Consider the following 56630-nt stretch of genomic DNA (forward strand, 5'->3'; position numbering starts at 1 on the left):
CACCTATCGCGACGTCGCGTTGGCGGTGTTGACCTTCCGATCGTCCTGGATCGACTACGACTACCACGACCTCGACGCGCAGAAGCGCATCCTCACCGAGCAATTCGGCGGGCACGGCCGGTGGCGGGTGCCCGAACTGCTCGACGCGGCATGCCGCGACTCGGAGCTGTACTTCGACTCCGTGAGCCAGGTCGACATGCCGACATGGCATCGCGGACGGGTGGTTCTCGTCGGCGACGCCGCGCATTGCGCATCTCCGCTGTCCGGGCGGGGCACCAGCCTGGCGCTCACCGGAACATGGTTGCTGGCAGGGGCTTTGACGGAGAACGCCAACGATCTGGCAGCCGCGTTCGTCCAGTACGAACACGCGCAGCGCCCGCACGTCACCTACGCGCAGGGCACGGTGGATGCCGGTGGGGACCTGCTGGTGCCCGCCACCCAGGATGCCATCGACGCCCGCAACCGCGAGTTGGCTCGAGCCAGCTGACCCGAGGGGCCGGGTCAGGGCGCGACGGGCGGCGGTTGCGGCAGGGGATGCGCGCCGTCGGGTCGCAGACCGTCGAAGATGATCGCCAGATACCGCTGCCAGAGCAGTGGTGCTGGGGCCGCGAGGTTTTCGACGATGTGAACGGGCGCGCACATCATCAGGAAGACGTCGGTCTCGGTGACGTCGGCCCGGATGGCGCCCGACGTGCGCGCTCGGTCGACCAGCGTTTCGAGGTGTACGTGCAACAAGTCGAAGACCTCGGTCACCCTGGGGTCGCCGGCGCTGGCGGACTGCAGGAACGTCAGATCGTGTCGCTGACGTTGGTCGGCGGCGATGGTGAGGAACTCCAACAGTGCCGCGCCCGCGTCCGGCGACTCGCCCCGCCGCCGTGCGGCGTCGGCGAGCACGGCAACGTGCCCGCAGACGATGGAGGCGATCAGATCCTCCTTCGTCGGGAAGTGTCGGAACACCGTGCCCTTCGCCACCCCGGCCCGCCGGGCGATGTCGGCCACCGAGGCCGACGGGCCACGCTCGGCGAACTCGTCCTCTGCGGCGGCCAACAACGCGGCGCGGTTGCGTGCCGCATCCGCGCGGACTGGTCGGTCGGTGGTGGTCACGGGACCGAGGGTACCAAGTTGACCGCTCGGTCATCTTGTGCCAGCCTGGAGTTGGAAAGATGACCGCTCGGTCATGTTCATCACGGTACGCGAGAGGTGTTGACGGACAAATGAAACTCGACGGAGCCACCGCCCTGGTCACCGGGGCGAACCGGGGAATCGGCCACCACTTCGCCATGCAGTTGCTGCAGCGTGGAGCCCAGGTCTACGCCACGGCGCGGCGTCCCGAGCTGGTGAACGTTCCCGGCGCGGAGGTGATCCGCCTCGACATCACCGATCAGGCGTCGGTCGACGCGATCGCCGCCGTGGCCGGCGACGTCGACCTGCTGGTCAACAACGCCGCCGACACCGCGGGCGGGAACCTGGTGACCGGAGACCTGGACGGAATCCGGTCGACGATGGATTCGAACTACTACGGCACCCTCGCCATGATCCGGGCGTTCGCGCCGATCCTGGCGCGCAACGGCGGCGGGGCCATCCTCAACGTGCTGTCGGCGGCGGCGTGGACCACCGTCGACGGCAATACGGCCTACGCAGCCGCGAAGTCCGCGCAGTGGGGCCTGACCAACGGCGTCCGAATCGAACTGGCGGCCCAGGGCACTCAGGTGGCGGCGCTCGTCCCCGGCCTGATCGGGACGCAGACGTTGTTCGACTTCGCCGAACGGCACGGCATCGAGTTTGCCGACGGCGCCGTGATGGACCCCGCCGATCTCGTCCGGTTGGCGCTCGACGGCCTCGAAGCCGGCGAGATCGAGATCCTCGACCCCATGGGCGTCGAGGCGAAGGCCAGTCTCGCCGGACCGCCGCGCACCTTCGCCCTCTAGGCGGGACGGATCGTCATGCCGGTCTGGGGAGCGACCTAGCTCACGATGCGGCGAGTGCGTCGACGACGGCCGCACCAAGGGCCTGGGTGGTGGCGGTGCCGCCCATGTCGGGGGTGAGGGTGGCATCGCCGCGGGCCAGCACCTTCTCGATCGCGGTGAGGACTGCGGCGGCGGCGTCGGGTTCGCCGAGATGCTCCAACATCATGGAGCCACACCAGATCTGACCGATGGGGTTGGCGACGCCCTTGCCTGCGATGTCCGGGGCGGAGCCGTGCACGGGTTCGAACAGGCTCGGGAACCGTCGTTCCGGGTTGATGTTGGCACTGGGAGCGATCCCGATCGTGCCGGTGCAGGCCGGCCCGAGGTCGGACAGGATGTCGCCGAACAGATTTGATGCGACGACGACGTCGAACCAGTCGGGATGCATGACGAAGTTCGCCGCGAGGATGTCGATGTGGTACTTGTCGACGTCGACGTCCGGATAATTGGCGGCCATCGCCTGCACGCGTTCGTCCCAGTACGGCATGGAGATGGAGATGCCGTTGCTCTTGGTTGCCGAGGTGAGGTGCTTCTTCGGTCGAGTCGCGGCGAGGTCGAAGGCGAACTTGAGGATTCTGTCGACGCCGGTGCGGGTCATGATGGTTTCCTGCATGACGATCTCGCGGTCGGTGCCTTCGAACATCTTTCCGCCGACGCTGGAGTACTCACCTTCGGTGTTCTCCCGCACGACGTAGAAGTCGACGTCGCCAGGCTGCCGACCGGCCAGCGGGCTGCGGACCCCCGGCATTAGACGGACCGGCCGGAGGTTGACGTACTGGTCGAAGGCGCGACGAAACTGCAACAGGCTGCCCCACAGGGAGACGTGGTCGGGCACCACTTCCGGCCACCCGACGGCGCCGAAGTAGATCGCGTCGAAGCCCTTGAGTTCGTCGAACCAGTTGTCGGGCAGCATCTTTCCGTGTTTGAGGTAATAGTCGGCGCTGGAGTGGTCGAAGTGCTCGAAGTCGATCTCGAAGTCGAATGCCGTCGCGGCCGCGTCGAGAACGCGCAGACCTTCGGGCACCACTTCGGTGCCGATGCCGTCGCCGGGGATGACGGCGATGCGATGGGTGTCGGTCATGACGAAGTCCCTTCAGCCGCGGGGACGGCGGCGTCGACGAGCACGACGGCGATGGCGGCGGCGGTGGCGAAGGTGTCGGCGTCGAGCACGCGGTTGCGCGCCGAGGCGCCGTCCAGGAGCAGCGCCAGTTGTTCACCGAGTTGCTCGGGGTCGGCGGCGCCGGCCTCGCGCGCGGTGTCGGTGAGCCGCGCGGCGAAGGCCGTCTTGTAGTCGCGGGCGTGGATGCGAGCCGGGTGGGCCGGGTCGTGGATCTCGACGGCCGCCGCGATGAACGGGCACAGCGGGGAGTGAATGTCGAAGGCGGCGAGGAGGCGCTCCCGCGGCGTGAGGTCGGCGCGGTCGAACACCTCCGGCAGGATGTCGGGGTCGAATCGGCGCAGGTGTTCGGCGATCAGCTCGTCCTTGCTGGCGAAGTGCTGGTAGAACGTGCGCTTGGAGACCTGGGCCACGGCGCACAGCTGATCCAGGCCGGTCGAGTTGATGCCCTGATCGCGGAACAGTTGCCGCGACGCGCCCAGAATGCGCTCGCGTGCGCCCCGGCCGCGGCGCAGGCCCCGGGGCCCCTTCTCCAACTCCGTCACCCGGCCAGCCTAGCCCAGTTCGGTACCGATCTGTGTGCATAGCTTGCGTTCCTCCGTCCCCACTCGCTACGTTAGGTACGCGGATCGGTGTACATAACATCGGCGCTGACGAACGAATGGAGTCACACGTGGGAAAGCTCGACGGCAAGGTCGCAGTAATCACCGGCGCGACGAGCGGGATGGCGCTGGCCGGTGCCAAGTTGTTCGTCGCCGAAGGCGCTCATGTCGTCATCTCGGGCCGACGGCAGGACGCGCTGGACCAGGCGGTCGAGCACATCGGCCGCAATGTGACTGGTGTGCAGGGTGATTCGGCCGACCTCGAGGGTCTGGACCGCCTTTTCGACACGGTCAAGAGGGAATGGGGCGCGATCGACGTGCTTTGGGCGAGCGCCGGCGTGGGCAAGCAGGCCAAGCTCGGCGAGATCACCGAGCAGGACTTCCACGACGCATTCTGGCTGAACGCACGCGGCACGCTGTTCACGGTGCAGAAGGCGCTGCCCTTGTTCAACGACGGCGGCTCGATCTTCATGACCGGATCGAACGCCTCACTGAGGGGCTACCCCAACTGGAGCGTGTACGCCGGCAGCAAGGCCGTTTTGCCCGCCTACGCGCGGGTGTGGGTGTCGGAGTTGAGGGACAGGAAGATTCGGGTCAACGTGCTGACGCCCGGCCAGGTGGCCACGCCGGCCTTGGAGCAGGTGATGGACGAGGAGGCCAAGGCGCAGTTCGAATCCGTGATTCCACGGCGAGAGTCGGGTCGCCCCGAGGAGATCGCCTCGGCCGCGTTGTTCCTCGCCTCGGACGACTCGAGCTACGTCAACGGCCAGGAGCTGGTGGTCGACGGCGGCACCACGGTGATCTGAGTGACCAACGACCGCAACCACGTAGGAGCCAGCATGACCGCCTACGCCCCACACCGTGACACCGTGGAGTCCTTCGTCAACTGCATGCACGACGGTGCGGACAGAAATGCCCTCTCCGAGATCCTCGCCGAGGACGTGGTGCTGTACGGCCCGCTCGGCGACGAGCCAGTCAGCGGCCGCGGGGCAGTCCTGGAAGCGATCCAAGGGATCGGCGGGTCGGCCGACCTCCAGTACACGGAAGTCCTCACCGGCCAGATCCACCACGCCGCGAACTTTCGGCTGCAGATCGACGACACCGTGGTCGACGGGATGGACAGATTCCTACTCGACGCGGACGGCAAGATCGCCGAGGTCACCATCTGGTGGCGCCCGCTGCCGTCCGGCGTCCAGATGCAGAGGCACCTCGCCGGCCTTCTTGGCATGCAGCCCTGGGAACTTCGCACGGACGGGTAGCCGCCTACGGGGATCCTCGATGCCGACTGTGTGGGTTGTCGTCGAAAACTGCGGGACCGACCGACGGAAGTCCGCACAGTCGGCGAACCCAGCGCACAGGCCGACCGATACTAGGGAGGCCCACGGTGTGCACCGTTTCGAGTGCGCATCCGCGCCGACGGCCTTAGCGTGACGTCGTGGATTGGGAGTTCGACGCCGAGGTGTTCCAGTGGCGTGGCCCTGCGCCGTATTTCTTCGTTCCTGCACCGACGCATGTCAACGACTTCCTCCATGCCCACCACGGCGAACTGACCTACGGCTGGGGCGTCATTCCCGCCCAGGTGCGCGTCGGCACCACCGTGGTGACGACGTCGCTCATACCCAGGGACGGTGTGTATTTGGTGCCGCTGAAGGTTGCGTTACGCCGCCCCGAAGGCATCGACGACGGCGACGTCGTGCGAATGGCACTGCAGGTCGGCCACGAAGACGACGGTGGTTCGAGCAACGGCACGGCCATGACCACATTCGTCGTCGACGCCGGGGTGGCCGTCGACCTCGCCACCGACGGGGCGAGCATTCCGGCCGCGCACAGTTTGACGGCTCCGACGCTCCTCCGCTCGCAGGTCCTGGCTCGGGTGTATGGATCGGTGCACCGTGGCGAGATCGACGAGCGGACGGGTCGCAAGATCCTCGACGACATCCGGGGCCTGCGAATCCGGTTCCTCGGTGACCGGTCGCTGGAGGACCACGCGTGGCGACTGGCGACCCGGCAGAACTGGCCGGACGTCCACCGGGCTCACTACATCGCACTCACCCAGCTGCAGGCCGATGCACTCGTCACCACCGACGACGAACTGGCCGCCTCAGCACGTGGATTGGTGAGGATCGCGACTCCGGGCGACATCCTGCGGTCCTAGAGCGAGCTCCGGTCGCGTGCGATACGGGCCGGGGAGGGTGGCCGGACAGGAGATTGACAGGACATCGACAGGCGTTCGGCCCCAACGGTGACAACTGCCGGACCTACCGTGCGAGCAGCGCGCGACGCGGCACGCATGAACGTAGACGGGAAGTTCGATGACGCAATCGACCACACGGCCAGGCGACGTCGGCGATCCGACGAACATCTCGGCGGACGTCGAGCACCCCGCACCGCCGACCCGCTGGCAGCGCCTCGAAGACGAATGGACGCGACGACTGCAACCCGGCGAGCGGTCCACCCTCATCGCCTGGGCCTCCTTCACGGCGACCTTCGCCGGCGTGCGCGCCCTGACGCACTGGATTCACGACGGGCACGGGCCGGCCGGTGGGGGAATGTCGGTGGGCGGTCATCACTTTCACCACTACAACCTCGGCATCGCGGGCCTGGCGGGTGTCGGCGCGGTGTCGCTGCGCGGGCGTGAGCGGCACCGCCGTCACGCGCTGACAGCGGTCACCTACGGGTCGGCGCTGGCGCTGATCGTCGACGAACTGGCCCTGCTCATCGACCTGAAGGACGTGTACTGGGCCCGTCAGGGCCGTACCAGCGTCGACGCCGCCGTCACGGTGGCCGCCGCGGGCGGCACCTTTGCCGCCGGGCTGCCGTTCTGGCCGCACGCCCGCCGCGCGCTGCGACGGCGTTGACCGGAGTGCTCACGCGCCGGTCGGCGCAAGGGACGACCGGGGCTCGGCGTCGCCGATGAGGGCCGGGGGCTTCCTCTCCTAAACCTGGATGTCGTGTGAGACAGATCATCGGCCGATGCCGTTCGCTTTCGCGCACGGCCGCCGACTACATCTCTGCCAACACAGCGGCACACCGCGTTTACAGCCCAGGAAAGAGGGACCATCATGACCAACACCACCACGGATCGCACGCGCGGCGGCTTCGCCTCGAAATTTGCGCTCGTCATCGCCGCGCTGCTCGCCATCGCCCTGGTGATCTTCGTCCTGCAGAACACCATCCACACCACGATCAACTTCATCGGCTGGAATTTTGATGTGGCGCAGGGGGTTTCGCTGCTCGGTGCAGCAGTCGTCGGCGCGATCATCGCACTCGTGGTCAGCGCCGTCATTCGCCTGCGCCGCGTGGTCCGCTGACACGGCCGTCGCGACGCACCGGGCGTAAGGGCCGTGAACCCTATTCGGTGACGGCGCTAGCCCGTGCTCGCTTCGGCGACGTGGTCGGGGTGGATCATCGATTCCGGCGGGTTGCTCGTGCGCCGGGCAAGTGGGTAGTAGATCGCGGCCGTGACGACCAAGCCCACGATCCAGGAGATGTCGGCTCCGCCAAGCATGCCGGTGACGGGTCCGGTGTACAGCGCCTGCGCGAGAAACGGAATCTGGGCCACGACGCCAATCGCGTAGCAGCCCAGTGCGGTTGCGTTCCACCGGCCGTACCGGCCGGCGGGGCTGTAGAGCGCCGGGACGTCGACGCGTTCCCGGGAGATCAGGTAGTAGTCGATGAGATTGATCGCGCTCCACGGGGTGAAGACCATCAGCAACGTGAGGACGAAGTTCTTGAAGTTGCTCAGGAAGTCGGCGCTGGCTCCGAGTGCGATCAGGACCGAGAGCGCCGTGAATCCGACGATGTAGGCGGCGCGGGCGGTCGACGAGATGCGGGTCTGACCGTTGAACGCGGTCACCGTGGTGAGGATCGACATGAAACCGCCGTAGGCATTCAGGCAGTTGATAGTCAGCTTTCCGATCACGATCACGAGGTAGATGAGCACCGCGACGACTGGCGGGCCGGCCAGACCGCCGACGAACCCGACTTGGTCGTCGAGGAATTCGTCGCCCGCGACGGCGGCTACCAGCGCGCCGAACGCCATGGACCACGAGGACCCGATGACCGAACCAGCCAGGGTGGACCAGAAGGTGGCACGACCACTGGTGGTGCGAGGCAGGTAACGGGAGTAGTCCGCGACGTAGGGCCCGAAGGTCAGCTGCCAGCCCGCCCCGAGTGAAATGGCGAGGAGGAAGGTGGCGAAGTCGAATGGCTTCACGCCGATGACCGACGCGACGTCGTAGTCGGCGAACAGCCGGATGGCCAGGTAGGTGAAGCCGATGATGCCGACGACGGAGGCCACCCGTCCAACGGTGTGAATCAGTCGGTACCCGGTCACCGCCACCAATGCGGTGAGTACACCGAACACGACGATGCCGACCGCCACGTCGTCGGAGTGCAGGATGTGTCCGATCGCCTGACCGGCCAGAACGGTGCCCGTTGCGGCGAAGCCCAGGTACATGAGGACGACGAAGAACAGCGGCACGACGGCGCCGAACACTCCGAACTGCGCGCGACTGGAGATCATTTGCGGCAGTCCCAGCCGCGGACCCTGGGCGGAGTGCAGCGCCATTACGACTCCACCCAAGACGTTGCCGATGAGCAGACCGACGATCGCCCAGATCGCGTCCGCGCCGAACACGACGGCCAGCGCCCCGTCGACGATGGCGGTGATCTGCATGTTGGCGCCGAACCACAGAGTGAACTGGTTGCGCGGCGTTCCATGGCGCTCGCCGTCGGGGATGACTTCGATCGTGCGGCGTTCGATCGCGAGTGCGGAATCCGTTGTCGTGCGGTCTTTCATGGGCGCTCCTCCTCCACGTGGCTCAGGACTCGCGCCTGACGGGTCGTGTCGTCCTGTCCGTAGGAGGTAGTCAACAACAATTCACGTCCATGCGCGCAGCACGCGCCGCGCGGTGACGAGGTCGGCCGTTCAGAGGCCGTCGTCGCGCAGGGCGACCTCGGCGGGAGTCAAGGCCCGCGCGACCGCAGACTTCCAGCCCGCGGCCTCACGCCTGCGGGTCCGGGCGTCCATGTTCGGGTACCACGCCGCCGCGATGTGCCGATTTGCCCGCAACGCAGCGCGATCGGGCCAATAGCCGACGGCGAGCCCGGCCGAGTACGCCGCACCCAACGACACCGTCTCCGAGACGAACGGGCGCACCACCGGAACGTTGAGGACGTCGGCGTTGTACTGCATCATCAGGTGGTTCGAGGTCATCCCGCCGTCGACGGCCAACCTCGCCAGGGGCACGCCGGATTCGAGCATCATGGCGTTGACCACCTCCCACGTCTGCCAGACGGTGGCCTCCAACACCGCGCGCGCGAGATGACCCTTGGTGATGTAGGACGTCAGTCCCACGACGATTCCTCGCGCCGCCGAGTCCCAGCGCGGCGCAAGCAGTCCGGAGAAGGCCGGCACGATGTAGCAGCCACCGTTGTCGTCGACGGTACGAGCCAATGTCTCGATCTGAGGCGCGGTGTCGATCACGCCCAGCTGATCACGGAACCACTGGACCAACGAGCCGGCCACCGCGATGGGCCCCTCGAGGGCGTACATCGGCTCCTCGCTCGGCGCGGCATATCCGACGGTCGACAGCAGGCCATTGGTGGACTCGACGATCGAGGTTCCGACGTTCATCAGCAGGAAGGCCCCGGTCCCGTACGTGCACTTCGCGTCGCTGGGTTCGAAGCACATTTGGCCGAAGAGCGCCGCCTGTTGGTCACCGAGCGCGGCTGCGATCGGCACGCCCGGCAAGACGACCGCGCAGTTGGCGTATACCTCGCAGTTCGTCACGATCCGCGGCATCATCGCTTCTGGAATGTCCAGTATCGACATGAGTTTCGGACTCCACTCCAGCGTGTGCAGATCCATGAGGAGGGTCCTGCTCGCGTTCGTGACGTCGGTGACGTGAATGCCCCCCTTGGGGCCGCCGGTGAGATTCCAGATGAGCCACGACTCGAGGGTGCCGAAGAGCACCTCGCCCTTGTGTGCGCGAGAATCCAGACGTCGGACGTTGTCCAACAGCCAGCGCAGACGCGGCGCGGCGAAGTAGGACGCCGGGTCGAGTCCCGCGAGTCGACGGAAGTCCTCGGCATGGGGCTCGATCTGGTCCACCACGGGACCGGTCCTGGTGTCCTGCCACGTGATTGCCGGCGCAACCGGCGCGCCCGTCCGGCGATCCCACACCACGGTGGTTTCGCGTTGGTTGGCGATCCCGAGCGCGACGACGTTGGTCGCGTCCAGCCCCGCCGCCTTGAGCGCGTCGGGTACGACCTTGCGCACGTTGCGCCACAGTTCGGCGGCGTCCTGCTCGACCCATCCGGGCTGCGGAAAGGACTGCCGCTGTTCACGCTGCGCGATGGAGAGCATCCGGCCACCGTGGTCGAACACCATGCAGCGCGCGGACGTCGTACCCAGGTCGATCGCCGCCACCACGCGCTGGTCGGTCACCGGGCGGCCTCCAGTGCGTGCATGACTGAAGCGGCGGCGAGCCGAAGTGCCGCGAGTAGCTCGGCGCGGGGTGTGCCGTCTCGGGCCAGCAACTCTTCGGGCGCACCGTGCAACGCGAGTGCCGCGACGCTGGAGCGGCTGCCACCGTGCACCGCAACGGCCACGTCGGCGAAGTCGGGATCGAGCTCGCCGTCGCCCGTCGCCACTCCGGCAATGCGAATTTGCTCGATGACACCGGCCAGCCGACCTCGATTGGTCGACGTGCGACGCGTGTAGCGGTCCAGCGGAAGATTACGCAGAAGTCGTTCGCGCAGAGGTGAATACGCCAAGAGCAGCTTGCCGCAGCCGGTGGCATGCAAAGGGAGCAGTTCTCCGACGCGCAGGGTCTGAGGCTTGTCGTCGGGCCGGAACACGTGGTGAACGACTTCCGCCTCCTGACCGTGCAGGATCGTCATCAACACTTCGAAGCCCGTGTCCGACGCCAGTCCGTCGGCCCAGGGCATCGCCGTGGCGCGTAGATCGTTGCCGTCGAGCTCCACGACCTCGTGCGAGGACATTCGTGGCCCGAGGGAGTAGGCCCCCGAGTCCGGGTCCTGGTCCAGGTACTCCAAGGCGGTCAGGGTCTGAAGGATGCCGTGGACGGTCGTCTTCGACAGGTCCACCTCCTGGGCGATGTCGCGCAGCTGCATCGACCTGTCGCTGCGCTCGACGAGGTCGAGAATCACCGTGGCGCGTTCGAGCGCCTGTATCGGGCCTGGCATGCGCAGCTCCTAACTGGCAGCCAGCTGTGACCCCGGCCGCATCGCCCTGTTCGACATTGTCGAACAACGCCGATTGATCTGCGTCACATTCCCTCCTTAGGTTCGCAGCAGGTCACGAGAGCGGCGCCACCAGACGGGGCGCAGCGACAGGCACACGGAGGTATCGGCAATGAAGAAGACCCACCCACTCATCGGCGAGTTGTCGGGTGAATTACTCGGCACCGCAATCCTCGTCATGTTCGGTTGCGGCGTCGTCGCACAGGTCGTCACGGGCGGATTCCCGAAGTCCCTCGCGTCGGGCGACCACAACTCGATCGCCTTCGGTTGGGGCCTTGGCGTCACGATGGCGGTCTTCGTCGCCGGCCGGATCAGCGGGGCTCACCTCAACCCCGCGGTGACGGTCGCGCTCGCGGCGTTCCGAGGATTCGATCGGCGCAAGATCCTGCCGTTCATCGGTGCGCAGTTCGTCGGCGCCCTCGTGGGCGCGCTCATCGTCCGGTTCGTCTACGCCGACCAGATCGCCAACGTCGACCCGACCCACACCAAGGCGACCCAGGGCATCTTCTCGACCTCACCGGGTGAAGGCGTGTCGATCGTGACCGCGTTCGCCGACCAGGTCGTGGGTACTGCACTTCTGGTGATGGTGATCTTTGCTCTCACCAGCGCCGTGAACGACCCTCCGATGGCAAACACCGCGCCATTGATCATCGGTCTGCTGGTGGTCGCCATCGGCATGGCGTGGGGCACGAACGCCGGCTATGCGATCAACCCGGCGCGCGACTTCGGTCCCCGCGTCGCGTCGTGGATCACGGGCTATCAGGACGCGATGTTCTCGGCCAACGGGCCCGAGTTGTATTTCTGGCTCCCGATCGTCGCTCCCGTCATCGGCGGACTGATCGGCGGTGCCCTCTTCGTCTTCGGCATCGAGCGATTCCTGCCCGCTGCGGAAACGCTTCCTCACGAGGTCGGCGTCGCCGAAGCCCGCTGAGCGTTGAACCTTCCCCATACCAAGGAGACTCACCATGCCCGACTTCATCGGTTCCGTCGACCAAGGAACCACCAGCACCCGCTTCATGGTCTTCGACCACGGCGGCAACGTCATCGCCCAACATCAGCTCGAACACGAACAGCTCCTGCCTCAGGCGGGCTGGGTAGAGCACAACCCAGTCGAGATCTGGGAGCGCACGTCATCGGTCATCCAGACCGCGCTCGGAAAGGCCGGTTTGGTCAGCAGCGACCTGGCCGCCATGGGCATCACCAACCAACGCGAGACGACGGTGGTCTGGAGCAGACGGACCGGGCGGCCGTACTACAACGCCATCGTCTGGCAGGACACCCGCACCGACCGGATCGCCAGCAGGCTCGAGGCAGCAGGCCACGGAGAGACACTGCGCCACAAAGCCGGTCTGCCGCCCGCGACGTACTTCTCCGGCGGCAAGATCCAGTGGATCCTGGAGAACGTGGACGGCGTGCGCGCGGCTGCCGAGAGCGGTGACGCCCTGTTCGGGAACACCGACAGCTGGCTGCTGTGGCACCTGACGGGGGGGCGTCCGCGGGGGCGTTCACGTCACCGACGTGACCAACGCCAGCCGGACCATGCTGATGAACCTGGAGACCCTGGACTGGGACGACGAGTTGTTGACCCTGTTCGACATTCCCCGTCAGATGCTGCCGACGATCGTGCCCTCGTCGTCGCCGGAGCCCTACGGACTGACGCTCGCCGATGGACCGCTCGGCGGGGAGGTGCCGCTCACCGGTGCACTCGGCGACCAGCAGGCGGCCACCGTCGGGCAAGTGTGCTTCGCTCCCGGTGAGGCCAAGAACACCTACGGCACGGGCAACTTCATGTTGCTCAACACCGGCACCGACCTCGTGCGGTCCAAGGCGGGTCTGCTCACCACCGTCGCGTACAAGTTCGGCGACGCCGACGCGGTGTACGCCCTGGAGGGCTCCATCGCCGTCACCGGGTCGGCAGTGCAGTGGCTGCGCGATCAGCTCGGAATCATCAGCGGCGCAGCGCAATCGGAGGTCTTGGCACGTCAGGTGGCGGACAACGGCGGGGTGTACTTCGTCCCGGCGTTCTCGGGTCTCTTCGCGCCGCACTGGCGGTCGGATGCGCGCGGCGCGATCGTCGGCCTGTCACGATTCAACACAAACGCCCACGTCGCCCGGGCGACGCTGGAGGCAATCTGCTACCAGAGCCGCGACGTCGTCGAGGCGATGGAAGCCGATTCCGGTGTCCATCTCGAGGTCCTCAAGGTCGACGGCGGCATCACGGCCAACGCGTTGTGCATGCAAATCCAAGCGGACGTGCTCGGCGTCGACGTGGTCAAGCCCGTGGTGGCCGAGACCACCGCGCTGGGAGCCGCTTACGCCGCCGGTCTAGCGGTCGGGTTCTGGAAGGACACCGACGAGCTACGCAAGAACTGGCTGGAGGACAAGCGCTGGCAGCCCGCCTGGACCGACGAACAGCGAGAGGCGGGCCACGCCCAGTGGCGCAAGGCAGTCCAACGCACGTTGGACTGGGTGGACGTCAGCTGATGGCCGCGCCCGCCTTATGCACCTCAATTCATCGACACAGCAATGACTTTCAACATGGAAAGGTCAGGTAGCGGCCATGGAGGCATTCCCGCTCTCACCGGTCAACCGCGGAGCCGCCTTGGAGGACATGGCGGCGCAACCCCTGGACGTCCTGATCATCGGCGGTGGCGTCGTCGGAGCCGGCGCGGCACTCGACGCGGCCACCCGCGGCCTGAGGGTCGGGCTGGTCGAAGCACGTGACCTGGCCTCGGGCACGTCGAGCCGGTCCAGCAAGCTGATTCACGGAGGCTTGCGCTACCTGGAGATGCTGGACTTCGGTCTGGTGGCCGAGGCCTTGTCCGAACGTGGACTCATGCTGGAGAAGCTGGCTCCGCACCTGGTCAAGCCGGTGAAGTTCCTCTACCCCCTCAAGCATCGAGGCTGGGAGCGGTGGTATCTCGGTGCCGGACTCGCGCTCTACGACGCGATGTCGAAGGCCTCCGGGCATGGGGCCGGAATCCCATTGCACCGCCACCTGACCCGGCGGGGCGCCCTGCGGACGGCGCCGTCGCTGAGCAAGGACTCTCTGGTGGGGGCGGTTCAGTACTACGACGCGGTGGTGGACGACGCCCGGCACACCATGACCATCGCCCGCACGGCGGCGACCTACGGCGCCCGGATCGCGACACGGACCCGTGTGGTCGACCTGATCCGCGAGGGCGAGCGAGTCACCGGTGCCCGGGTGGTCGACCTCGAAGCCGACCGCACCCACACCGTGCGAGCACGGCAGGTCGTCAACGCCACCGGAGTGTGGACCGACGACACCCAGGGCCTGGCCAACGAGCGCGGCCAGTTCCACGTGCGGTCGAGCAAGGGCATCCATCTCGTCGTACCGCGCGACCGGATCCGGTCCTCGTCGGGGATCATCCTGCGGACCGAGAAGTCGGTGTTGTTCGTCATCCCCTGGGGGCGCCACTGGATCATCGGCACCACGGACACGGACTGGTCACTCGACAAGGCGCACCCCGCGGCGAGCCAGAAGGACATCCGCTACCTGCTGGATGAGGTCAACTCCGTGCTGCGAGTTCCGCTCACCGAGGACGACGTCGAGGGGGTCTACGCCGGCCTGCGCCCGTTGCTGGCCGGCGAAAGCGCCGACACGTCTGCACTGTCCCGTGAACATGCTGTCGCACACAGTGTCCCGGGCTTGGTGGTGATCGCAGGCGGTAAGTACACGACCTATCGGGTGATGGCCAAGGACGCCGTCGACGAGGCCGTCCACGGTCTGGGCGAGAACTTCGACCGTCGAGTCCCACCGTCCATCACCGAGGACGTACCGCTGCTCGGCGCCGAGGGCTACCGAGCGATGTGGAATGCGCGCAATCAGCTCGCCGCGGAATCAGGACTCGACGAGTTCCGCATCACGCACCTGCTGAACCGGTACGGGTCGATGGTCGGAGACGTCCTCGCGCTCATCCGCGAAGATCCCGCGTTGGGCATTCCGTTGGCAGCCGCCGACGACTATCTACGCGCCGAGGTGGTGTTCGGCACCACCCACGAAGGTGCTCTGCATCTGGACGACGTGTTGTGCCGCCGAACCCGGATCTCGATCGAGACCTTCGACCGTGGCACCGACTCCTGCGAGGAAGTCGCAGATCTCATGAGACCGCTACTCGGATGGTCTCCCGAGCAACGGGAACGAGAGGTCGCGCACTACCTCGCGCGGGTCGCCGCAGAGCGAGAGAGCCAGACGATGCCCGACGACGAGACCGCCGACGGTGCACGGCTGGGCGCTGCCGACATCGTGCCGGTCAGTTGAGAGTCCGTCGGCTTCCGAGCCGCCCAAGCCGTCGATGCTTCCGGCGGTACATCGAAGTCGACGTTCACCGATAACGCCGAGGCACTGCCCACGGGCGACCGAACACCTCGTTGAACGACTCGGGGTCGAATGGGCTGTCGCCTCCTGCGGGGAAGCTGGTGAGCTCACCGAAGACGATGCGCCCGTCGACGTCGTACAGGTCGACGCGGACGAAGTCGGTGTCGGCGCCGAGCCGCTCGGCCAGGGTGATCATCTCGCCAAGGCGATCGGGCTTAGCGGGTTCCGGGTCGGCCCATGGCGGGCCGGCACTGAGCGGCAGGTGTTGCCAGTCGGGCCGAAGGAAGTCCTGCGTCCGCCGACCGAACCGTCCCGAATCCACCTGCACGAAGGCGCATTTCCCGTGGAAGACGAAGAACTTGTAGTCGTCGGGGATCGAGCCGTCGGCGGCGGCAAGCATCTCTTCGACGATGACCCGTCGAGGCACGTGGCCGTAGACCCATTCGCGGTTCGGCCCCTGGCCGTAGAGCTGGGTCACCCAGCCCCGTGCGATCCGGACGACGTCGGCCCGAGGCGCGAACTCCGGCGCGACGTGGCGGTACACCCAGCTCCCCGGTTCCGACGGTAGACGCGCCTCGAGTGGAGCGCGGTCGGAGACGACGATGGCCGCTCCGCTGCCGTGCGTCGGTTTGACCACGTAACTTTCTGGCAAGTTCACGTCGTGCAGGGCCGCGGGATCGTCGACGATTGCGTACGCCCGCGGAAGATACTGTTCTCCAACGACTTCGGCGACGTAGTCGCGGACCGCTGCCTTGTCGGCGAACGTCACGACACGGGCGCGGTGGTCTCGCAGCATCTTGTAGCGCACCTTCTCGCGAAAGGTGTGCGGGTTCCGGGTACGCCAGAGCCGCACCAATCGCACGAGGCGGCTCCGCTCGCGCCAGCGCACGCCGTCTGTCACGCGCCCAGACTAAACCGGCCACACCGGGCGTCAGCTCTCCGGCAGCGCGGCGAAGCGCTTCTTGACGTCGTTGTACCAACTCATCGACTTCACGGGGTGGCGCCAGCGGCCCTTCATGTCCTCGCGGGCGGGTACGTGGGCGTCGTCTCCGGTCTCCACCAGTTCCTTGAGGTGCCGATCCTGGGCGTTGATGATGTCGTCGGCACTGTCACCGCGGTGCTCGCGGTTGCAGGGGCCACCGAGATCTTGGCAGGTCATGGTCTTCACGAAGGTTCCTCCCGAGTCGGTCACACCGGGCGGTCCGGGTGCGTCAGAGTGGTGACGCATCCGACGACGAAAGTGTGACCGCCATGGTGAGCGACGAGCAGTTGCGCGAGGGGTTCCAGGCCGAGCGACCTCGTCTTGAGCGCATCGCCGCGCGCATCCTGGGCGACGCCCACGCAGCCCAAGACGTCGTGCAGCAGGCATGGCTGAGGCTGCACGCCACCGACGAGCCCGTCGACAACCTTCCGGGCTGGCTCACCACGGTGACCTCGCGACTGTGCCTGGACCGGCTGCGGGTACGTACCCCCGAACCAACGGAGTCGATCGAGGTCGCGGCGACCGATGCCGACCCCGCCGACGACGTGGTGCTCGCCGACACCGTCGGCATCGCGCTCCAGGTGGTGCTCGACCGGCTCACGCCCGCCGAGCGGGTGGCGTTCGTTCTGCACGACAGCTTCGCGGTCGACTTCGAGGTGATCGCCTCGATGCTCGACACGACGGCGGTCGCGGCGCGCAAGCTCGCTTCTCGGGCGCGCGCCAAGGTGCGCGCCGCCACACCCGAGGATGCGCTCGCCGACTGGGAGATCGTGGACGCGTTCATGGCCGCAGCCCGCGAAGGCGACTTCGTGCGGCTACTGGAACTGCTGGCCCCCGACGTGGTGGTGTCCGCCGACGCGGCCGCCAGCGCGCTCGGCACGCCGACGCATCTGCGTGGCTCCGACGAGGTGGCCACCTTCTTCAACGGCGCTGCCGCGGCGGCCTTTCCGGTGTTGGTCGACGATCGCCCAGGTGCGGCGTGGATTCATCGCGGCGAGGTGAAGGTCGCCTTCGACTTCACCGTCGAGCACGGGCAGGTGCGGCGGCTTCAGTTTCGCGCCGACGCCGACGTACTGGCCGGCGTGCGACGCCGCGAGGGTGGGAGTGACGTCACGACGACCCGGGCCGAACGCGGCAGGGCACCCCGTTGACGACATGGGTGCTGCTGGGAACGTCCAGGACGTCGACGGGATTGAGCAGGTTGGCGTTGACGCCCGGGTGCGCGTTGGCCACGGCGAGCATCGTTCCGGGCAGGCCGTGTCCCCAGCCGTGCGGCAGGGAAACCACGCCGGGCATCATGTCGGCGCTTACCTGCACCACCACGTCCACCGAGCCGCCGTCGGTCTCCACCGTCGCGATGCTCGCGTCGGACAGGCCCAAGGCGTCCGCGTCGTCGGGGTGCACTAGCAACGTGCATCGGTCCTTGCCGCGCATGAGAGCGGGCACGTTGTGCATCCACGAGTTGTTCGACCGCAAGTGCCGCCTACTGGTCAGCACCAGCGACGGTGACTGCCTTTCCAATCGCGCGGCAAGCCTGGGAATGTCGTCGACGATCTGCGGATGAATCAACTCGACACGACCCGACGGTGTCGTCACGGCCTCGTCGAGCCGTCCCGCCTCCAAGTCTCCCAGCCAGACACCGTCGGGATGCCGCCTGACGTCGGCGAGGGTCAGCCCGCCGGGTCGGGTTCCCAGATCGTCACCCCACGGCCCCAGTCGAATACCCAAGTCGACCAGCCGCTCCGGGCCTCGCCCGTCGAGGCTGGCGAACGCGGCCCCGGCGTCGCGACCTGTCAGTGGGGTTCCCGTGGTCGCGCAGGCGGTGGCGATCACCCCCTGGACGTACAGGTCGTCCATGGCGGCGACGTCGACGTCGGGCACCGGTGTTCCCAGCGCGGCGCCGGCCAAGCGCAGCAACAACTCCCACTCTCCCGGGCGATCTGGCACATCGGTGAACACCGGCTCGGACCACTTGATGCAGGAGGCGACCGCGTACATCCAGTACAGGTCGTCGGCATGCGCTCGTTCCAGCGGCGACAGGCCGGGGAGGATGACGTCGGCGTGCCGGGTCGTCTCGTTGAGCCAATTGTCGACGCAAATCATGGCTTCGAGTCGAGGGAGTGCCTCGTCCAAGCGCCGCGATCCCGGTGCCGAGACGACGGGATTGCCCGCTATGGAAATGAGCGCACGGATCTGCCCGTCGCCAGCCGTGTCGATCTCCTCGGCCAAACAGCCGACCGGAAACTGACCGAGCACCTCCGGCGCTCCACTCACCCGGCTGAAGAAGCGACCGAATTCCCACCGATCCGTCGTTTGGTCGGGGGGCTTCATGAACATCGGAGACCAGACGGCGGGCTTGGGAAAGAGCGCCCCTCCGAGGCGGTCTACCGAACCCAGCGCGACGTTCAAGACGAACACGAGCCACGTGGCCAAGGTCCCAAACTCCTGGGTGCACAGGCCAACTCGGCTGTACAGCACTGGCCGGTCCGCAGATGCAAGTTCTGCGGCGAGGCCACGGATGGTCTCCGCGTCGACGCCGGTTGCCGCACCGACCCGCTCCGGACTGAAGGGCTCGGCCAACGCGATGGCCTCCTCGAGCCCGATCACCTTGTCTTTCAGGTGCGGCGTCTCGGAGATCGCCCCGTCCTCGACCAGGGCCCTGAGCACCGCGAACAGCAGCAACGCGTCGGTGCCCGGACGGATCGGTACCCACGTCGACGCGCGCGCTGCCGTCTCGGTGCGCCGAGGGTCGACCACGACGACCTTGCCTCCACGACGACGGATGGCGGCCAAACTTCCCACGACGTCCGGGGCGGAAAGCATGGAACCCTGCGAAACGGCAGGGTTCGCCCCCAGGACCATCAAGTAGTCAGTCCGGCTGAGATCGGGAATCGGTGCGTTCCACATCCCGCCGAACAGCAGGGCACTCACCACGTTGAGCGGCCACTGGTCTACCGTTCCCGGCGAATAGTAGGCCGGCATACCGGCGGCCCCGGCCATGCCGACGAGTGCGCCGATGTAGGTGGCGAGGCCGAGGTTGTGCGCCACCGGGTTGCCGACGTAGACAGTCAGTACGCGAGCGCCGTGTTCTGCGAGAACCGGGCGGAGGACGCGCTCCACCTCCTCGTAGGCTTCTGGCCAGTCGATCTCGCGGAACGTTCCGTCCGCCGTCCGCACCATGGGCTTTCGCAGGCGGTCCGGATCGTCGTGCAGATGACCGAGCGTCGCACCCTTCGGGCAGATGTGCCCGCGCGACCACACGTCCTCGGCGTTTCCGCGAACGTCGATGGCGGTGCCCTCCTCTACCCGGACCCGCAGACCGCACATGGCCTCGCACAGGGGACAGGTCAGCGTGTGTTCGGAAGGTCCCACGATATTCTCACTGGACACCTGTCCAGGTTAGCCGTGAAGCGCTGGTGCAACGGGCGATTCGAGGAAACGAGCTCGCCCGTCAGGACACGGCGCGATCCGTCTCCGCCACGACGACCTTCTCCAGCCGCACCGCGACGCCGTTGAGGACCGACATTCCGGCCAGGCGTTCGAGGTCGTCGCTGCGGCTCGACGTGAGGTCGTTGACGTTCGCGCCACCGGCGGCGTTGGCGCGTGTCCATCCGCCGTCGTGACCCCAGCCGTGCGGAACGGCGATCGTGCCTGGACCTACCTCGTCGGTGACGAGGACCTCGGTCTCGATGGTCCCCGACGGCGACACGATGCGGACCTGGCCTCCGTCGACCAGTCCGGCGTCGGCCGCATCCGTCGGGTTGATCCGGGCCCGGTGGCGCCGCGGCGGGGCGCCCCTCATCAGGGTCTCGCTGTTGTGCATCCACGAGTTGTGGGATCGGAGTTCGCGCAGGCCGATCATCAGCAGGGGGAAGGCCGCGTCGTCGGGGTGCCGATCACCGACTTGACCAATTTCGGCAAGAATCTCGTTGGGTGCCAAATGAACTCGCTTGTCCGGGTGCTGAACGATCTCCTGCAACAGCCCGGTGGGTGCGTGTTCGGCCAGCACCACGCCGTGCGGCCGGGCGCGCAACCGCCGTGCGTTGAGCCCTCCGCGGCGCAACCCGAAACGGTCACCGTAGGGTCCGAGGCGCAGCAGCAGCTCGAAGATGCGCCGCGGCGTCAGGCGCGCCGGCCCGATGCGGTCGAACAACATGAAGATCGAGTTGAGCCGGGCCAGTGGTCCCTGCGCCAGCAGCGACACGCCCATCAAGCGGGCAATGTCGTCGTAGACCCGCCATTCCTCTCGCGCCTGACCATACGGTGCGACGACCGCCTCGGTGGACTGCATGTAGACCGTCGGTGAGGCCGCGGCGAATCCCCATTGCATGTCGGGCCTTTCGAGAAAGGTGGTCGCCGGCAGGACGTAGTCCGCGTGTCGATTCGTCTCGTTGACGTAGAGGTCCATGGCGACGAACAGGTCCAACGTCGGCAGCGCCGCCGCCAAGGCCCTCCCGTTGGGAACCGACAGGACGGGGTTGCCCGCGGTGCTGATCAACGCCCGGAGCTGACCGGGCCCCGCAGTGGTGATCTCCTCCGCCATGACCGTCGCGGGGAAGGTGCCCATGACGTCGGGATGACCGCCCACGCGAGAGCGCACCTCGTCGTAGCGCAGGGCTCCCGCCCGTTCGCCAAACTCCTCGAGCGGGACCACGCCTCGGGCGAACAGGGTTCCACCGGGGCGGTCGAGGTTGCCGGTGACCACCGACAGCGCGTCGAGCAGGAAGCAGACCAGGGTGGCGTGCCGACCCAGACACGCGCCGGTGCGCCCGTACGCCGATGCCGACCGCGCGGAGGCGAAGTCCCGCGCCAGGCCGCGGACCACGCCGGCCGCGACACCGGTGCGTTCCATCGTGCGCTCGGGTGGGAATTCGGCTGCTGCAGCACGCAATCGGGCCACCCCGGTGGCCTGCCGGGCGACCGCGACGTCGTCGGTCAAGCCCTCCTCGAAGACGACGTTCAACATCGACAGCAGCAGCCAGGCGTCGCCGTCGGGCCGGACCGCGAGGTGTTCGTAGCTCCGGGCGGTCTCGGTGCGCCGGGGGTCGATGACGACCACTCGTCCGCCACGCGCGACGATGCCGGCCAGATCGTCCCTGATGCGCGGGCTTCGCAACGCACTGGCGTGCGACACGAGCGGATTGGCTCCCAGCATCAGCAGGAAGTCGGTTCGCGGGAGGTCGGGGAAGGGCAGTTGGCTGATGGCACCGTAGAGCAGCTTGCTCGCGACGAACCGGCTGTTGATGTCCTGGGAGCCAGGCGAGTACATGTGCGGCGAGTTCAGCCGCTTCATGAACAGCCCGTGCCACAGGCTGGTCGCATATCCGAACGCCGCCGGATTCCCGAGATAGTGGCCGACGGCGCCGCCGCCGTGTTGGTCCACCACGCGCCGTAGCCGCCGGGCGATCTCGGTCAGCGCGGTGTCCCAACTGACGTCGTCGAACCCTCCGTCCGGGCGCCTGCGCAGCGGGGTCAGCACCCAGTCGGGGTCGTTCTGGACGTCGGCCATGGCGATGCCCTTGGGGCAAGCGCGGCCACGGGACAACGGGTTGTCGTCGTCGGGCCGCAGTTTCACCAGCCGTCCGTCCTCCACGGTCGCGACGACACCGCAGAGGGCCTCGCAGATCCGGCAGTACGTCACGTGCTGTTCTGTCGTCATCGACGTTTCCCCATCACGGTGTCCAAACGTCCATATCGACAGGAGAGCACGAGTCGGTAAGGTCGAGAAGCACTATGGCAAAGACGCGCGGCGTTCGGCGATTGGCGTTCGTGGTCATCGGTGTGGCAGCCATTGCTTCCCTCGGACCGGCTAGGGCCATGGCTGCCGAACTGAGTGACTATCGCTGGCAGAGCCGTCCTCTACTGGTGTTCGCGCCGACGGCAAGCGATCCACGGCTCCTCGAAACGCTGAACCGAGTCGACGCCACTCGATGCGACTTCACCGGTCGGGACATGGTTCTCGGAGTGGTGGTCGCCGAGGGCGACAGTACCCTCGACGGCCACGCCGTCGACGCCGACGAGGCACGGCGGCTGAGGACCCAGTTTGCGATCGGTGACGACACCTTCAGCGTCGTGTTGATCGGGAAGGACGGCGGCGAGAAGATGCGCGTCGACGAGGTTCCGGATCTTCAGGCGATCTATGCCGTAGTCGACGGCATGCCGATGAGAAGTCGCGAGATGGGTGCCGATCCGGGTCGGTGCTGACGTCGGGGACCACCACGTGGTTGACGCCAAACACGTTTACTTCTATGGGAAGTCGACGGGTACAGCCCACATCCCGTTGTCGGGCGCTGTGGTCGAGCGAATCGTCACCCAGCTCGAACCGCTGAGATACGACCGGATCTATGGAAACTTCAACAACTCCGTCAACGCCGATGCGAAGGCCCTACTCAGAGCATCTGCGGACCGACATGTCGCCTGGATTCGCGGAGACTTCGACCACTTGACCTGATCCCAATGACGACGAGCGATCCACCACCGTGGCGATCAGCACCCACCTGAGCGGTAGACGGCATGCCGTCGGAAGCGCATGGCTGCGGTATCTTTCGCGGTCCACGACCAGGGATGACTTCCAATCAGCCATTTCCGCACGAGAACCGTGAGCAGCCCGCGTCGCTCCAGGACACATCTTCTGGTCTCACGACGCGCACCATCGGATCAGTACTTGGATGCGACAGGATTCGTCTTCCGATGTGTCGAATCGTGTCGGGCAGATCTCCTCTAGCACCAGAATGAATGCGGGTTAGCTTCATCGATTGAAGGAGGACATGGTGCAGTATTTCGTCCAGTTCGACATCCACCAGCCCGTCGACATGAGCCGCGAAGAATTATTCACGATCTGGCTCGAGGAAGCCCGCGCGGCGCAGGGTGCCGTCGACGCCGGGGTGGTGACCAACCTGTGGAAAGTCGTCGGCCAGCGCAGCGTCTTCGCCGTGCTCGACGTACCCGATCACACGTCGCTCGACCAGGCGCTCGAGTCGCTGCCGATCATCCAGAAGCTCGGCAGCTCGGTGGACACCCGCGCTCACGCGATCCGGCCTTACAGCGAATTTGCCGAAGAGTTGCGCATCGCGGTTGAGGGCAAGTAGCTCACGCTAGGCGCCCCAAGCCTCGGGTCGCGCAGAAGCGGGGCATACAGCGAGATATCGTCGAGTCACGCGACGTATCCACTCGGAACTGGAGGTTGGCGGGATGCTCGGTGACCCCGCCGGGGACGACGAAAAGTCGAACGACCTTGCCGAGGAACTCTTGGCTCGCTCGTATGGCGACGGCGCCAACGTGGGCCTGTGGCCCGGCATGACGATCTACCGGTACGTCGAACCGACAGTGCCGAAATGGGATGAGATTCAATCACTCTCGGTATGCATCGTCGCCCAGGGCCGCAAGGCCGTCACCGCAGACGGCCATCACTACGTGTACGACCAATACCAATATCTGGTGCTCAGAAGCAACTTGCACTTTCAGTCGCAGATCCTGGACGCAACGCCAGACAAACCGTTCCTCGCCTTCGTGCTGCAGATAGACCCGGCGGTGGTCCGCAAGGTCTCGGCGGAGATGGTCGGTCGGCGCGGGGTCGCAGACCACCTAGCGGCGCCGACCGAGAGTCGGGACCAGAGCGTCGTGTCCGAACTCGACGAGGAGCTCATGAGCGCCGTCCTTCGCTTCACGAAGTCTCTTTCCGCGGATTCTGACCGGCGGGTACTTGCTCCGCTGTACTTGCAGGAACTGGTGTACCGCATCTTGCAGCGTGACCGGTTCTCCAAACTCCTCTTGATTGCCGGCCAGCAGGACGACGGGAATTCCATTGCAGCGGCGTTGAATTACATCCACGCGCACCTGTCCGAGCCACTGACGGTCGAGATCCTTGCCCGGCAAGTGAACCTCAGTTCGTCTGCGTTTTCGCGCCGGTTTCGCGAACTCACCGGCAGGTCGCCCTATCAGTTCGTCAAGGAGACCCGGCTGGAGCGGGCGCGCGAACTGTTACTCGAACGCCGACTGCGGGTCGGTGACGTGTCCGTCGCAGTCGGATACACCAGCATGTCGCACTTCACGAAGGAATTCCGCGCGCGCTTCGGGACGACCCCGCGCGAGTACGCCGACGCAGAGGGACTGAGCCGTGATCTGCGTGCCGCTCGCTGATCACGTCGACATGGGCGCGAGTCGAGCGGAAATGGGTTGGCAGACTCCAACGGTCGGGGTTGCCCGATCGCCGCACCTCGACCACGGCACGCCGCCAGCCCCGAGCGAGTCCTCGCCATGGTCTCGTCAATAGGATCGTGGAGTGGCCGACCCGCCACGGGTTAGGAGCCTAAGTTGATCCAGCAATTGCGGACGCCCTCGCACGTCGCCATCGATCGCATGGTGGTGACCAATCACCGCATCGAGGTACCGCTCGACTGGAGTGATCCCACGGGACCCCAGATCAGCCTGCACGCACGGGAAGTCGTCGCCGCCGAGCACGCCGGCGATGCGAGCCGGCCGGCCATCGTGTGGTTCCAAGGCGGTCCGGGTCACGAGGTCGCGTTTCCCGATCATCGCGGGAGTTGGCTCGAACAACTGCTGACGCGATACAGAGTGGTGTTGTTGGATCAACGCGGCACCGGCCTCAGCACCCCACTCGACGCGCGCGCCCTTCCCATCGCGGACGCGACGCGCCTTGCCGACTACCTTCGCCACTTTCGACAAGATTCGATCGTGCGCGACGCAGATCGTCTGCGCGCCACGCTCTACGGTCAGGACACCGACTGGTATGTCTTCGGTCAGAGCTTCGGCGGTTTCTGTTCACTGACATACCTCTCGTATCTGCCCGAGCATCTGCGCGGTGTGATCGTCACCGGCGGTTTCGCGCCCGTGCTGCACGAGACCGACGATGTCTGCGCCCGGCTCTTCAAGCAGGTGGCGAGCCGCAATGCCGACTACTACGCGCGGTTTCCCCAGGATGCGCCCCGCGTGAGACGGATCGTCGACCATCTCGAGGCGGCCGACGACGTCGACGGCCGCGGTCAGCGACTCAGTGCCCGCCGTTTCCTGATGCTCGGCAACATGCTCGGCCTGCAGCATGGAGCCGCCGAGCTGCACGGGGTCGTCGAGCGCGCCGCCAACGACCTCGAGCAGCTCGGCATGCTCAGCGGCGTCGTTCATGCGCAGGTCGCCTCGATGATGTCGCCCGCGACGAACCCCATCTACACGGTGCTTCACGAGGCCGTCTACACCAGCGGCCCGGCGACTCGGTGGGCCGCCGAGCGCGCGCGCCGCGCTGACGCACGTTTCGCGCTCGATGCGCAGCCGGCACCATATTTCACGGGAGAGGCAATATTTCCGTGGATGCTCGACGAGCTGCCCGAGCTCACCCCGCTCCGCGAAGCTGCGAATATCCTTGCAGAACAAGATAATTGGCCGGCGCTGTACGACATCGCACGACTGGAGGCGAATACCGTCCCCGTCGTCGGCACGGTGTACTGGGACGACGCGTACGTCGAGCGAACCATGGCGCTCGAAACGGTCTCGATGCTCGGAAACTGCAGCCCCTGGATTACCAACGAATTCGAGCACGGAGCCTACCGGCACGAACCAGGACGAATCGCGGACCGCTTGTTCGCGCTGCTCGACGACCTGACCGCGCGTGGGTGAATGCGGTTGGTCAGGGCTCCTCGACGATGTCGCGGCGGTACCGCCGCGCGGCAAGCGCGTAGCAACCGATCGCCACCAGCTGCATGGTCGGCACCAGGATCAGCAGTGCCCGGCCCAGCGCCTGCGGGCCCAGCTCCGCGGTCAGCGAATCGCTGATCACACCGGTCAGGAACGGCCCGACCGCGCCCAGCGTCGCGTTGAAGAACAAGAAGATGGCCGACGCCGTCGCGCGCTGCTCGGGGAGCACCAGACGCTGGATGGCCGCGATGGACGGCGCCAGATACGCGGTCCCGATGACGTAGGCCAGCGCCAGCAGCCACACGCACCACATGCGGCTCTCGACCACGAACGCCAACACCGACGCCGGCAGCAGAGCCGCAATCAGGATGACCACGATCCACAGCAACCAGCGCGGATCGCGGGTGGCCAGCCGGTCGGCGATCCGTCCGACGATCAGCAGTCCGAGGACTCCGAGCACGCCAGCGGCCACGCCGTACTCCACACCGACCTCGCCGAGCGACATACCCCGGGTGCGCATCAGGAACGCGGGCGCGAAGGTGGTCAGCGAATAGCCGGCCGCCGACACCAACGCGGTGCCGGCCACCATGGCCAGAAAGCTGTGCTTGCGCAGCAGATCCCACCAGTTCAGCGCCGCGGCGCGTTCCCGCACGGGCGGGGTGGGTAGGCGCTGGCGGCTGCCCACCACCCACAACACCAGGGGTGCCAACAGCACACTGATGCCGCCCATCACCACGAAGGCCATTCGCCAGCCCATGCTCTCGGCGAGCAGGCCCCCGCCGATGAGGCTGGCGGCACTCGCCAACGGGATCGACATGGTGATGACCGCCAGCGGCGCCGACCGTTTCTCCGGGACGAAGTTGCGCGCCACGTAGGCGTGCGCCGCCGGTGTGCTGCCCGCCTCGCCGATGGCCACTCCGACGCGGGTAAGCGCGAGCTGGACGCCGGACTGAACCGCGCCACCCAGCATCGTCATCGCACCCCACAACGTCAGGCAACCGGCGATGATCGCGCCGAAAATGCCGCGGTCGGCGAAACGTGCGATCACGATGCCCAAAACGGCATAGACGATGAGGAACCCGAACCCGTTGATGACGCCGATTGCGGTGTCGGACAACGCCAGATCCTTCTTGATGGGCTCGGCCAGCACACCCGGCAGGAAGCGGTCGACGTAGTTGAGGGTGCCGACCAGGGCGAGCACCGCGACGGCGGCCCACGCGCGAGGCGGCCCGTGGGTGGTCAGGGGTTCAAGCGAAGCGGCGTCCCGCGGTGTCGACATCGTTCTCCTCGGTGATTCGATGACGAGCAGCCTTGCAGACGGCCTGCAGCCGTGGCGGCGGCCCTACCGGCTGGGCACCCGATGGGTGGGTCAATGCGCGAGCTTGAGTCCGACCACGCCGCCGATGATCATCACCAAGAACGCCGCCTTGAGGAGCGACGCCGGTTCGTCCCCCGTCGCCATCGCGTAGACCACGGTGAGGACTGCGCCGATCCCCACCCAGACGGCGTAGGCGGTCCCGACCGGCAGGTCCCGCATCGCGTAGGCCAATCCCCCCATGCTGGCGACGAGCGCCACCAAGAACACCACGCTTGGCGACGGCTTGCTGAATCCCTCGGACTTGTCGAGGGCTGTTGCCCACACGGCTTCCAGGACACCCGATACGACCAACGCCACCCAGGACACGAGAATCTCCCCGGGCCGTCTTGTCGCACACCGGGTACGGCACCCATCGTCCGGAAGCCCGCGTCGGGGCTCTGCTACGAACATGTCACATCCGCACTCGGGTGGCAAAGTCGCTCCGGTCACCACGAGACGGTCCGCGTGGCAGGAAACGTGAAAGACACTGTGTCGCAACGCCTTCGACCTAGATGGTCTCGACTCGGCGGCATGAAATGGTCCCCCAGGCCACGGGCGACGCTAAGCCTGATCTGGCGTCGGGCTTCCGTAATCCCAAGACAACGTTCTCACGGGTGTCATGCGGATGTAGGCGGCGCCAGGTCTCGGTTCGGTGGGCCACTCGGACTCTGGAACGCCCCGCGCCCGGGCACCTTCTCTCGCGAGCTCGAGTGCTTCGCTTCGTTCGCGAACGATGCGGGCGTGACCTTGGAACATCACTCCCCGGATATCGGCCATGCTCGAGCCGTCTTCGAGCAAGACACTCACGTTCTGGTTGCCTTCGACGTTGGCAACCTTGCGCGTCCCGTCGCGCACACCCATGACGATGTCGTGGCCCAGGCGAAAGTACCCAAGGGGTACCGAGTGCGGGAATCCGTCCTCGTCGATGGTGCTCAGTATCGCCCAGCCCGGGCGGCTGTCGAGAAACGCCTCGATTTGTTCCTCACTGAGTTTGCGCGGCATGAAGAGAGGTTAACAAGGCGTGCACCTGCGACGCCCGAGCCGAGACTGCCGGCCCAGTGCCCCAGAGCCGTGGAGGTGAAGCCCCGTGCCCGCCATCGTCGTCGCGAAGCCATGGTGGTCCTCGGACGCCCGAGGGGCGAGCGGTTTTCTCTGCGGGACGATCCTCAGTCGACGACGATGGCCGTCTTGCGCGAGATGACGAGTTCTTCGTCGTCCCGCAAATGTCAGGCGCCGACACCGCCGAAGACCGCCTCGACGAGGCCGTCGACGTAGGAGTCGGACAGTTCCGCGCCGTGGTAGGGAACGAGCATCCGGTGATATATCGGCCCGTACAGCATGTCCAGGATGACGTCGGGGTCCAGCCCGCTGCGAATTTCTCTGGCCGCCATGCCCTTTTGGATGATCGCCCTGGCCGTTTCCCTCCTCGGCTCTACCCAGTGCGTGATCACCGCCGTGCGCAGTTCGTCGTCTGACTGTGCGCGTGCGATCAGCGCGCGCAACGTCTCGCCGCGCGGGCCGCGGTACAGACCAACCAACGATCTCAGCGACACGGAGAGGCTTTCGCGCGCGCTTGGCAGGTCGGCAATTGGCGAGGCCAGATCGGCTTCGGCCAAGAAGGCATCCATCACCACCGTCGAGATGTTGGGCCAACGCCGGTAGATCGTCGTCTTCGCGACGCCGGTTCGCTCGGCCAGCCGCTCCATGGTGAGTGCCTCGTAACCGACCTCGCCCCCGAGGCGCAAGGCCTCCGTCAGGATCAGGGCCGTGGTTTCGGCGCCCCTCTTTGGTGCCATCGGCCGCTCCCCGCGTCGTCGGACCGACATCGTAACCGCCCTCAGTTGCTTGGTTGACGTCTTGTTTGACACCCAACGCTACGCTACGTAGCGTTGTATTCAACCGTTTGTCGCGAATCCAACTCGAGGAGGAATCATGACCGTTGATCATCTCGGCGCGAATTTGGACGGCAAGGTCGCCCTGGTGACCGGGGCAGCCAGTGGAGTCGGTCTGGCCGTTGCTCGACTACTGCAGGAATACGGCGTAAGCGTGGTCGCCGAGGACGTCAATCCCGATGTGGTGGAGGTGTTCTCGGGCCTCGACGGCGTGGTGCCGTTCGTCGGCGACGTCACCACCGAACGCGCGGCGACCGACGCTGTCGCCTTGGCCGAGGACCGCTTCGGCGGACTCGACATCCTGATCAACAACGCTGGCGTCATCATCAACAAGCCCATCGTCGAGACGACGCTCGACGACTGGAACCGAATCCTGGGCGTCAACGTCACCGGAGCCTTCCTGCACACGCGTGAAGCCATGCGAGTCATGGCCCCTCGTCGACGTGGAGCGATCGTCAACATCGGGTCCTATGCGTGCTTTCAGAGCTTCGGCACGATCTCTGCCTATGCCGCTTCCAAGGGAGCGCTGGCACAACTGACGCGAACCGCCGCCCTGGAGGGAATCGACCACGGCATCCGAGTGAACGCCATCGGTTCCGGTGACGTCGTCACCAACATCCTCGGCGACCCCGACGACCTCGTCGAGCACGGCAAGGGCGCTCCGATCAAACGCGCGGCCGATCCCATCGAGATCGCTCACGCCGTGGCGTTCCTCGGATCCGATCTCGCAAGTTTCGCGGTTGGTGCGGTATGGATGCTGGACGGCGGAATGAGTGTCGCCATTCCGAACTGACGGCGTTGGGCTTCGATGGCGGAGCGGTCTGAAGACCCGGTCTCACCCCGAGACGACCGCGCGGCCCTTGGCGGCCCGGCCAATCCTCAGCGGACGGACGATCGCCGGCATCCCGCGCCATACGGCGTCGTCGGCCGTCACTCTGAACCCACAGACGCGCATCAGGTCTGGGGTGGGGCGATTGCACACGCAGCCGCCGGCGAACTCGCGCCATGGGCGCAAGAGCCTGTCTTGGCACGCCGCACGGAAGGGGGACTCCGCCCGGACGTGTTCGATGAACAGCAACTCGCCGTCCGGGCGCAGGACGCGGGCGATCTCGCGGAGCGCCCGTTCGGGCTCGGCGACCGTACAGAGCACCAGCGTCGACACCACGGTGTCGACGGACGAATCGGCCAACGGCAAGCTTTCGGCCGCCGCGTCGACGATCCGCGCCGGCCGAGCCAGCCCGTCGACGCGTCGTGCGAGCTTGCGACGCATCGTGGGCTCGGGCTCGGCGAGCACGAGGTCGTCGACGTCAGTGGGATAGTGGGCCACGTTCAGGCCTGTGCCAGCACCGATTTCGAGCACGTGCCCTCGGGCGCCGGCCAGCAGGGCCCTGCGCCGTCGCCGCATGCCGGAAACCTCGCCACACCACAGAAAGGGGTCGTAGACGACGGCCATCACCCGCAACCACCAGGCGGGCGCCGTCGTGACGGGCGGTTCGGTGCATCCCACGTTGGACATGCCGTGAACCTACGAAGCTCCCGCCACGGCGCGCATCCCCCAAGGGGGCCATCTTCCGGCAATGGCCGATAACGGCTACAGCAGCAGTCCCAGGCGCGCAGCCTCGGCCACTGCAGCAGTCCGCGACGGGCTGCCGAGTTTGTCGCGGATGTTGGCAACGTGGCGGTGCACGGTATGTGGGCTCAGGCCCAACTGCTCGGCGATCTCACGGTCACCCAACCCGCTCGCCACGCAGGCGAGGATCTCGCGCTCCCGACCCGACAGCAGAACCGCGTCGGCCGTCGTCCCGTCGGATGTCGTCGGTCGCGAGACCGCCAACGCCTGACGGCACGCGCGGATCACGGAGTCGACGTCACCGTGCCACGGAAAGTGCGAAGATCCCTGCAGCGGAACCAATCTGGCACCGGGAATCGCGGCTGCGACCTCCCGCCCGAACGGGAACGGCACGGCGCGGTCGTCGCGTCGATGTATGACGGTGGTGGGCTGACGCACCAGAGCCAGGTGGTCCCGGACGTCGAGGCGGTAGACCAGACGCAACATCTCGGCGGCGATGTCCGCGGTGGTGGACTCGCGCTGCAGCCGCGCGAAGCGATCCCGCTCTGCGGCGTCGGCGTCTCCGAGGAAGATGTCACCGAGCAGTCGTGACCCGAGGCCCCAATGGGCGTGCACCGCCGCCACGATCGCGTCCGCAACGCCCGGAGTGGTCAGCGCGGCGCCGTCCGGGTAGGACCCGTAGAGCACCAGGCGGTCGACCCGCTCCGGGAGCGACGCGGCGAAGCCGACGGCGGTGCAACTGCCGGAAGACCCGCCGATGAGCGAGACGCGGTCGAGCCCGAGTTCGTCGAGAAGTGCACTCAACATCGCGACTTCACCGTCGAGCGTCAGATCCGACGCGCTCAGGGTGTGATCCGACATGCCGACTCCGAGCCGGTCGTAGCGGATCAGCGTGTGGTCGCGCGCCACACCCTCCCAGAATCGCCGAACGCCGGGGCTCTGCCAGTCCAGTTCGAGGTGGCTCACCCACCACGCCGGCGCAACGAGGGGCGGACCCTCGCCACGCACCTCGTATGCCAAGCGACGGTCGCCAAGGCTCAGGAAGCGAATCTCCGACTCGTCGAACATCGCCCTCAGCGTACGACCGCCGACCGCTGCGTTGGGCTGCCTCGGGAAACGTCCGCGATCGGTCCAATTATGCCGATAAACTGCGCGCTGTTGCGACGGGCGACGCAAAGGGACGTGACATGAAGCCTGGCTGGGTGAAGCGCACGTACTTGCGAGTGTTGGCGCGGACCATCAACCCCCTGGCCCTTGCCGCGGCGCGCTCGGGCCGCGGACCCTTCGCCCTGTTGCGGCACACCGGACGGCGCAGCGGGCGAACGTATGAAACGCCGTTGATCCTGGCCCGCGTCGCCGGCGGCTTCGTGGCCGAGCTGACCTACGGCGCCGACGTCGCCTGGTGTCGCAACCTGGCCGCCAACGGTCGTGGCGAGGTCCTGGTCGGCGGAGCACTGTACCGGGTGACGGGGCTCGAACCCTACTCGACGGCGGCTGGCATGGACGCCTATCCGCAGCCGCAGCGCACCATTCTGAAACTGTTGCGAAGGAGCGAATTTCGGCTCATCACAATCGCCGGCGACCGAACCTGACCTCGGCCTGTCATACCGTCGGCGCCGCAGGCGCCTTGACCGCCTCTAGACTGACGGTGACGTCGACGGTGTCTCCGAGCATCGGGCCGCCCCCGGCCAGCAGGGGAGTGTCGGTCAGGACGCCGAAATCACTGCGCCGCAATGTGATCGCGCCGTCGAACCCGGCCACTTCACCGTGACCCATGCCAGCGCTCACGCCGAGGAATGAGAACGCCAGTGGTAGGCGTTTGGTGATTCCGCGCAAGGTGAAGTCGATCACGAGCACCCAGTCGTCCTGCCCGGTGCCGTGCATGTCGACCGAGACGAGGGTCGCGGCGGGGAACTCGTCGGCGCCGAAGACGTCGGGTGCTCGCAGGTGCTCGTCGCGGGCTGGGTTGCCGGTGTCCACCGACCCGACCGCGATGGTCGCCGTAATGCTTGGAGTTCCGTTCTCGGGCAGTGTGATCGACCCGGAGAAGTCGCCGAACCGCCCACGGACCTTGCCGACCATCAAGTGGCGAACCGAGAACGTGATGGACGAGTGGACGGGGTCGATCGTCCACGTGCCGGGGGTGAGATCCCGCCCAACCGCCGACGTCGCCTCGACGCTCTTCTCGAGTTCGGTCGGCAGCTCGTAGAGTTCGCGTAAGACCAGGGCGTTGCGGGCCTGGATCAGTACACCACCCTCGTCGAGACGTCCGAGTTCGATGGGGGCGAAGCCGAGATCGGTGCACAGCCCGGCTACGGCCGTGCTTGCCGCGGAGTCGTTGCTTGCCGCGAAGACAACGCGTTTCCCAAATTCGGGTGGGCGCTTCTCGGCGAGCTGCCTGGCGGCCGTTTGGTTGAACGACTTGACCACCGCGGCGCCCGGAAACGCCTCGGCGTTGTACTCGGTCGACAGGCGTCCGCCGAGGATTTGCTCGGAGTTGGGGACCAAGAACGCGTTCGTGGTGTCCACGACAACTTTGCCCGACCAGTCTGTGCGGCGACCACCCAGCTCACGGACCTCGAGGAACGGAATGGCCAGGACGATGACGTCTGCATCCAGGGCTGTGTCGAGGGTGGTCGGTGTGACCGATGCGGACAGTTCGGTGACGTCGATCGTCTCCGGGCCACGCGTGTTGGCCCAGAGCGTTGGGACGTGGTGGTCGGAAAACCGTTGCGCCAGAATCGTGCCGATGCTGCCGGTGCCCACGATGGCATATTGCGGAGTGCCGGTCATCGGACGAGCTCCGCAGTCCGACCAACAGCGGCGGCCACCTCGGCGAGTAATCCGGACGCGATCCATGCCGCGATGTTCACGGGGGGCTCCTCGAAGACGTAGGCGTGCGAACGGGGTTGGCCCCGAGCGGTTGCACCTGCGAGTGACGCATTCACGCGGGCACGGGCAGCGGGGGCATTGGTTGATGCTTCAATCACCCTAGACCGAATTAATGTGACGCGTCAACCAATAGCCCGCATCGCACTCGTGGCCCGGCCCGCTGGCCGCTCACGGTCGATGGTTGACGGTGGAACTATCCTTCAGGCGGATGAGGAGGTCTGGATGACAGCTGTGCGATGGGACGCCACCGGGTCGTCGCCATGACGCGACCCAAGCGTGAACCTCGTCGGCCCAAAACGGTGTGGCTCGACGACGATCAGCAGCGCGCATGGCGCCAGCTCCTGGCGTTGGTCATGGAGCTTCCGGCGGCCCTGGAAAGCGATCTCCAGCGCACCACCGGATTGACGACGTTCGAGTACCTGGTGCTGGCGAATCTGTCGGAAGCCGACGACAGGACGCTGCGGATGTCGGAGCTGGCCGCCCGTGCCAACTCGTCGTTGTCGCGGTTGTCGCACGTGGTCAGGCGCCTCTCGGACAACGGGTTGGTGATCAAGAGTGTCTGCGCCGATGACGGCAGGGTGAGCGTGGTCGAGCTCACGAAGGCGGGTATGAGGCGGGTTGCCACGGCGGCCCCGTTGCACGTCGCGAAGGTCCGTGAACTGGTGGTGGAACCGTTGACGAAGGCGGAGCTGATCGGGCTCGGCAGAGCGGCCGAGGCCATTACCGACCGGATCGCCGACTCTGGTTGATTGCACGTCTTTCTCGGCGTTCCAGCCACCGGGCGAAGCATTCACGCTACGTGGAGGGTCGAGCGAAGCCGCCTGGCCGGCGGTTGCCGAGGCCGCCCCGGCGTTCCAGTAGGCCGCCGAGGCGCAGGATGGTGGACTCGTCGAACCATCTGGACACCAGCTGGATGCCGATCGGAAGCTCTTCAGAACTGAGTCCGAATGGCACGGACAGCGCGGGCAGGCCGGTGAGATTGAACACCGAGGTGGCGTCCATGACGTGCGCCGACGGCACCTCGACGCCGTCGACCTCGAGCGTGGCCATTGCGTGCGGCGGCGCAGTGATCGGGGTGACCGGGCAGAGCAGGACGTCGAAGCGGTGGAAGTAACCGGCGAAGGCGGACCGTAGCGATTCGGTCCTCGACCGGGCGGCCAGCACGTCGCCGAACGTGGGGTCGCTCATCTGGACGATCTCGGCGCCGATGGACGACAGCAGGTCTTCCCGACCTGCCGCCAATCTCTTGATGTAAGGCGTCAATTCGCTGTTCACCAACGTCATGAGCGTCTTGAGGGGCCGGGCCTCCTCGATGAACGGCACCCGAACCTGCTCGACGTGACAGCCCAGCTCGGCCAGCTGGCCGGCAGCACGCGCGACGGCGGCGGTCACCTCGGGATCCACTGGAGCGAATGCGTCGTCCGAGACCCAGCCGACGCGGATGGTCTGGCCCGCGACGCGGGTGCTCGCGGCGGCCGTGTGCTCGTCGTGCACGGCGTAGCCGTCCCTTCCGTCGGGACCATTGAGGACGGCGTGTCCAAGGGCTACGTCACGCACGGTGCGAGCCATGGGACCGACGTGCCACCAGGCCGACGTCACCGTCGGGAAGTGCCCGGTGTAGGGGATGCGACCGTGGGTCGCCTTCAGCGCAGCGACGCCGGTCAGGGCCGCTGGGCCACGCACCGAAATGGCGACGTCACTGCCGATGCCGATCGGCGACATACCCGCGGCGAGCGCAGCAGCCTCTCCCCCGGACGAACCGCCCGGGGTTCGGTCCAGCTTCCAGGGGTTGTTCGTGCGCCCGGTGAGGAGGTTGTCGGTTTCGGTCCAGGCGGAGAACTCGGGAAGATTGGTCTTCGCGAGGGGAATGGCACCTGCGGCCTTGAATCGCGCCACGGCGGTGGCGTCCGATTCGGGAACGAAGCCCGCGAACAGCTTGGTACCGCGCTGGGTGGGTATGCCCGCGGTGTCGAGGGAATCCTTGATGGTGAACGGAACCCCATGCAGTGGGCCAAGTTGGACACCGCGCCCGACGACCTCGTCGGCAACGTCGGCCTCGCGCAGTGCAGCCTCCGCGCGCAACGTGACCATCGCGTTGATCTGCGGGTTGACCTCCGCGATGCGGTCGAGATGGGCTTGGACGACCTCGCGCGACGAGACGTGCCCACCCGCTATGCCCGCCGCGAGGCTCGTCGCGTCGCGATAGTGCAGTGGTCCCGAGCCCACGTCGTCGTCACTGGTCTCGGTCATGCGGTTTCTCGACGGACGTTGGCGGCAACGGCATCGGGAATGGGAACGTCGCCTGCGGTGAGTTCCAGGATCTGTCGACTGATCCCCGGTTGGTGGATGATCTCGGCGAGAGTGGCCGCCACGTCGGCGCGCGACACTTCGTCGTGAATCTCCGCTGGCCCCAGGGTGATCGATCCTCGCCCGGGATCGTCGAGGAGGGCGGCCGGACGCAGAATCACCCAATCCAGGTCGCTCCTCGTCAGCGCGACGTCGGCGCCCTTCTTCACCCGGATGTAATGCTCGAAACCCTCACCCTCGTCGCGGTCACGCCATGCCTCGGGGAAGACCGACACCAGGACGAAGCGCCCTACCCCAGCGATCGCGGCGGCTTCGATGGCCTTGCCGACGCCGTCACCGTCGATCGCGGTGGTCGCCTGCATGTCACCACCGCCGGACCCCGCGCTGAAGAGGGCGACGTCGACGGGACCCATCAACTCCGCCAACGCTTCTGGAGTCAGCTCGGTGAGATCGCCGACCCTGCCCTCGGCGCCGAACTCCACGAGCTCGGCCTGCTGCTCGGGCCGACGGATGAGGCCGGCAACATCGTCTCCGCGCGCCCGCAGCTGGCGCGCCGTCTGTCCGCCCACGCCGCCGGTGATGCCGATGATGAATGTCTTCATGGTCGTCAGGTCCCGTCAGCCCAAGTCTGGGTGGAGGTCGCGCACCGGGCTCACACCCTCGAGCAGGGCGCCCAGGTGCAGGATGGTCGACTCCGCTTGCCAGCTGGACACCAACTGGACGTTGATCGGCATCCCGTCCGAGCTGGTGCCGAACCTGATGGTCAGACCCGGAAGCCCCGTGATGTTCAAGGGGACGGTGGAACCCTGTAGGTACGTGGCGTCCACTGTCTGCCCGTTGATGACGAACTCCTCGACGCCATGCCGTTGCGCCGGGAGAGGCTGAACGGGGGTGATCAGGGCGTCGTACCGTTGGAAGTAGTCGGCGAAACCGTCCCGCAGCCGCTCCGCGGCCTGTTCGGCTTCGATGAAGTCCGTCATGGACGTATCCGGAAGCCCGAACATGAACCTGGCCGCCTTGTAGACCTCGCTGTCCGGACGACCCGCGACCGCCTCTTCGAAGGCCGGCTTCATCTCCATCACGTGAAGCTTGTTGTAGACGTCGAGCGCGAAGTCGCGCTCCAGCGCGGCAATGCGAACCGGCTCCACGGTGCAACCTGCGCCCCCGAGCGCGTCGGCTGCTGCCTGCACGATCGCTGCCACCTCGGGGTCGATCGGGCCGAAGCCTGGCTCGACGAGCCACCCCACCCGCAGCGGGCGGTCGGGTGAGGAGCCGACGCCGGCGTCGAAATCGACGGTGCTGGAGGCGAATCCGTCCGCCCCGTCCGGTCCGGCCATAAGCGAGTACGCCAGCGCGACGTCGCGCACGCTGCGGGCCATCGGCCCCACGTGCCAGTTGCGCCGTGGCACCCGTGGCCACACCCCCGTCATGGGAATCCGACCGTGGGTCGGCTTCATCGAAGTGATGCCGGTCTGCGCTGCCGGTCCCCGCACCGAGATGGCCAGGTCGGTCCCGAGTCCGAGCGGCGACAGACCCGCCGCGATCGCCGCCGATTCCCCGCCGCTCGACCCTCCTGACGTGCGCTCGAGATTCCAGGGGTTGCTGGTCCGCCCGGTCAGCAGGTTGTCGCTTTCGACCATGTAGGAGAACTCCGGCAGGTTCGTCTTCGCCAGCACGATTGCCCCGGCCGCCTTCATGCGTGCGACGCTGGTGGCATCGCGTTCAGGGATGCGGCCCCTGAAGATTGGCGACCCGCGTTGGGTCAAGAGCCCGGCGGTGTCGATGGAATCCTTGACGGTGAACGGAACTCCGTGCAGAGAACCGAGCTCCTCACCTGACATGACGGCCGCCTCCGCGGTCCGTGCTGCGGCGATCGCGTCCTCGGCGATGGTCACGATCGCGTTGAGCTTCGGGTTGACCGCCTCGATGCGGTCAAGGTGGGCCTGCACGACCTCGACCGGTGAAACCTCGCGGCTCCGAATCAGTTCCGCGAGCCTGGTTGCGTCGGAGTAGACGATCTCGGCGCTCATTGAGTCCCTTCGGGTTTGGCCGCTCAAGGCGCGGGGATCGGGTCTTGGTCGTCGCGTAGTTGCTCTGGGGTCATGTCGAACGATTTCTGGATGCCGTCGTTGCGGGTGCCGAGACCGTCGGTGGTCTTCTTGCTCCAGGGCGCCTCGACGAGGCTCTTGGTCTCCTCGAGCATCGACTTCGGCTCCAGGTTCCGGTAGCTGTCGATCTCCCCGGCGGCGAGGGCGCAGCGTCGCGTACACGGGTTCGGGGTTGAACTGCGCCCGGGGAAAGGCCAGCTTCGAGTAGTCGAACAACCGCTGCTGCGGGTCGTCCTCCCAGCTCTGCCATGTCTGGAAGATGCGGTCGTTGAAACCGGTGAGGAACGGACCTGGGTTCATGGTCGCGACTTCCACGCCGAACTCCTGCAACTCGTCCTTCATGCTCTCGGCGATGGCCTCCACGGCGTGCTTGGAGGCGGAGTAAAGGCCGGTAAAGGGGTTGACGTTGAGCCCCTCGCGGGAGGACACCCAGATGATGCGTCCGGATCCACGTTTGGCCATCTGCTTGGCGATGCCCTGGGTCAGCAGCAGCGGTCCCCAGATGATGCGTCCGGATCCACGTTTGGCCATCTGCTTGGCGATGCCCTGGGTCAGCAGCAGCGGTCCGGTGACGTTGACCTCGAACTGGTGACGGATGTTGTCTGCGGGAATGTCGACGGTGGAACCGCCTTCACCGACGCCGGCGTTGTTGACGAGAACCTCGATGCCCCAGTCGAGGGCCTTGCGGCGGTCGCCGTCATTGGTGACGTCGAGCTTCTCGACCTGCAGGGTTACCCCACGTACGTCGGCTTGTCGCTTCAGGGTCTGCACCTGGCCGTAGATCTCGACGGCGGCCACCACGTCGAAGCCCTTCTCGGCCAGGCGCATCGCGACTTCGTATCCGAAGCCGGTTCCGGCTCCGGTGATGAGCACCTTCTTCAACGTCGTTGCTGGGGTTGTCACGGTCGTGTCCTTTCGGGAGGAAGGGTGGCGGATTCCCGCAGCACGGGTAACGAGATTTGGCTCTTCAGCCTGGAATGGAATCGGGATCGAGCCGATCAGTCGGCACTCCGTTGACGTAGGTGGCGCGCCCCATGCCCATGGAGAAGTCAGGCGAGTCGACGGTTATGAGGTTGAAGAACACGTCCTCGGGTCGGACGTGCAGTTTGGCTTGCAAGTCGTCGACGACGGCCCGGTAGAACGCGGCCTTCTGGTCTGCGCTGGCGACGTCGAGGAAGATCAGCTGAATGAAGATGCAATTCTCGGACCGGTAATAGCTGAGGTAATCCGCGTCGAACAGGAAGTTCTCCGGCTTGTGTTCAGTGATGGTCTGGAAGCGGTCCTCCGGCACGCCGAGGCATTCGATCATCTGCTCGTAGACCACGTCGGCAATGGTTCGTCGGTACTGTGCTGACTTTCCTTCGAGCAGGTCAATGCGAGCAAGCGGCATGAGCGTCCCTTCAACTTTGGCAGCGCGTGCCCGTACGTCACGTCACCAACATCTGCCCTGATGGCAGACGACGCGAAGCGCGGGCGGCAGAACATTGGTATGAACCCAGGTGACGTTGACGCAGCGTCGGGCGAGGTCGGAGAGGGCTCAGTTATGAAGTTAGGTTCACCGACGGCGGATTCTCAAGGCCCAGATGCGCACACCGAGCCTGCAAATGTGCACCTGCCAGCGAGCCATGGAGAGAGGCGTTGAGCGACCCGCGGTCCGTACGAGCCGACGACTTGCGCTATCTCGCGGCGGTCGCCGAAACGGGTCGGCTGACCTCTGCAGCCAAGGGCTTGGGCGTCGATCGCTCGACGGTGTCGCGCCGCCTACAAGCGCTCGAACAAACCCTGGGTGCCCGCTTACTGGCCCGCGTCGACGAAGGGTGGGTTCTCACCGAGCCGGGTCGTGCGGTCGTCGAGCACGCGAGAACGATCGAGCGCGCCGTCGGGCTGGCCGCCCAGGCCGCCGGTCCGTCCGAGCCGCCAGGGCTGACGGCCACGGTTCGGATCACGGCCGCAGACGGCTTTGGCACCTTCTTCGTGACCCCCGCGATGGCGCGCGTGCGCCGGCAACACCCCCGACTTCGCATCGAGCTGGCGACCGGCGCACGGGAGCTGACCTTGCGGGACACCACCTTCGACATCGCAGTGACTCCCGGACCTCCGCCGCCCGCAACGAGGCTTCATACCGAACTGCTGTGTGAATATGACAACGGGTTCTATGCGAGTGAGAATTATCTGCGAGAGCACGGCAACCCGGACTCGACGAGCGAGCTGGCCAAGCACCCCATCATCTGGTTCGTAGAGGAATTGGAGAAGGTGCACGAAATCGATTTGTCGAGCCTCGTGCCCAATGTGTCGTTGGGGTTCAGTTCGACGAATATCTTCGCCCAGCTCGAGGCCACGCGCCGAGGTATCGGGATAGGATTCCTGAGCAAATTCGTTGCACACACGGCGCCTGAATTGAGGCCCGTCGCCGCCTACTTACCGCCTACTCGAGTAGCGGTCACTCTGGCGGCTCGCCGCGACGCGCTCAAGCGGCCGGAAGTCCAGGTCGTGCGAGAAGCGCTCCACCGAGAGGTCAGCGTAAGAGGCAATGAGCTGATCTGAAGCGCTACCATCCATCGAAACAATATCCCTGGCAGCGCCTTTCGCGACTCGGTGCTGGTCTCGCGGATAACCAGAGCCTGCACGCAAGCTCCGGACGCCTCCCCGCCGTCGATCACCAGGCGGACGCGGCAGTCTCGACCTCGACGTCGGCGGCGTGGGCCAGGGCGCGCCCCACGACGACGGCGTGACCGCCCCAAGCGTCCCGACTACTCGGGGAACACCACCAGGGTGGACACTATGACGTGGCCCTTTCTGCAACGGTGTTCAAAGTCGAACTTGGCGTCTCCGATGTCGACCACGGTTACTACGCCGATCACACGCTGACCGTGGCCCGTCATCCCAGTGAGACCGATGAGCGGATGGTGGTGCGGTTGTTGGCGTTTGGGCTGCGCGCACACCGGCTCGGCGACATCGACGGTGAGTTGACGTTCGGGGCGGGCCTGTCCACTCCCGGCGTCCCGGACCTGCGACTCGCGGACTACACGGGCCGGATCCTGGAGTGGATCAACGTCGGCCAGCCCGATGAACGCGCCCTGGGCAAGGCAGCCCGGCAGGCCGAGCAGGTGCTGTTGTTCCCGTTCGCCGCCGGCGTCGCCACTTGGTGGCGGACCGTGGGACCCAAGGTGGCGGGGCTGCCGAACCTGTCGGTGGTGCACACCGCACGCACCGGTGCAGCAACTGGCCCAGACCGTTGACCGACGGGTCTCGGCGCAGGTGATGGTGATGGAAGGTCAGGTGACGATGACCGTAGGCGGCGTCGACGTCACCTTCACGCCCGAACCGTTGGAGTGAACGTGGTCCGCAGACGCTGGGTGCGCGGCCCCGTGTGAGGCGTCGCGCCCACGACGTTCCCGCCAGGGCCTGGGTTCGGCACCGCGGTCCGCGCGATCAGGGCGGACACCGCTCCGCATGCAAGCCAATGAGGCATCCGCGGGCTAACGTCGGGATGTGTCTGAGTCCAACTCCGGTGATTTCGAATTCGAGCGGAAGTTCTACGTCCGCGAGATGCCCGCCGTCACCGCTTTCGATCCGCGGCCCTCGCTGATCTTGCAGGCCTACCTGTTCGCCGCAGACGGCTATGCGGTTCGCGTTCGCTTGCAGGGCCCCGCGCCCACCGAACTGAACACTTCACTCCCGGATCTCGTCGAGGCACTGGGCCGCGTCGACGCCGACGCGATGGGAACCATGACCGCCAAGGGGCCGGCCGTCGGCGGCACCCGCTACGAAGCCGAGCGCGAACTCGACCCGACGGTCGCCGGGCAGATCGTCTCCCGCGCCGAGCATGTCGTCATCAAGGTCCGCTACTCGGCGTGGCTGGGCGAGGACGGCTGGATCGTCGACCGGTTCCTGGGCCGCAACGCGCCCCTGCTACTGGCCGAGGTCGAGCGCAACGCCCCGGTGGTCGATCTCACGATCCCCGAGTTCTGTGCCACCGAGGTCTCCGAGGACGACCGGTTCCGCAACGAATATCTGGCCCATCGGCCATTCGGCGAGTGGGCCGATGGCTACCGCGACGAGCTGCAGAAGATCGGGCCTCGGTTCGTCGAAACCCTCGGCCACAACGACGTGGAAGGCTCCGAGAGGCAACCGTGATGCTCACCGACCGCTGTATCCGCAGCGGTTGTTCCCGACAGACGTCGTGGGCGCCGCCGGTACGTTGGGGGTCTGCTGCACGATCAGGTGAGAGTTCTGACCTCGCGAGATGTCATACACCCGACCCTTGGGAAGACAGTCGGGCCGTGGCTTGACTCGGAGGACACCCGCGCGCTGGAGTCGCACGTGTCGGCGCGCAAAATCATGATTGCGTGTCGCGGCCGCTTCGGCTACACCTTGGTTGAGCGGCGGACGGCGGCTGCTGATCGCCTTGCCGTCTTGGCTGATGACGTCCGCGCCGCCGCCCGTGGCTGGACTGGCGCTTCTGGATACTTGCGCTCGGTATCCAACGCGAGCGCCGCACCGATCAGGTCCCGGAGATCCCCATCGCTGAGCTGCGTTCCGTTGAGCACTCGCTGGATGGTCGTCCCATCCCAAATCGTCTCGAGCATGTACGCCGTGCGCTTCGACACGTAAGCCTCGATCGCGGAGCGCGCGCGGTGCGACCAGTGCTGCGCCAGAGTGCGATACGCATCCTCGCGGGCGGCCTCCGCGAGCAACTCCCAGTCGAGGATCGCATTGCCGACGTCGGTCGTGAGGATCGTCGTCACCCGAAGCATCGCGTCGATCAACTCCTCGTCGCAGGTCACCGCTGCGAAGTACTCCTCGTACTTCACGGAGACGGTATCGACGTAGTGCGCGAATGCATCCAGAATCAGAGCGTCGAGTGTCTCGTAGTGGTAGGTGCTGCTCCCCAACGCCACCCCCGCACGGCTGCACACCTTGCGGTGCGTCACGCTCTTCACACCGGATTCGCGCACGATCTCGAGGACCGCTTCGACGAGTGCCGCCGCCGTCGCCTCCGAGCGACTACCCGACCTCTTCACCGGCGAAACGATACCTCAGCCAGGTGCGGCGATTGGTCTTTGAGTCAGAGCTGAGGCGCCTTGAACGGCGCGGTCGCGCCGGCATCGACGACGTGAGTCGTGCCGGTGACGTAGCGACCCGCCTCCGACGCGAGGTAGATGATCGCGTTGCTGATGTCCACGGGTTCGACGAAGGGCACGGGAAGCCCGTTCATTCCTTGCAGCGCAGATAGCGAATCCTTCTGGGTGGCACCCTCTTTGCCCCCGGAGAAGAGATGATTGTAGGCCTCGTTGTCGATCATCGGCGTGTTGACGTTCGTCGGGTTGACGCTGTTGACCCGAATGGAGTGCGGGGCCAGTTCTGCTGCCAGCGTCCGCATCAGGCCATTCACCCCGTGCTTGGACGCCGAGTAGTGTCCGACGTTCAGTTCGGCGACGATTCCGGAGATGGAGCTGATGAGGATGATCGATCCGCCGCGCTGCTGCCGGATTAGCTGCGGCACCGTGGCCTTGATCGTCCGCCACACACCCGTGAGGTTGACGTCGAGTTGGTCGCGGAACTGCTCGTCCGACAGCTCCCACATCGGCGCGATCCCGTTGACTGTTCCCGCGTTTGCCACCACGATGTCGATGCCGCCGAACTCGCGGACTGCCTCACGCACCGCTGCATCGAGGTCCGCCGAGCTTCGCACGTCCGCCTCGAGCGTCAACACCCTTCCGCCCTGTGCCCGAACCTCTTCCGCAGTCCGGTCGAGGTCGTCGCGGGTACCCATGGCGTACGGCACGGTGTCGATCTGCCTGCAGATGTCGATGCCGATGATCGAGGCCCCGGCTTCCGCGAGTCGCAACGCGTGTGAGCGTCCCTGACCGCGAGCTGCGCCGGTGATCAGGGCGACTTTACCCTTCAGGTCAAACATCGCGCTCCCCTTGTCGGGTCGTCTCGCATTCGCGACGAACGGAATTCATCGGCCCGCCAGCAGTCCGCCGTCGATCACGACCTCGGCACCGGACATGTAGGAGGCTCGATCGGACGCCAGGAACACGACGATCTCGGACACCTCTTCCGGCCGGGCGAACCTCCGCAGTGGAATCTGTGCGATGACCGCCTCCGCCGACCCCGCGGGCAGTCCGGCGAGTTCCTCCTCGAGCATCGGCGTGTCGATGTAGCCGGGATGAATGCTGTTGCAGCGAATACCTTCAGGGCCATACGTGAAGGCAAGCGTCTTGGTCATCAGCGTCACCGCGCCCTTGGAGGCCGTGTAGGCCACGTAACCCGTTCCGCCGACCAAGCCGAATATCGAAGACACGTTCACGATCGACGGTGCTACCGCACGACGAAGTAGCGGCAGGGCGGCCCTCGCGCCGAGGAACACGCCGGTCTGGTTGACGTCGATGGTCCTGCGCCAGGATTCTTCGGTCGCATCGTCGAGGCCGGCGAGATCCAGCACCCCCGCATTGTTGACCAGGACGTCGAGCCTGCCCTCGGTCGCGGCCACGCCGTCCATCGCACAGGTCCAGCTGGCGGCGTCGGTCACGTCGAGATGGTGATAGGTGACGTTCAGCTGTTCACCGAGCAGTTCGGCGCAGTACTTCTCGCCGAGCTCGTCCGCGATGTCGCCGAAGTGGACTCGTGCGCCTTCCTCCGCCATCCTGCGGACATGCGCTGCACCCATGCCGCGTGCGCCGCCGGATACGAAGACGACCTTGCCGATCAGCAGTCGTGACTCGCTCATGCCGACAGGTGGGAGACGAGTTCGGTGACCTTGGTACCGATGAGTTCAAAGCTGCGCCGGTACACACTTGGGTCGCTTGCATAGTCGTGTCCGAACGAGATCAGCGTCCCGAAACCACCCACCTGGTCATACATCTCGGTGATCTTGTCGGCTACGGTCTGCGGTGAGCCCACGATGTGGAAGTTGTCGACCATCCACTCGGCGTTGAGGTCCTCCTTGGGGACGGTGCCGCCGGAGAGGAGATCGCCAATACCAAGTTGGATGAACGTCGGGATGTTGTAGTTGCCCCACAGATCACCCATGGCCCCATTGAGGTAGGCGTCGCGCGCCTCCTCGTCACTGTCGGCGACGAGCACGTCCCGGCAGACGCGCCACTGCGAGCGATCGGGGGTGAATCCGGCCCCTTCGGCTGCCTCGGAGTAGGCCTTCCAGTGCTCTATCAGGACGCTGTTGTGAACCTGCTGGCTCATCGGCAGGTAGCCGCGCTCCCCCGCCGTCGTCAGCGTCGGCGACGTGGCCTGCATACCGGTCATGATCACGGGGATGCGCTCCTGCCGCGGCTTCAGATGCGGTCCGTGGATGTCGTCGCTGTAGGCGGGCATGTCGACGGTCCAGAACTTTCCCTCGATGCGGAACGGCCCCGTCCTGGTCCAGATCGCCTCTACTATCTCCATCGCCTCGACCATCATCTGCGGGTTATTCCTACCGGTGTTGAAGAGCTGCGCGTCGCTCGGGAACGCGCCGGGGGCGAATCCGGCGATGTAGCGACCGCCGGTCATATGATCGAGCCACATGGTGCGGTGCGCCAGCGCGATCGGGTTGTGATAGGCCAAGAGGTGCGCCGCAGCGCCCAGACGAACGTTGCTGGTGAGCTGGGACGCGGCCGCGATCATTACCTCGGGAGCTGGGCTCGGTTCACCACCGAGTGTGTAGTGCTCCGCGAAATACACTTCTTCCCAACCGAACCCATCAGCCCACTGGGTGAGGGTGAGATCCCAGTCGATGACTTCCTTTGCCGAGCGTCGCCCGTGGGCATAGTCGCGCGAGTAGGGGATGTTGAAGAGGCCGAACTTCATTTCCGGGGGTCACCCTTTCATCAGTGGCATGCGCGCCGCGTCCATCTCCAACCGCAAGTCGGTTGAACGGCAATTGGTTTCGGTGAGTTGCCGCAGCGTTTGCGGGACGGTTTAATTTGGACGTTTGTAGAAATATGTGCGTTCGGCAACCGTAGGGCCACGACGTGGGCGTGTCAAGATGTAAAGCGGTTCGATACACCGATCCGACTCATGTTCTGCGAGAGACGGTTTGGCGCCAACTGTTGACACACTCGCCACCCAGCGTTATTTTGAGCCGGCTCGTAGTTCCTACAAATGTCCAAAGTCTCGTTCGGGACGTTCCCGACTCGACCATGAGCGCGTCATGGCCTGGCGATCACGATGGACGCAGATCCCCTCGCACCTGGCGGAAGGAAACACGTCGTATGTCAGAGTCAGTCATGCCACCCGAACGGGTGACGGTGCCGGCCGCAGAGAAAAGCGAGGACTTCAAACGCTCGATCGGGCTCGTCTCGAATTTCTCGCTCGGATTCACGTATCTGTCGCCGGGCGCGGGCGTGCTGTCCATCTTCGCCCTCGGCCTCGCGACAGCCGGCCCGCCGTCCATCTGGTGGTTTCCCATCGTCGCACTCGGGCAGCTACTCGTCGCGCTGGTCTTCGGAGAAGTGGTCTCCCAGTATCCGATTACCGGCGGCATCTACCCCTGGACGAGGCGCCTGTGGGGACGCAGGTACGCGTGGATGGCTGCATGGACCTATATAGCGGCGCTCATCGCGACGACGACAGCCGTCGTGCAGTTCGCAGTTCCCTTCTTGGCGAACCTGTTCCACGTCGTGCTCACGAGTATGACGGCTCTGATAATCGGCCTGGGTCTGCTCGCGGTGGCGTTCGTATTGAACAGCACGGGAACCAGGACTCTGGCCTTCGTGGTGCGCATCGGCTTCTATTGCGAACTCGTCGGCGTAGTGGCACTCGGTCTGTACCTTCTCCTCTTCGAGCGGCGAAACTCCTTTGGCGTCCTCTTCGACACGCTAGGTGTCGGGGCAGAGGGTTCGTATCTGGGGGCGTTCATGCTCGCTGCGCTCGTCGGTCTCTGGCAGTTCTATGGGTTCGAAGCTTGCGGTGACGTCGCCGAGGAGGTGAAGGATCCGGAGCGGAGGATTCCCGTCGCAATGATCCTCACCATCGTGATCGGACTCGTCGCGGCGTTTGTTGCCTACGCCGGCTTCGTCCTTGCTGCGCCCAACCTGCAGGAGATCGTGAACGGTGACATCGCAGATCCCATTCCGGCGATCGTCCGCGGCAGCACCGGCGAAGTCGGCATGAAATTTCTGCTCGTGGTCGCGGCGACCATCTTTCTTTCGGCGGCGCTTTCGCAACAGGCGGCCCTCAGCCGACTCCTCTACAGCTTCGCGCGAGACAACATGCTGCCGGGTAGCAAGTGGCTTTCGAAGCTGCACCAGGAAGTGGCAGGCAGCGGTGCAGTTCCGCGCAACGCAATGATCGCCGCGTGCTCGGCGCCCATGGTGATCACCGTCTGGCTGTACTTCAAACCAGACAGCGTTGTTCAGGTAACCGCCTTTGCCGTGCTCGGCATCTACGTCTGCTTCCAGATGGTCGTGCTCGCCGCGCTTCGTCAGCGGATCAAGGGCTGGCGCCCGGCGGGACCATGGACACTGGGACCGGCGGGATGGCTGGTCAACGTCCTGGCTCTTGTCTACGGAGTCTTCGCGATGGTCCTGCTCGCGTTGCCCGGCGATCCGAGCCTAGGTTTCATCGACAGGTGGATCGTCCTCATCGGCCTTGCCGTGGTGTTGGCGGTAGGCGGTCTGTACATGGTGTTCGCCCGGCCGTACGGCAACTCCGATGCACCGGAGAACGACGCAATCGAAACGGCCATGCGCATCAGGCAGCAGCGGAGCTGATGGCGTGACGACGAACTTCCGCGACGTGCTCGGGCACTTTCCCACAGGGGTGGCGATCGTCGCCGGTACCGGACCGGATGGACCGGTGGGGCTGACGATTCAGTCCTTCATGGCACTGTCGCTCGAGCCGGCGATGGTACTGGTTTCGATCGATCGGAGATCAACGAGTTGGCCTGCGATCCGGGCGTCGGGGAAGTTCGTAGTCAACATTCTGTCCAGTCGGCAGGAGGCGGTGGCGCGAACGTTTGCGAAGTCGGGCGGCCCCAAATTCGGTGATGTGCGGTGGTTTCCGGGCGCCCGCACGGGTGCGCCGGTAATCGGTGACTGCCAGGCGTGGGTGGAATGCGAGGTCGGCAAGATATACGCCGGTGGCGATCACGAGATCGTCACCGCGCACGTCCTGGCGCTCAGTTCGATCGACGACCCGCAATCGCATCCACTGGTCTACTTCCGCTCCAAGTTCCCCCGCCTCGATCGCGACCACTGGTCGGCGCTGAACGCATGATGGGCATGCTCGACGAAGTTCCTCGCGGACTTCGTGACGTGCCGTCCGTGTCGGATGCACTCACGTCGCTTCGAAACGGAACACCCGTTGTGGTCGGCGCGCTGCCGTGGGCGTTCGTTATGATCAACGGACGATCGGCGCTCGCCGCCAACGCGGCTGCTCTAATCCGACACGGCTCAGGTCTCCTTCACGTGGCATTGGAGGCCCGTCGAATTCGCGCGCTTGGCATCCCGCCCATGCCGGTCGATTCCGGCTCGCGATGTCCGCACGCTCACGTGGCCGTGGACGCCAGCGCGGGCATCACGACAGGGATCTCCGCCGCGGATCGCGCCGAAACCATTCGGCGGCTTAGTAATTCAGCCAGCAGGCCGCAAGACTTCATTAGGCCGGGCCACGTCCTGCCTGTGGTCGCAGAGTTGATCCCGTCGTCGGAGCCAGCTAACGTCGCCCTGGTGTTGTCGGCGTTAGCCGGTTCCTCGCCGCCGGCCGCGGCGTACTGCGCGTTGGTCTCACCCGTTCGGCCGACCGAGCTTGCCGACGTGAGTGAGGCGCCCCGGCTCGCTGCCACTCTCGGGTATGCCTACCTCAGCGCGGAAGAGGTGATAGCGGCGTTTTATCGGTACATGCCGACGATTCAGGAAACCAGCCGCTGCCAACCGTGAAACGTGGACCAAGCCACTGGCATTCGAGACGGCCTGCTGGTCGCGGGTTGCTGCACGTGACGAACTTGCTGACCGCTGACCGCTGACCCCGCCGCGCCAAGACCGCCCTCATGGACATGACGCACCGACTCCCAGGCGGCGGATGAACTTGCGACGGCGAACTCCAAGATTCGACCAGGCCGCGTGACCGCGGCGGATACGGGTTCTGCCATAGGTAATCATGGCGCCGCGCAACGCCAGGAAACGGTGCGCGACACAGTGCTGATCTCGCCGATTGTCCGCCTCGGGCACTGAGCCGTCACAACATCGTGAGCGCGCTCATCAAACTCGAGCTGGCCCGACCGGTTGCCACCGCTCGGGCTTTCACGTGTCGGCAACCGAAGCAGGCGCGACTGGAAACCCGGCGACGACCGGTTGGACGCCCCGAACACCGAGAGGGTGACCTACGGCGCGGAAGACCTTCGGTCGATAGCTGTCGCCATCCGTCAATGCCAGCTCGCACCGCAGCTCAATTAGCCTCATTCGCAGTGACATTCACTTGCCGTCACCCTCGCCAAATCAAGGTCGGTGCCAGGAACTTTGCCGCCGCCGAACGTGATCACACGGGGGCGGCGTACACGAAGACCAGCGCTTGGGCGAGCATCCGCCTGGTTCGGAGGTGATCTCTCGTGCTGGTGGAGCACGTTGGCTCCGATGAGTTTAGAGGCGCTGCGGAGTCTGAAGATTCATGGAGACAATGAACCATGGTGAGGCCGATGGGCTGCCCGCGATCGAGTGGTCCCAAGTGACGACGCAGCTCGTCGAACTCTTGACGCACGACGACCCGCACTCGCCGAACCGCCCGACGTTCTGGCTGACGACTTTGAACGCCGACGGAAGCCCCCACGTGACGAGCGTGGGAGCGCTCTGGCACGCGGGCTCGTGCTGGTTCCAGACTGGCGAACGCACGCGCAAGGCAAGAAACATCGCACGCGACCCACGCTGCGCGATCAGCGCCGCCACCCGTGGATTCGACGTCACGGTGTCAGGCGAAGCCCGGCGCGCGACCGATCCGATGATCGTGGCGGAGATCGCCGCACTCTGGGCCACGAGTGGATGGCCCGCGCAGCCTGACGACTCGGGAACCGGCATCACCGCACCGTTCAATGCCCCTGCTCTTGGGCCGTCGCCGTGGTTCGTCTACGAAGTCACACCGCGCACCGCGACTGCAGTCGGTACCGCCGAACAGACGCCAGGTTCAATGCGTTGGCGGTTCTGATCCCCGCATTCCCGAGGCGTGTACCGCCGTTGACACGGGCACGGCAATCGGCAATCGCCAATCGGCGATTCACCGAACCGGTGTCATCACCCCCAAGAGGAAGGTCGATGCAGATGTCGGCATCACTGGAAGGCAAGGTCGCGCTGATCACCGGCGGTAGCAGCGGCATCGGCCTCGCTACCGCTCAAACGCTTCCCTAGGGACCAATCGCGTGCGCTCCCCCACCAGCACCCCGGATCAACTCAAATCGCTTGTTGCGTAACAGATTTCGAGACCGTAGCTTGGTCTCCTTCCGTCCAGTCGACCGAGTGACGACGTTGGTGTCCGAAAACCTTCGCTTCCGAGACGATGGCGGGCCGTGAGGTCAGCGGTGATGCGGTGGTGCCAGGACGACGGCGGAGTTGTGGCCACCCATTCCGAGGGAGGTCTTGAGGGTGACGCCGTCGGTGAGTGACGTGGCGCCGTCGAGGAGTCGCCGGTGTCCGGGAGCGACTGTGGGCGGTGCGGGGATGACGCCGTGGTGATAACCCAGGGCCGTGGCGGCTACCTCGACCGCAGCGGCGGCTCCTTGGCAGTGCCCGGCCAGCGGTTTGATGGAGTAGATCGAGGGTCGGCCGGCGAACAGCTTCTCCAGAATCCTGATTTCGGCGGTGTCGCATTGTTGGGTGCCGGGGCCATGGGCGTTCATGTAGCGGATCTGCTCGGCGTCCACACCGGAGCGACGCAGCGCCTCCTGCACGCAGTCGACGACGTGAGTCAGGGAAGGGTCGACCGAGGTCAGGTGGTGGGCATCGTGGGTCATCGCTCCGCCCAGCACCGTGACGTAGGGGTTGGTCGTTCGCTGGGTGAGCACGAATCCGACCGCGGCTTCACCGACGGCGAATCCTCGGCTGCCCTGCTGGAAGGGCCGGCACGCGTCCAACGGTTCGGTGTCGACTACGCCAACCCCGAGTCGGACGAAGTGGTCGACGTTCTCCGGAGTCAAGGACAGGTCGGTCGCGAGGAATATGACGTCGTCGACGATGTCGGCGTCCAGCCACATCTTCGCGGTGAGCAGCCCGGCGTTGCCCGAGGCGCACATGGCCGAGACGTTCATGGCGGGGCCGTGGAATCCGTATTCCTGCATCAGCATCGACACCGGGGTCGACGGCATCAGGGCCAGGTAGTCACGGACCCGACGACGACCGCCGTCGGTGAGGTAGAAATGGCGCCACTCCTCCGCCTCGGGCAGCACCACGGCGTGCAGCAGGCCCACTCGACGTCCCGGGGTCCACCCGCGTGCGCGGGCGTCGGTGATGGCTTCGCGGGCGGCGGCGCGCATCGCCCGGGCGGATCGGCTGGCGCCGTCGGCGGGATCACCGCCGGGCGGGACCTGAGCTAGCCAGACGGTTTCGTCGCGGTTGTGGCCGTACCCGGACACCAGGGTGGCGGCGGGTTTGCCGCTGAGCAACCCGGCCCACAGGTGCCGGGTGCCCCAGCCGTAGCCGGTCACGGCGCCGATGCCGGTGACGGTCATTTGTCCTGTTGCCATGTCGTGCCCCTCATCATGGTGAATTGCCTGCGCGTCGGGGTGGTTCCCGCCTTCAATTAACGTCGAAGCCGCGGCTGGTGACCACCCCAAAACCGCAGGTCACACGCGCTCGACCGTGTGATTGCGATTCGGTTCACGCTGTGGTGGGCTAGGCAGCAAAGAGGAGAACCAGATGTGAACGCCGTGAGTCATCGCGCTGGCAACACCGGCGGCGACCTCGACGGGCGGGCGCCGGGGTTCGACTTCGTCGTCGAACAGCGCTACCGGCGCTTGGTCGATCACAGCCCGGATGCGATCGTCGTGCACGTCGGCGGCCGAGTGATGTACGTCAACCCGGCCGGTGTCCGCTGGATGGCTGCGGAGTCCAGCGACCAGTTGGTCGGCCATGTCATCACCGAGTTCGTCCATCCCGACTCGATCGAACCGATGCTGGCCCGCATCGGCGATCTTCGCCAGGACGGCGACGCCTCGCAGCCCTCGGAGGCTGTGATGCTGCGCTTCGACGGCACCCTCCTCGACGTGGAGGCAGTGTCAGTGCTGACCGAGTGGGGCGGTGAGCCCGCCTACCAGGTCGTCTTCCGAGATCTGACCGACCAGAAAGCCGCGCAAGCCGAGCTACGCCGCGCCGAGCAACACTTCGCGACGGTGGTGGCCTCCCTCGACCACGGGGTCGTCGTGCTGGAACGTGACGGCCGCGTCGCGTCCGTCAACCCTGCGGCCCGACGCATCGTCGGCGTCACGGCCGAGGTCGCGGCGAACCGCCGCCCCGCCCACCGGGGGCTGGACTTTCCCGTCTATCACGCCGACGGAAGGCCGGTTGCTGCTCAGGAGCACCCATTGGTCCAGGTCTTGCGCACCGGTGCCCCACTCAGCGGCTTCGTCTTCGGGGTGGACCGCGTCGACGACGGTCAACGGGTCTGGTTGTCGGGGAACTGTTGCCTGCTCGATCCCGGGGACCCGGCGCGTTCGGCGGTGCTCGTCTCGTTCGCCGACGTCACCGCGCAGCGACTGGCCACCGAACGTCTCACCCATCAGGCCACTCACGACTCGCTGACCGGGCTGCCCAATCGCGCCCACGCCCTCGCTCTGCTTACCGACGCGGTCCAGCGAGATGGCAGCGGCCCCGGGCTGGGCGCGGTGCTGTTCATCGACGTGGACAACCTCAAGCAGGTCAACGACAACCTCGGCCACGACGCCGGGGACGAGGTCCTGCGGATCACCGCGCAGTGCCTGCGACGCGCGGTCCGTTCCGGTGACCTCATCGCTCGATTCGGGGGCGACGAATTCATCGCCTTGCTCCGAGGTCCCATCAACCGACTCGAGCTCGCCGCGCTCGCCGACCGACTCCACGCGAGCCTGTCAGCGCAACCGGTCGCCATCAAGGGGGTGGGAATCACCATCGGAGCCAGCATCGGGATCGTCATCCTCGACGACGACGATCCACGCGACGCCGCGCACATTCTGCGCGACGCCGACACCGCCATGTATCAAGCCAAGACCATCGGCCGCGGCACGAGCCATTTCGTCACCACCACAGCGGAGTAGAGGCTATCCAGCACCACGACCACAACGGCTCTCATCCGGCAGGGCAAGGACCATCGGTGACCGAGCTGTCGGACTGGTTTCGAGCTGTGTACATGGGCCCCTTGCGGTTTCAGCGGGCGCGCTTGACGCGGGCCTCATCCCAGACGGGTTCGGTGGTCTCGCGGACACTGCCGTCAGCGCCGAAGACCAGGAAGCGATCGAAGGTGCGCGCAAACCATCGGTCGTGGGTGACCGCCAGCACCGTGCCCTGATACAGCTCGAGGCCTTCCTGCAAGGCCTCGGCGGACTCCAAGTCAAGGTTGTCGGTCGGCTCGTCCAGCAGCAACGCGGTCGCACCCTGTAGCTCCAGCAGCAGGATCTGGAAGCGCGCCTGCTGGCCGCCCGAGAGCTTGCCGAAGGGCTGGTCGCCCCGCTGCTCCAACTCGTAGCGCCGCAGCGCACCCATCGCCGCACCTCGGCCCTTGGCGTGCACCTCCCACAAGATGTCGACCAAGGTGCGCTTCTCCAGCTCCGGGTGGGCGTGTGTTTGGGCGAAGAAACCGGGGACGACCCGCGCGCCAAGCTTCCACGTGCCGGTGTGGGCGACGTCCTCGCCGGCCAGCAGCCGCAGGAAATGCGACTTCCCCGAGCCGTTGGAGCCGAGCACCGCGACCCGCTCACCGTAGAAGACCTCCAGGCTGAACGGCTGCATCAGCCCGGTCAATCCCAAGTCCTGGCAGGTGACGGCGCGCAGTCCGGTGCGACCGCCGCGCAGCCGCATCGTGATCTCCTGCTTGCGGGGTGGCTCCGGCGGCGGCCCGGCCTCCTCGAACATCCGCAGCCGGGTCTGGGCCGCCGCGTACCGGGACGCCATCGCATCGCTGCGCCCTGCGTACCCGCGCATGTCCAGGACGAGCTTCTTCAGCTGAGCGTGCTTTTCGTCCCAGCGCCGGCGCAGCTCGTCGAACCGCTCGAACCGTCGCTCCCGCGCCTCGTGGAAGGACCCGAATCCGCCGCCGTGCACCCACACGTCCGAACCGCTGGGCGTGGGCTCGACGCTGACGATCGCGTCGGCGGCCACCGACAGCAGCTCCCGGTCGTGCGAGACGAAGAGCACCGTCTTGGTGGTTCTCTTCAGCTCCTCCTCCAGCCAGCGCTTGCCCGGCACGTCGAGGTAGTTGTCCGGCTCGTCGAGTAGCAACACCTCGTCGGGGCCGCGAAGAAGCGCCTCCAGAACGAGGCGCTTCTGCTCGCCGCCGGACAGGGTTCCCACCTGCCGCCACTGACACTTGTCATAGGGCACGCCGAGGGCCGCCACCGTGCAGACGTCCCAAAGGTTCTCCGAGTCGTAGCCGCCGGCGTCACCCCAGTCGCTCAGCGCCCGTGCATACGCCATCTGCGCGGCCTCGTCGTCGCGTGTCATGATCGCCAACTCCGCGACGTCGACGGCCTTCGCCGCCGCCACGACGGACGGGCGAGCGACCGCGACGAGCAGGTCGCGGACCGTCCGGTCGTCACGCACCGAACCGATGAATTGGGGCATCACGCCAAGGCCACCGCTGGTGGTGATCGTGCCCTCGTCGGGCTGCAGCTCCCCGACCACCAGACGCATCAGCGTGGACTTTCCGGCCCCGTTCGGACCGACCAGGGCCATCGTCGCGCCCTGCTCGACCCGGAAACTCGCGTCCGCCAACAACAGCCGCCCATCAGGCAGGTAGTAGTCAACGTGCGCGACCTCCAGGTGACCCATCGTCCCATCGTTGCCTACGCACTGGTCCGACGACGAAGGAGACACCGCGTCGTCGGAGACGACTACCTGCGGGCCGGAGCGCGGGCCCATAGACTTGCCGATGATGTGGCAGCTGACCCGCGACGACCTCGACACGCTGGCCATCGGCGCGGCGCTGTTAGGCTCCGGCGGCGGGGGGGCAACCGTATTGGTTCAGCGCGTTGGCCGTGCACGCGTTCGGCGACCGCGCCTTATCTGGTTGACGAACTTGGTCCGTTGCAACGGATCTCGAGAATACGCCCAGTCAGCGTTGACCGGGCTTTCCCCGCTGCGCTCGGTGACGCCGTGGCGTAGCGGGCTGCGGGACGCGCACCGCCTGCCGGGAATTCCCGCAGTGTTGATCCACGGGCGACTGGACCTGTCCGGTCCGTTGCTCACCGCATGGGAACTCGCTCAAGCCTGGCCGAACGCCGACCTGCAGATCATCGAGGACACCGGCCACACCGGCCACACCGGCAGCCCCGCCATGGGCGCCGCGGTCATCGACGCCATCGCCAGGTTCCACCCGACGCGTTCTCACTTCTAGATATTCGAGGTCGATCGCTTCTCGTCTCAGCTGACGACCGTGTTCTGAGCGGTCAGTGCTGCATGGCCTTTGTGAGCATGTCGACGATGTAGTGGGCCAATTGATCGTCGGGTTGGGCTTGGGTGGGATTGAGGATGACGACGCTGGCACCAAGGACTTTGGGTGAGGCGAAGGCCATGGTCAAGACCTCGGTGAGTTGGGCGTAGTTCAGGCCGCGGGGGTCGGGGTAGTCGACGGCGGCGATGACATCACTGGAAAGCACGTCGAGGTCAGTTATGTATCTATGGCAAGCGGGCCCGACGGATGTCGGTAGGGAGGCTCCGTTCGATAGTTCTCGTACCTGACGCGAAGCCAGTCAATCCCACATGTCTCGCATCTAGGGAAACACCGTCATTCCCCTGGACATCGCAGCTAGGCGTCGTCACCAACGGCGCGCAGCGAACCGATGATGCTCTGCATAATCCGGAACGCCGCTGCACGTTCACTGTCGGACAAGCCTGCCTGCATTCTGACTTCGACCGACCGGACCGCCACGGTCGCCTTCTCCAGCTCCCGCCGTCCCCTCGGCGTGAGCCGGGTGGGAAGAACCTTCCCCACGGGTGCCTCCGTGGGCCTGGTGACGTAACCCTCGCGTTCCAGCGCTTGCAGAAGCACGTTCATCGACTGGCGTGTCACGAAGGCTCCCCGTGCCAGCTCGGAGTTCGACAAGCCCGGTCGTTGAGCCAGCAGTTCCAGGCAGGCGTAGCGCGTTACGTTCATCCCTAGCGGTCGCAGCACCTGTTCCATTCTTGCGCGCAAGGCGCTCGATGCCTCCTTCAGCGCGTATCCCAGTGACGTCTCCACGTTGACGCCCCCACCGTCTTGACTCATGTCAGCATTCTGACATATCTTTGGCGTGTCAGATAACTGACACGACGAAAGGATCCGCACCATGCCGGTCACCGGCCCCGACTTCATCTCATTGCAAGCGCACGACCTCGCCGCCTCCCAGGCGTTCTACGAGCAGTACCTCGGCCTCGTCCGCTCCCCGGCCGGACCACCGCACGCCGTCGTCTTCGAGACCTCGCCG

The 56630-nt window shown here is 66.1% G+C and carries 55 protein-coding genes, 3 pseudogenes and 1 riboswitch (2 of these 59 cut by a window edge); of the genes and pseudogenes, 29 read left to right on the forward strand and 29 right to left on the reverse strand.

The window, feature by feature from the left end; all coding sequences use genetic code 11:
* Positions 1-487: the 3' end of an FAD-dependent monooxygenase gene (locus tag H7J06_RS13320; RefSeq protein WP_264039368.1), read on the forward strand. The gene continues 617 nt to the left of window position 1, outside the view; the window shows 487 of its 1104 coding nt (coding positions 618-1104); its start codon lies beyond the left edge, outside the window; the stop codon is at positions 485-487.
* A 14-nt stretch (positions 488-501) separates the two neighbouring features.
* On the opposite strand, the gene H7J06_RS13325 is transcribed toward H7J06_RS13320, so the two are convergent.
* Positions 502-1104 (reverse strand): TetR/AcrR family transcriptional regulator, encoded by a 603-nt coding sequence (locus H7J06_RS13325; protein ID WP_264039369.1) that lies wholly within the window; start codon positions 1102-1104, stop codon positions 502-504.
* A gap of 110 nt (positions 1105-1214) precedes the next feature.
* Here H7J06_RS13325 and H7J06_RS13330 point away from each other — a divergent pair, with 110 nt between their 5' ends.
* Positions 1215-1928 carry an SDR family NAD(P)-dependent oxidoreductase gene (locus H7J06_RS13330; RefSeq protein ID WP_264039371.1) on the forward strand — a complete coding sequence of 238 codons (714 nt, stop codon included), beginning with the start codon at positions 1215-1217 and terminating at the stop codon, positions 1926-1928.
* Positions 1929-1968: 40 nt separating this feature from the next.
* Here the strand turns inward: H7J06_RS13330 and H7J06_RS13335 are convergent, their stop codons facing one another.
* Positions 1969-3048 (reverse strand): tartrate dehydrogenase, encoded by a 1080-nt coding sequence (locus H7J06_RS13335; protein WP_264039372.1) that lies wholly within the window; start codon positions 3046-3048, stop codon positions 1969-1971.
* A complete protein-coding gene (locus H7J06_RS13340) occupies positions 3045-3629 on the reverse strand; it encodes a TetR/AcrR family transcriptional regulator (protein WP_264039373.1) in 585 nt (194 codons plus the stop codon). Before H7J06_RS13340 ends, H7J06_RS13335 begins: the two co-directional genes overlap by 4 nt.
* 128 nt (positions 3630-3757) lie before the next feature.
* Here H7J06_RS13340 and H7J06_RS13345 point away from each other — a divergent pair, with 128 nt between their 5' ends.
* The 5 genes from H7J06_RS13345 (at position 3758) to H7J06_RS13365 (ending at position 6997) form a co-directional block, all read left to right on the forward strand.
* Entirely contained in the window at positions 3758-4492 is a 735-nt protein-coding gene (locus H7J06_RS13345) for an SDR family NAD(P)-dependent oxidoreductase (protein ID WP_264039374.1), read from the forward strand.
* A 33-nt stretch (positions 4493-4525) separates the two neighbouring features.
* Positions 4526-4945 (forward strand): nuclear transport factor 2 family protein, encoded by a 420-nt coding sequence (locus H7J06_RS13350; protein WP_264039375.1) that lies wholly within the window; start codon positions 4526-4528, stop codon positions 4943-4945.
* Positions 4946-5121: 176 nt separating this feature from the next.
* Entirely contained in the window at positions 5122-5841 is a 720-nt protein-coding gene (locus H7J06_RS13355; RefSeq protein WP_264039376.1) for a type II toxin-antitoxin system VapC family toxin, read from the forward strand.
* 157 nt (positions 5842-5998) lie between these two features.
* Entirely contained in the window at positions 5999-6544 is a 546-nt protein-coding gene (locus tag H7J06_RS13360; RefSeq protein WP_264039377.1) for a hypothetical protein, read from the forward strand.
* A gap of 204 nt (positions 6545-6748) precedes the next feature.
* Positions 6749-6997, forward strand: a complete 249-nt coding sequence (locus H7J06_RS13365; RefSeq protein ID WP_264039378.1) for a lipopolysaccharide assembly protein LapA domain-containing protein — start codon at positions 6749-6751, stop codon at positions 6995-6997.
* Between the two features lie 56 nt (positions 6998-7053).
* Here the strand turns inward: H7J06_RS13365 and H7J06_RS13370 are convergent, their stop codons facing one another.
* From H7J06_RS13370 to H7J06_RS13380, 3 genes are all read right to left on the reverse strand, one after another.
* On the reverse strand, positions 7054-8487 hold the full coding sequence (locus H7J06_RS13370; RefSeq protein ID WP_264039380.1) for a purine-cytosine permease family protein: 1434 nt from the start codon (positions 8485-8487) through the stop codon (positions 7054-7056).
* Positions 8488-8616: 129 nt separating this feature from the next.
* Entirely contained in the window at positions 8617-10137 is a 1521-nt protein-coding gene (glpK, locus tag H7J06_RS13375) for a glycerol kinase GlpK (RefSeq protein ID WP_264039381.1), read from the reverse strand.
* Positions 10134-10898, reverse strand: coding sequence for an IclR family transcriptional regulator (locus H7J06_RS13380; protein ID WP_264039382.1), 765 nt, complete (start codon positions 10896-10898; stop codon positions 10134-10136). The genes glpK (H7J06_RS13375) and H7J06_RS13380 overlap by 4 nt, the downstream gene beginning before the upstream one ends.
* 169 nt (positions 10899-11067) lie before the next feature.
* On the opposite strand from H7J06_RS13380, the gene H7J06_RS13385 reads away from it, so the two are divergent.
* The 3 genes and pseudogenes from H7J06_RS13385 (at position 11068) to H7J06_RS13395 (ending at position 15237) form a co-directional block, all read left to right on the forward strand.
* Positions 11068-11886, forward strand: coding sequence for an MIP/aquaporin family protein (locus tag H7J06_RS13385; protein ID WP_264039383.1), 819 nt, complete (start codon positions 11068-11070; stop codon positions 11884-11886).
* Positions 11887-11920: 34 nt separating this feature from the next.
* Positions 11921-13439 (forward strand): annotated as a pseudogene (gene glpK, locus H7J06_RS13390) (glycerol kinase GlpK).
* A gap of 76 nt (positions 13440-13515) precedes the next feature.
* A complete protein-coding gene (locus H7J06_RS13395) occupies positions 13516-15237 on the forward strand; it encodes a glycerol-3-phosphate dehydrogenase/oxidase (protein WP_372515299.1) in 1722 nt (573 codons plus the stop codon).
* Between the two features lie 64 nt (positions 15238-15301).
* On the opposite strand, the gene H7J06_RS13400 is transcribed toward H7J06_RS13395, so the two are convergent.
* The gene (locus H7J06_RS13400; RefSeq protein ID WP_264039384.1) at positions 15302-16195 is read right to left on the reverse strand and encodes an ATP-grasp fold amidoligase family protein; all 894 of its coding nucleotides are present in this window, start codon (positions 16193-16195) and stop codon (positions 15302-15304) included.
* 30 nt (positions 16196-16225) lie between these two features.
* Positions 16226-16453: a hypothetical protein gene (locus tag H7J06_RS13405; protein WP_264039744.1), complete on the reverse strand. Its 228-nt coding sequence runs from the start codon at positions 16451-16453 to the stop codon at positions 16226-16228.
* Positions 16454-16545: 92 nt separating this feature from the next.
* On the opposite strand from H7J06_RS13405, the gene H7J06_RS13410 reads away from it, so the two are divergent.
* A complete protein-coding gene (locus H7J06_RS13410; protein ID WP_264039745.1) occupies positions 16546-17427 on the forward strand; it encodes a sigma-70 family RNA polymerase sigma factor in 882 nt (293 codons plus the stop codon).
* Here H7J06_RS13410 and H7J06_RS13415 read toward each other — a convergent pair.
* Entirely contained in the window at positions 17387-19666 is a 2280-nt protein-coding gene (locus H7J06_RS13415; RefSeq protein ID WP_264039385.1) for a molybdopterin-dependent oxidoreductase, read from the reverse strand. The two genes, H7J06_RS13410 and H7J06_RS13415, sit on opposite strands and share 41 nt — an antisense overlap.
* Positions 19667-19727: 61 nt before the next feature.
* The gene (locus tag H7J06_RS13420) at positions 19728-21935 is read right to left on the reverse strand and encodes a molybdopterin-dependent oxidoreductase (protein WP_264039386.1); all 2208 of its coding nucleotides are present in this window, start codon (positions 21933-21935) and stop codon (positions 19728-19730) included.
* 158 nt (positions 21936-22093) lie between these two features.
* Here H7J06_RS13420 and H7J06_RS13425 point away from each other — a divergent pair, with 158 nt between their 5' ends.
* From H7J06_RS13425 to H7J06_RS13445, 5 genes are all read left to right on the forward strand, one after another.
* On the forward strand, positions 22094-22480 hold the full coding sequence (locus tag H7J06_RS13425) for a DUF4174 domain-containing protein (protein WP_264039388.1): 387 nt from the start codon (positions 22094-22096) through the stop codon (positions 22478-22480).
* 16 nt (positions 22481-22496) lie between these two features.
* Entirely contained in the window at positions 22497-22727 is a 231-nt protein-coding gene (locus H7J06_RS13430) for a hypothetical protein (protein WP_264039389.1), read from the forward strand.
* Positions 22728-23031: 304 nt separating this feature from the next.
* The gene (locus H7J06_RS13435) at positions 23032-23364 is read left to right on the forward strand and encodes a muconolactone Delta-isomerase family protein (protein WP_264039390.1); all 333 of its coding nucleotides are present in this window, start codon (positions 23032-23034) and stop codon (positions 23362-23364) included.
* Between the two features lie 103 nt (positions 23365-23467).
* Positions 23468-24415, forward strand: a complete 948-nt coding sequence (locus tag H7J06_RS13440) for an AraC family transcriptional regulator (RefSeq protein ID WP_264039391.1) — start codon at positions 23468-23470, stop codon at positions 24413-24415.
* Positions 24416-24589: 174 nt separating this feature from the next.
* Complete coding sequence (locus H7J06_RS13445; protein WP_264039392.1) at positions 24590-25906, forward strand: alpha/beta fold hydrolase; 1317 nt, start codon at positions 24590-24592, stop codon at positions 25904-25906.
* A 10-nt stretch (positions 25907-25916) separates the two neighbouring features.
* On the opposite strand, the gene H7J06_RS13450 is transcribed toward H7J06_RS13445, so the two are convergent.
* From H7J06_RS13450 to H7J06_RS13465, 4 genes are all read right to left on the reverse strand, one after another.
* Entirely contained in the window at positions 25917-27203 is a 1287-nt protein-coding gene (locus H7J06_RS13450; RefSeq protein WP_264039393.1) for a spinster family MFS transporter, read from the reverse strand.
* Positions 27204-27293: 90 nt separating this feature from the next.
* Entirely contained in the window at positions 27294-27608 is a 315-nt protein-coding gene (locus tag H7J06_RS13455; RefSeq protein ID WP_264039394.1) for a DMT family transporter, read from the reverse strand.
* 9 nt (positions 27609-27617) lie between these two features.
* A riboswitch (guanidine-III (ykkC-III) riboswitch) is annotated at positions 27618-27683 on the reverse strand.
* A gap of 159 nt (positions 27684-27842) precedes the next feature.
* A complete protein-coding gene (locus tag H7J06_RS13460) occupies positions 27843-28283 on the reverse strand; it encodes a pyridoxamine 5'-phosphate oxidase family protein (RefSeq protein ID WP_264039395.1) in 441 nt (146 codons plus the stop codon).
* Between the two features lie 224 nt (positions 28284-28507).
* Positions 28508-29077 carry a TetR/AcrR family transcriptional regulator gene (locus tag H7J06_RS13465; protein WP_264039397.1) on the reverse strand — a complete coding sequence of 190 codons (570 nt, stop codon included), beginning with the start codon at positions 29075-29077 and terminating at the stop codon, positions 28508-28510.
* Positions 29078-29213: 136 nt separating this feature from the next.
* On the opposite strand from H7J06_RS13465, the gene H7J06_RS13470 reads away from it, so the two are divergent.
* Positions 29214-29966, forward strand: a complete 753-nt coding sequence (locus H7J06_RS13470; RefSeq protein WP_264039398.1) for an SDR family NAD(P)-dependent oxidoreductase — start codon at positions 29214-29216, stop codon at positions 29964-29966.
* Positions 29967-30008: 42 nt separating this feature from the next.
* Here the strand turns inward: H7J06_RS13470 and H7J06_RS13475 are convergent, their stop codons facing one another.
* Positions 30009-30689 carry a class I SAM-dependent methyltransferase gene (locus H7J06_RS13475; RefSeq protein WP_264039399.1) on the reverse strand — a complete coding sequence of 227 codons (681 nt, stop codon included), beginning with the start codon at positions 30687-30689 and terminating at the stop codon, positions 30009-30011.
* A 75-nt stretch (positions 30690-30764) separates the two neighbouring features.
* Entirely contained in the window at positions 30765-31811 is a 1047-nt protein-coding gene (locus H7J06_RS13480) for an alpha/beta fold hydrolase (protein ID WP_264039400.1), read from the reverse strand.
* A gap of 119 nt (positions 31812-31930) precedes the next feature.
* On the opposite strand from H7J06_RS13480, the gene H7J06_RS13485 reads away from it, so the two are divergent.
* Positions 31931-32335 (forward strand): nitroreductase/quinone reductase family protein, encoded by a 405-nt coding sequence (locus H7J06_RS13485; protein WP_264039401.1) that lies wholly within the window; start codon positions 31931-31933, stop codon positions 32333-32335.
* A 10-nt stretch (positions 32336-32345) separates the two neighbouring features.
* Here the strand turns inward: H7J06_RS13485 and H7J06_RS32370 are convergent, their stop codons facing one another.
* Positions 32346-33536 (reverse strand): YceI family protein, encoded by a 1191-nt coding sequence (locus tag H7J06_RS32370; protein WP_308205781.1) that lies wholly within the window; start codon positions 33534-33536, stop codon positions 32346-32348.
* Positions 33537-33895: 359 nt separating this feature from the next.
* Between H7J06_RS32370 and H7J06_RS13500 the strand changes: the two genes are divergently transcribed.
* Positions 33896-34384 carry a MarR family winged helix-turn-helix transcriptional regulator gene (locus tag H7J06_RS13500; RefSeq protein ID WP_264039402.1) on the forward strand — a complete coding sequence of 163 codons (489 nt, stop codon included), beginning with the start codon at positions 33896-33898 and terminating at the stop codon, positions 34382-34384.
* Positions 34385-34430: 46 nt separating this feature from the next.
* Here H7J06_RS13500 and H7J06_RS13505 read toward each other — a convergent pair whose 3' ends face one another.
* The 4 genes from H7J06_RS13505 to H7J06_RS13520 form a co-directional block, all read right to left on the reverse strand.
* Positions 34431-35885 (reverse strand): amidase, encoded by a 1455-nt coding sequence (locus tag H7J06_RS13505; RefSeq protein WP_264039403.1) that lies wholly within the window; start codon positions 35883-35885, stop codon positions 34431-34433.
* Positions 35882-36544: an NAD(P)H-binding protein gene (locus H7J06_RS13510; protein WP_264039404.1), complete on the reverse strand. Its 663-nt coding sequence runs from the start codon at positions 36542-36544 to the stop codon at positions 35882-35884. The genes H7J06_RS13505 and H7J06_RS13510 overlap by 4 nt, the downstream gene beginning before the upstream one ends.
* Before the next feature lie 15 nt (positions 36545-36559).
* Complete coding sequence (locus tag H7J06_RS13515; RefSeq protein WP_264039406.1) at positions 36560-38953, reverse strand: SDR family NAD(P)-dependent oxidoreductase; 2394 nt, start codon at positions 38951-38953, stop codon at positions 36560-36562.
* A 64-nt stretch (positions 38954-39017) separates the two neighbouring features.
* The gene (locus H7J06_RS13520) at positions 39018-39440 is read right to left on the reverse strand and encodes a tautomerase family protein (RefSeq protein WP_264039407.1); all 423 of its coding nucleotides are present in this window, start codon (positions 39438-39440) and stop codon (positions 39018-39020) included.
* A 281-nt stretch (positions 39441-39721) separates the two neighbouring features.
* Here H7J06_RS13520 and H7J06_RS13525 point away from each other — a divergent pair, with 281 nt between their 5' ends.
* The 3 genes and pseudogenes from H7J06_RS13525 (at position 39722) to H7J06_RS13535 (ending at position 42187) form a co-directional block, all read left to right on the forward strand.
* A complete protein-coding gene (locus tag H7J06_RS13525; protein WP_264039408.1) occupies positions 39722-40594 on the forward strand; it encodes a LysR family transcriptional regulator in 873 nt (290 codons plus the stop codon).
* 242 nt (positions 40595-40836) lie between these two features.
* Positions 40837-41386 (forward strand): annotated as a pseudogene (locus H7J06_RS13530) (YaeQ family protein).
* Between the two features lie 156 nt (positions 41387-41542).
* Positions 41543-42187 (forward strand): CYTH domain-containing protein, encoded by a 645-nt coding sequence (locus H7J06_RS13535; protein ID WP_264039409.1) that lies wholly within the window; start codon positions 41543-41545, stop codon positions 42185-42187.
* 230 nt (positions 42188-42417) lie between these two features.
* On the opposite strand, the gene H7J06_RS13540 is transcribed toward H7J06_RS13535, so the two are convergent.
* From H7J06_RS13540 to H7J06_RS13555, 4 genes are all read right to left on the reverse strand, one after another.
* Positions 42418-43008 (reverse strand): TetR/AcrR family transcriptional regulator, encoded by a 591-nt coding sequence (locus H7J06_RS13540; RefSeq protein ID WP_264039410.1) that lies wholly within the window; start codon positions 43006-43008, stop codon positions 42418-42420.
* A 110-nt stretch (positions 43009-43118) separates the two neighbouring features.
* On the reverse strand, positions 43119-43970 hold the full coding sequence (locus H7J06_RS13545) for a mycofactocin-coupled SDR family oxidoreductase (RefSeq protein ID WP_264039411.1): 852 nt from the start codon (positions 43968-43970) through the stop codon (positions 43119-43121).
* Between the two features lie 45 nt (positions 43971-44015).
* Complete coding sequence (locus H7J06_RS13550) at positions 44016-44786, reverse strand: SDR family NAD(P)-dependent oxidoreductase (protein WP_264039412.1); 771 nt, start codon at positions 44784-44786, stop codon at positions 44016-44018.
* The gene (locus H7J06_RS13555; protein ID WP_264039413.1) at positions 44783-45862 is read right to left on the reverse strand and encodes an LLM class flavin-dependent oxidoreductase; all 1080 of its coding nucleotides are present in this window, start codon (positions 45860-45862) and stop codon (positions 44783-44785) included. Before H7J06_RS13555 ends, H7J06_RS13550 begins: the two co-directional genes overlap by 4 nt.
* 419 nt (positions 45863-46281) lie before the next feature.
* On the opposite strand from H7J06_RS13555, the gene H7J06_RS13560 reads away from it, so the two are divergent.
* From H7J06_RS13560 to H7J06_RS13575, 4 genes are all read left to right on the forward strand, one after another.
* Positions 46282-47766 carry an APC family permease gene (locus H7J06_RS13560; protein ID WP_264039414.1) on the forward strand — a complete coding sequence of 495 codons (1485 nt, stop codon included), beginning with the start codon at positions 46282-46284 and terminating at the stop codon, positions 47764-47766.
* 4 nt (positions 47767-47770) lie between these two features.
* Positions 47771-48271, forward strand: coding sequence for a flavin reductase family protein (locus tag H7J06_RS13565; protein WP_264039416.1), 501 nt, complete (start codon positions 47771-47773; stop codon positions 48269-48271).
* Positions 48268-48933 (forward strand): 3,4-dihydroxy-2-butanone-4-phosphate synthase, encoded by a 666-nt coding sequence (locus tag H7J06_RS13570; RefSeq protein ID WP_264039417.1) that lies wholly within the window; start codon positions 48268-48270, stop codon positions 48931-48933. The genes H7J06_RS13565 and H7J06_RS13570 overlap by 4 nt, the downstream gene beginning before the upstream one ends.
* 784 nt (positions 48934-49717) lie before the next feature.
* Entirely contained in the window at positions 49718-50191 is a 474-nt protein-coding gene (locus tag H7J06_RS13575) for a pyridoxamine 5'-phosphate oxidase family protein (RefSeq protein ID WP_264039418.1), read from the forward strand.
* A 364-nt stretch (positions 50192-50555) separates the two neighbouring features.
* On the opposite strand, the gene H7J06_RS13580 is transcribed toward H7J06_RS13575, so the two are convergent.
* Positions 50556-51722, reverse strand: a complete 1167-nt coding sequence (locus H7J06_RS13580) for a beta-ketoacyl synthase N-terminal-like domain-containing protein (RefSeq protein ID WP_264039419.1) — start codon at positions 51720-51722, stop codon at positions 50556-50558.
* Positions 51723-51905: 183 nt separating this feature from the next.
* Between H7J06_RS13580 and H7J06_RS13585 the strand changes: the two genes are divergently transcribed.
* Positions 51906-53267, forward strand: coding sequence for a diguanylate cyclase (locus H7J06_RS13585; RefSeq protein ID WP_264039420.1), 1362 nt, complete (start codon positions 51906-51908; stop codon positions 53265-53267).
* 109 nt (positions 53268-53376) lie between these two features.
* On the opposite strand, the gene H7J06_RS13590 is transcribed toward H7J06_RS13585, so the two are convergent.
* Positions 53377-54996 carry an ABC-F family ATP-binding cassette domain-containing protein gene (locus H7J06_RS13590; protein ID WP_264039421.1) on the reverse strand — a complete coding sequence of 540 codons (1620 nt, stop codon included), beginning with the start codon at positions 54994-54996 and terminating at the stop codon, positions 53377-53379.
* Between the two features lie 337 nt (positions 54997-55333).
* On the opposite strand from H7J06_RS13590, the pseudogene H7J06_RS13595 reads away from it, so the two are divergent.
* Positions 55334-55561 (forward strand): annotated as a pseudogene (locus H7J06_RS13595) (prolyl aminopeptidase); the annotation flags it as partial.
* 52 nt (positions 55562-55613) lie between these two features.
* Here H7J06_RS13595 and H7J06_RS13600 read toward each other — a convergent pair.
* Positions 55614-55823: an arginase family protein gene (locus H7J06_RS13600; RefSeq protein WP_264039422.1), complete on the reverse strand. Its 210-nt coding sequence runs from the start codon at positions 55821-55823 to the stop codon at positions 55614-55616.
* Between the two features lie 149 nt (positions 55824-55972).
* Positions 55973-56431, reverse strand: coding sequence for a MarR family winged helix-turn-helix transcriptional regulator (locus H7J06_RS13605; RefSeq protein WP_264039423.1), 459 nt, complete (start codon positions 56429-56431; stop codon positions 55973-55975).
* A gap of 61 nt (positions 56432-56492) precedes the next feature.
* Here H7J06_RS13605 and H7J06_RS13610 point away from each other — a divergent pair, with 61 nt between their 5' ends.
* Positions 56493-56630 carry the 5' portion of a VOC family protein gene (locus H7J06_RS13610; protein WP_264039424.1) on the forward strand. It continues 234 nt past the right edge of the window, so 138 of the gene's 372 nt are visible here — the first part of the coding sequence; its start codon is at positions 56493-56495; its stop codon lies beyond the right edge, outside the window.

It is taken from the genome of Mycolicibacterium hodleri (genome assembly GCF_025822245.1).
Classification (GTDB): Bacteria; Actinomycetota; Actinomycetes; order Mycobacteriales; family Mycobacteriaceae; genus Mycobacterium; species Mycobacterium hodleri.

Bases quoted from the DNA above. Each gene is read 5' to 3' on its own strand.
- H7J06_RS13460 (WP_264039395.1), bottom strand. From the start codon at position 28,283: ATGCCGCGCAAACTCAGTGAGGAACAAATCGAGGCGTTTCTCGACAGC.
- H7J06_RS13420 (WP_264039386.1), bottom strand. From the start codon at position 21,935: ATGACGACAGAACAGCACGTGACGTACTGCCGGATCTGCGAGGCCCTC.
- H7J06_RS13545 (WP_264039411.1), bottom strand. From the start codon at position 43,970: ATGTTTGACCTGAAGGGTAAAGTCGCCCTGATCACCGGCGCAGCTCGC.
- H7J06_RS13590 (WP_264039421.1), bottom strand. From the start codon at position 54,996: ATGGGTCACCTGGAGGTCGCGCACGTTGACTACTACCTGCCTGATGGG.
- H7J06_RS13560 (WP_264039414.1), top strand. From the start codon at position 46,282: ATGCCACCCGAACGGGTGACGGTGCCGGCCGCAGAGAAAAGCGAGGAC.
- H7J06_RS13465 (WP_264039397.1), bottom strand. From the start codon at position 29,077: ATGGCACCAAAGAGGGGCGCCGAAACCACGGCCCTGATCCTGACGGAG.
- H7J06_RS13385 (WP_264039383.1), top strand. From the start codon at position 11,068: ATGAAGAAGACCCACCCACTCATCGGCGAGTTGTCGGGTGAATTACTC.
- H7J06_RS13470 (WP_264039398.1), top strand. From the start codon at position 29,214: ATGACCGTTGATCATCTCGGCGCGAATTTGGACGGCAAGGTCGCCCTG.
- H7J06_RS13410 (WP_264039745.1), top strand. From the start codon at position 16,546: ATGGTGAGCGACGAGCAGTTGCGCGAGGGGTTCCAGGCCGAGCGACCT.
- H7J06_RS13475 (WP_264039399.1), bottom strand. From the start codon at position 30,689: ATGTCCAACGTGGGATGCACCGAACCGCCCGTCACGACGGCGCCCGCC.
- H7J06_RS13480 (WP_264039400.1), bottom strand. From the start codon at position 31,811: ATGTTCGACGAGTCGGAGATTCGCTTCCTGAGCCTTGGCGACCGTCGC.
- H7J06_RS13605 (WP_264039423.1), bottom strand. From the start codon at position 56,431: ATGAGTCAAGACGGTGGGGGCGTCAACGTGGAGACGTCACTGGGATAC.
- H7J06_RS13370 (WP_264039380.1), bottom strand. From the start codon at position 8,487: ATGAAAGACCGCACGACAACGGATTCCGCACTCGCGATCGAACGCCGC.
- H7J06_RS13570 (WP_264039417.1), top strand. From the start codon at position 48,268: ATGATGGGCATGCTCGACGAAGTTCCTCGCGGACTTCGTGACGTGCCG.
- H7J06_RS13330 (WP_264039371.1), top strand. From the start codon at position 1,215: ATGAAACTCGACGGAGCCACCGCCCTGGTCACCGGGGCGAACCGGGGA.
- H7J06_RS13425 (WP_264039388.1), top strand. From the start codon at position 22,094: ATGGCTGCCGAACTGAGTGACTATCGCTGGCAGAGCCGTCCTCTACTG.
- H7J06_RS13520 (WP_264039407.1), bottom strand. From the start codon at position 39,440: ATGCCGCTTGCTCGCATTGACCTGCTCGAAGGAAAGTCAGCACAGTAC.
- H7J06_RS13510 (WP_264039404.1), bottom strand. From the start codon at position 36,544: ATGAAGACATTCATCATCGGCATCACCGGCGGCGTGGGCGGACAGACG.
- H7J06_RS13440 (WP_264039391.1), top strand. From the start codon at position 23,468: ATGCTCGGTGACCCCGCCGGGGACGACGAAAAGTCGAACGACCTTGCC.
- H7J06_RS13380 (WP_264039382.1), bottom strand. From the start codon at position 10,898: ATGCCAGGCCCGATACAGGCGCTCGAACGCGCCACGGTGATTCTCGAC.
- H7J06_RS13500 (WP_264039402.1), top strand. From the start codon at position 33,896: ATGACGCGACCCAAGCGTGAACCTCGTCGGCCCAAAACGGTGTGGCTC.
- H7J06_RS13395 (WP_372515299.1), top strand. From the start codon at position 13,516: ATGGAGGCATTCCCGCTCTCACCGGTCAACCGCGGAGCCGCCTTGGAG.
- H7J06_RS13580 (WP_264039419.1), bottom strand. From the start codon at position 51,722: ATGGCAACAGGACAAATGACCGTCACCGGCATCGGCGCCGTGACCGGC.
- H7J06_RS13365 (WP_264039378.1), top strand. From the start codon at position 6,749: ATGACCAACACCACCACGGATCGCACGCGCGGCGGCTTCGCCTCGAAA.
- H7J06_RS13335 (WP_264039372.1), bottom strand. From the start codon at position 3,048: ATGACCGACACCCATCGCATCGCCGTCATCCCCGGCGACGGCATCGGC.
- H7J06_RS13450 (WP_264039393.1), bottom strand. From the start codon at position 27,203: ATGTCGACACCGCGGGACGCCGCTTCGCTTGAACCCCTGACCACCCAC.
- H7J06_RS32370 (WP_308205781.1), bottom strand. From the start codon at position 33,536: ATGACCGGCACTCCGCAATATGCCATCGTGGGCACCGGCAGCATCGGC.
- H7J06_RS13505 (WP_264039403.1), bottom strand. From the start codon at position 35,885: ATGACCGAGACCAGTGACGACGACGTGGGCTCGGGACCACTGCACTAT.
- H7J06_RS13550 (WP_264039412.1), bottom strand. From the start codon at position 44,786: ATGAGCGAGTCACGACTGCTGATCGGCAAGGTCGTCTTCGTATCCGGC.
- H7J06_RS13485 (WP_264039401.1), top strand. From the start codon at position 31,931: ATGAAGCCTGGCTGGGTGAAGCGCACGTACTTGCGAGTGTTGGCGCGG.
- H7J06_RS13405 (WP_264039744.1), bottom strand. From the start codon at position 16,453: ATGACCTGCCAAGATCTCGGTGGCCCCTGCAACCGCGAGCACCGCGGT.
- H7J06_RS13360 (WP_264039377.1), top strand. From the start codon at position 5,999: ATGACGCAATCGACCACACGGCCAGGCGACGTCGGCGATCCGACGAAC.
- H7J06_RS13350 (WP_264039375.1), top strand. From the start codon at position 4,526: ATGACCGCCTACGCCCCACACCGTGACACCGTGGAGTCCTTCGTCAAC.
- H7J06_RS13555 (WP_264039413.1), bottom strand. From the start codon at position 45,862: ATGAAGTTCGGCCTCTTCAACATCCCCTACTCGCGCGACTATGCCCAC.